50 protein-coding genes (2 of these 50 cut by a window edge) are annotated in these 57,671 nt (G+C 58.1%); 26 read left to right on the forward strand and 24 right to left on the reverse strand.

Annotated elements, in window-relative coordinates:
• Window positions 1-25 carry the 5' portion of an aconitate hydratase AcnA gene (gene acnA, locus P9L99_19055; GenBank protein ID MDP8225467.1) on the reverse strand. Its footprint begins 2,690 nt before the window's first position, so 25 of the gene's 2,715 nt are visible here — the first part of the coding sequence; its start codon is at window positions 23-25; the stop codon falls past the left edge of the window.
• Window positions 26-339: 314 nt separating this feature from the next.
• On the opposite strand from acnA, the gene P9L99_19060 reads away from it, so the two are divergent.
• Genes P9L99_19060 through lptD form a run of 3 tightly spaced genes read left to right on the forward strand, consistent with a single transcriptional unit; the run spans window position 340 to window position 4,657 of the window.
• Window positions 340-1,143, forward strand: coding sequence for an acyl-CoA dehydratase activase (locus tag P9L99_19060; protein MDP8225468.1), 804 nt, complete (start codon window positions 340-342; stop codon window positions 1,141-1,143).
• Window positions 1,140-2,426: a folylpolyglutamate synthase/dihydrofolate synthase family protein gene (locus P9L99_19065; GenBank protein MDP8225469.1), complete on the forward strand. Its 1,287-nt coding sequence runs from the start codon at window positions 1,140-1,142 to the stop codon at window positions 2,424-2,426. Before P9L99_19060 ends, P9L99_19065 begins: the two co-directional genes overlap by 4 nt.
• A complete protein-coding gene (gene lptD / locus P9L99_19070) occupies window positions 2,423-4,657 on the forward strand; it encodes an LPS assembly protein LptD (protein ID MDP8225470.1) in 2,235 nt (744 codons plus the stop codon). The genes P9L99_19065 and lptD overlap by 4 nt, the downstream gene beginning before the upstream one ends.
• 84 nt (window positions 4,658-4,741) lie before the next feature.
• Here lptD and rpmB read toward each other — a convergent pair whose 3' ends face one another.
• From rpmB to purM, 3 genes are all read right to left on the reverse strand, one after another.
• Entirely contained in the window at window positions 4,742-4,936 is a 195-nt protein-coding gene (rpmB, locus tag P9L99_19075) for a 50S ribosomal protein L28 (GenBank protein MDP8225471.1), read from the reverse strand.
• Window positions 4,937-5,049: 113 nt separating this feature from the next.
• On the reverse strand, window positions 5,050-6,519 hold the full coding sequence (locus P9L99_19080; GenBank protein MDP8225472.1) for a hypothetical protein: 1,470 nt from the start codon (window positions 6,517-6,519) through the stop codon (window positions 5,050-5,052).
• A gap of 3 nt (window positions 6,520-6,522) precedes the next feature.
• Window positions 6,523-7,575 carry a phosphoribosylformylglycinamidine cyclo-ligase gene (gene purM, locus P9L99_19085; protein ID MDP8225473.1) on the reverse strand — a complete coding sequence of 351 codons (1,053 nt, stop codon included), beginning with the start codon at window positions 7,573-7,575 and terminating at the stop codon, window positions 6,523-6,525.
• Window positions 7,576-7,755: 180 nt separating this feature from the next.
• Here purM and P9L99_19090 point away from each other — a divergent pair, with 180 nt between their 5' ends.
• Together P9L99_19090 and P9L99_19095 are read left to right on the forward strand one after the other, a co-directional pair.
• Window positions 7,756-10,059: a DnaJ domain-containing protein gene (locus P9L99_19090; protein MDP8225474.1), complete on the forward strand. Its 2,304-nt coding sequence runs from the start codon at window positions 7,756-7,758 to the stop codon at window positions 10,057-10,059.
• A 25-nt stretch (window positions 10,060-10,084) separates the two neighbouring features.
• On the forward strand, window positions 10,085-13,201 hold the full coding sequence (locus tag P9L99_19095; protein MDP8225475.1) for a tetratricopeptide repeat protein: 3,117 nt from the start codon (window positions 10,085-10,087) through the stop codon (window positions 13,199-13,201).
• Between the two features lie 6 nt (window positions 13,202-13,207).
• On the opposite strand, the gene P9L99_19100 is transcribed toward P9L99_19095, so the two are convergent.
• From P9L99_19100 to P9L99_19130, 7 genes are all read right to left on the reverse strand, one after another.
• Complete coding sequence (locus P9L99_19100) at window positions 13,208-13,726, reverse strand: hypothetical protein (protein ID MDP8225476.1); 519 nt, start codon at window positions 13,724-13,726, stop codon at window positions 13,208-13,210.
• Window positions 13,727-13,729: 3 nt separating this feature from the next.
• Window positions 13,730-14,998 (reverse strand): hypothetical protein, encoded by a 1,269-nt coding sequence (locus tag P9L99_19105; protein ID MDP8225477.1) that lies wholly within the window; start codon window positions 14,996-14,998, stop codon window positions 13,730-13,732.
• Window positions 14,999-15,099: 101 nt separating this feature from the next.
• Window positions 15,100-17,181 (reverse strand): elongation factor G, encoded by a 2,082-nt coding sequence (gene fusA, locus P9L99_19110; protein MDP8225478.1) that lies wholly within the window; start codon window positions 17,179-17,181, stop codon window positions 15,100-15,102.
• 131 nt (window positions 17,182-17,312) lie between these two features.
• A complete protein-coding gene (locus P9L99_19115) occupies window positions 17,313-18,080 on the reverse strand; it encodes a type III pantothenate kinase (GenBank protein MDP8225479.1) in 768 nt (255 codons plus the stop codon).
• Window positions 18,081-18,082: 2 nt separating this feature from the next.
• Window positions 18,083-18,871, reverse strand: coding sequence for a biotin--[acetyl-CoA-carboxylase] ligase (locus P9L99_19120; protein MDP8225480.1), 789 nt, complete (start codon window positions 18,869-18,871; stop codon window positions 18,083-18,085).
• Entirely contained in the window at window positions 18,868-19,707 is an 840-nt protein-coding gene (gene nadC / locus P9L99_19125; protein ID MDP8225481.1) for a carboxylating nicotinate-nucleotide diphosphorylase, read from the reverse strand. Before nadC ends, P9L99_19120 begins: the two co-directional genes overlap by 4 nt.
• A complete protein-coding gene (locus P9L99_19130) occupies window positions 19,708-20,490 on the reverse strand; it encodes a hypothetical protein (GenBank protein MDP8225482.1) in 783 nt (260 codons plus the stop codon).
• Between the two features lie 264 nt (window positions 20,491-20,754).
• On the opposite strand from P9L99_19130, the gene P9L99_19135 reads away from it, so the two are divergent.
• Window positions 20,755-22,059: a hypothetical protein gene (locus tag P9L99_19135; GenBank protein ID MDP8225483.1), complete on the forward strand. Its 1,305-nt coding sequence runs from the start codon at window positions 20,755-20,757 to the stop codon at window positions 22,057-22,059.
• Between the two features lies 1 nt (window position 22,060).
• Here the strand turns inward: P9L99_19135 and P9L99_19140 are convergent, their stop codons facing one another.
• Window positions 22,061-23,116: a carotenoid biosynthesis protein gene (locus P9L99_19140; protein ID MDP8225484.1), complete on the reverse strand. Its 1,056-nt coding sequence runs from the start codon at window positions 23,114-23,116 to the stop codon at window positions 22,061-22,063.
• A 189-nt stretch (window positions 23,117-23,305) separates the two neighbouring features.
• Between P9L99_19140 and P9L99_19145 the strand changes: the two genes are divergently transcribed.
• Entirely contained in the window at window positions 23,306-25,117 is a 1,812-nt protein-coding gene (locus tag P9L99_19145; GenBank protein MDP8225485.1) for an NAD-binding protein, read from the forward strand.
• A gap of 23 nt (window positions 25,118-25,140) precedes the next feature.
• Here the strand turns inward: P9L99_19145 and P9L99_19150 are convergent, their stop codons facing one another.
• From P9L99_19150 to P9L99_19160, 3 genes are read right to left on the reverse strand one after another with little or no spacing between them, the layout of a single operon-like run.
• Window positions 25,141-26,478, reverse strand: a complete 1,338-nt coding sequence (locus tag P9L99_19150; GenBank protein ID MDP8225486.1) for a toll/interleukin-1 receptor domain-containing protein — start codon at window positions 26,476-26,478, stop codon at window positions 25,141-25,143.
• A gap of 53 nt (window positions 26,479-26,531) precedes the next feature.
• Window positions 26,532-27,653: a poly-gamma-glutamate system protein gene (gene pgsW, locus P9L99_19155; protein MDP8225487.1), complete on the reverse strand. Its 1,122-nt coding sequence runs from the start codon at window positions 27,651-27,653 to the stop codon at window positions 26,532-26,534.
• Entirely contained in the window at window positions 27,650-27,868 is a 219-nt protein-coding gene (locus P9L99_19160; GenBank protein ID MDP8225488.1) for a hypothetical protein, read from the reverse strand. Before P9L99_19160 ends, pgsW begins: the two co-directional genes overlap by 4 nt.
• A gap of 433 nt (window positions 27,869-28,301) precedes the next feature.
• Here P9L99_19160 and P9L99_19165 point away from each other — a divergent pair, with 433 nt between their 5' ends.
• The 15 genes from P9L99_19165 to P9L99_19235 all read left to right on the forward strand — a co-directional run bounded on the left by P9L99_19165 (window position 28,302) and on the right by P9L99_19235 (window position 44,089).
• Entirely contained in the window at window positions 28,302-30,332 is a 2,031-nt protein-coding gene (locus tag P9L99_19165; GenBank protein ID MDP8225489.1) for a GAF domain-containing sensor histidine kinase, read from the forward strand.
• Window positions 30,333-30,335: 3 nt separating this feature from the next.
• On the forward strand, window positions 30,336-31,442 hold the full coding sequence (locus P9L99_19170; protein ID MDP8225490.1) for a response regulator: 1,107 nt from the start codon (window positions 30,336-30,338) through the stop codon (window positions 31,440-31,442).
• An 88-nt stretch (window positions 31,443-31,530) separates the two neighbouring features.
• Window positions 31,531-32,100, forward strand: coding sequence for a bifunctional pyr operon transcriptional regulator/uracil phosphoribosyltransferase PyrR (gene pyrR, locus P9L99_19175; GenBank protein ID MDP8225491.1), 570 nt, complete (start codon window positions 31,531-31,533; stop codon window positions 32,098-32,100).
• Window positions 32,097-33,020 (forward strand): aspartate carbamoyltransferase catalytic subunit, encoded by a 924-nt coding sequence (locus P9L99_19180; protein MDP8225492.1) that lies wholly within the window; start codon window positions 32,097-32,099, stop codon window positions 33,018-33,020. Before pyrR ends, P9L99_19180 begins: the two co-directional genes overlap by 4 nt.
• Window positions 33,017-34,288 (forward strand): dihydroorotase, encoded by a 1,272-nt coding sequence (locus tag P9L99_19185; protein ID MDP8225493.1) that lies wholly within the window; start codon window positions 33,017-33,019, stop codon window positions 34,286-34,288. Before P9L99_19180 ends, P9L99_19185 begins: the two co-directional genes overlap by 4 nt.
• Before the next feature lie 2 nt (window positions 34,289-34,290).
• Window positions 34,291-34,914, forward strand: coding sequence for a hypothetical protein (locus tag P9L99_19190; GenBank protein MDP8225494.1), 624 nt, complete (start codon window positions 34,291-34,293; stop codon window positions 34,912-34,914).
• Window positions 34,915-34,927: 13 nt separating this feature from the next.
• Window positions 34,928-35,809 carry a hypothetical protein gene (locus P9L99_19195; GenBank protein ID MDP8225495.1) on the forward strand — a complete coding sequence of 294 codons (882 nt, stop codon included), beginning with the start codon at window positions 34,928-34,930 and terminating at the stop codon, window positions 35,807-35,809.
• Complete coding sequence (locus P9L99_19200; GenBank protein ID MDP8225496.1) at window positions 35,802-36,443, forward strand: hypothetical protein; 642 nt, start codon at window positions 35,802-35,804, stop codon at window positions 36,441-36,443. The genes P9L99_19195 and P9L99_19200 overlap by 8 nt, the downstream gene beginning before the upstream one ends.
• A gap of 12 nt (window positions 36,444-36,455) precedes the next feature.
• Window positions 36,456-38,552, forward strand: coding sequence for an ATP-dependent DNA helicase RecG (recG, locus tag P9L99_19205; GenBank protein ID MDP8225497.1), 2,097 nt, complete (start codon window positions 36,456-36,458; stop codon window positions 38,550-38,552).
• Window positions 38,549-39,439: a lipoyl synthase gene (gene lipA, locus P9L99_19210; protein ID MDP8225498.1), complete on the forward strand. Its 891-nt coding sequence runs from the start codon at window positions 38,549-38,551 to the stop codon at window positions 39,437-39,439. The genes recG and lipA overlap by 4 nt, the downstream gene beginning before the upstream one ends.
• A gap of 29 nt (window positions 39,440-39,468) precedes the next feature.
• Window positions 39,469-39,681, forward strand: coding sequence for a hypothetical protein (locus tag P9L99_19215; protein MDP8225499.1), 213 nt, complete (start codon window positions 39,469-39,471; stop codon window positions 39,679-39,681).
• Window positions 39,682-40,617, forward strand: a complete 936-nt coding sequence (locus tag P9L99_19220; protein MDP8225500.1) for an LD-carboxypeptidase — start codon at window positions 39,682-39,684, stop codon at window positions 40,615-40,617.
• Window positions 40,614-41,690, forward strand: a complete 1,077-nt coding sequence (locus tag P9L99_19225; GenBank protein MDP8225501.1) for a serine hydrolase domain-containing protein — start codon at window positions 40,614-40,616, stop codon at window positions 41,688-41,690. The genes P9L99_19220 and P9L99_19225 overlap by 4 nt, the downstream gene beginning before the upstream one ends.
• A complete protein-coding gene (locus P9L99_19230; protein MDP8225502.1) occupies window positions 41,683-43,128 on the forward strand; it encodes a Mur ligase family protein in 1,446 nt (481 codons plus the stop codon). Before P9L99_19225 ends, P9L99_19230 begins: the two co-directional genes overlap by 8 nt.
• Window positions 43,118-44,089 carry a hypothetical protein gene (locus P9L99_19235; GenBank protein ID MDP8225503.1) on the forward strand — a complete coding sequence of 324 codons (972 nt, stop codon included), beginning with the start codon at window positions 43,118-43,120 and terminating at the stop codon, window positions 44,087-44,089. The genes P9L99_19230 and P9L99_19235 overlap by 11 nt, the downstream gene beginning before the upstream one ends.
• Before the next feature lie 49 nt (window positions 44,090-44,138).
• On the opposite strand, the gene P9L99_19240 is transcribed toward P9L99_19235, so the two are convergent.
• On the reverse strand, window positions 44,139-45,590 hold the full coding sequence (locus P9L99_19240; protein ID MDP8225504.1) for a hypothetical protein: 1,452 nt from the start codon (window positions 45,588-45,590) through the stop codon (window positions 44,139-44,141).
• Between the two features lie 124 nt (window positions 45,591-45,714).
• Here P9L99_19240 and P9L99_19245 point away from each other — a divergent pair, with 124 nt between their 5' ends.
• Entirely contained in the window at window positions 45,715-46,749 is a 1,035-nt protein-coding gene (locus tag P9L99_19245) for an FAD:protein FMN transferase (GenBank protein MDP8225505.1), read from the forward strand.
• Entirely contained in the window at window positions 46,742-47,620 is an 879-nt protein-coding gene (locus P9L99_19250; GenBank protein ID MDP8225506.1) for a hypothetical protein, read from the forward strand. Before P9L99_19245 ends, P9L99_19250 begins: the two co-directional genes overlap by 8 nt.
• 139 nt (window positions 47,621-47,759) lie before the next feature.
• Here the strand turns inward: P9L99_19250 and P9L99_19255 are convergent, their stop codons facing one another.
• The 8 genes from P9L99_19255 to P9L99_19290 form a co-directional block, all read right to left on the reverse strand.
• Complete coding sequence (locus P9L99_19255; GenBank protein MDP8225507.1) at window positions 47,760-48,962, reverse strand: PQQ-binding-like beta-propeller repeat protein; 1,203 nt, start codon at window positions 48,960-48,962, stop codon at window positions 47,760-47,762.
• Window positions 48,962-49,771, reverse strand: coding sequence for a tetratricopeptide repeat protein (locus P9L99_19260; protein ID MDP8225508.1), 810 nt, complete (start codon window positions 49,769-49,771; stop codon window positions 48,962-48,964). Before P9L99_19260 ends, P9L99_19255 begins: the two co-directional genes overlap by 1 nt.
• Window positions 49,772-49,830: 59 nt before the next feature.
• Window positions 49,831-50,223, reverse strand: coding sequence for a VanZ family protein (locus tag P9L99_19265; protein ID MDP8225509.1), 393 nt, complete (start codon window positions 50,221-50,223; stop codon window positions 49,831-49,833).
• A 9-nt stretch (window positions 50,224-50,232) separates the two neighbouring features.
• On the reverse strand, window positions 50,233-50,736 hold the full coding sequence (locus tag P9L99_19270; protein MDP8225510.1) for a bifunctional nuclease family protein: 504 nt from the start codon (window positions 50,734-50,736) through the stop codon (window positions 50,233-50,235).
• A gap of 3 nt (window positions 50,737-50,739) precedes the next feature.
• A complete protein-coding gene (gene miaB / locus P9L99_19275; protein ID MDP8225511.1) occupies window positions 50,740-52,107 on the reverse strand; it encodes a tRNA (N6-isopentenyl adenosine(37)-C2)-methylthiotransferase MiaB in 1,368 nt (455 codons plus the stop codon).
• A complete protein-coding gene (gene amrB / locus P9L99_19280) occupies window positions 52,104-53,525 on the reverse strand; it encodes an AmmeMemoRadiSam system protein B (GenBank protein MDP8225512.1) in 1,422 nt (473 codons plus the stop codon). Before amrB ends, miaB begins: the two co-directional genes overlap by 4 nt.
• Before the next feature lie 127 nt (window positions 53,526-53,652).
• The gene (locus tag P9L99_19285; protein ID MDP8225513.1) at window positions 53,653-54,639 is read right to left on the reverse strand and encodes a HEAT repeat domain-containing protein; all 987 of its coding nucleotides are present in this window, start codon (window positions 54,637-54,639) and stop codon (window positions 53,653-53,655) included.
• Window positions 54,636-54,980 (reverse strand): histidine triad nucleotide-binding protein, encoded by a 345-nt coding sequence (locus P9L99_19290; GenBank protein ID MDP8225514.1) that lies wholly within the window; start codon window positions 54,978-54,980, stop codon window positions 54,636-54,638. Before P9L99_19290 ends, P9L99_19285 begins: the two co-directional genes overlap by 4 nt.
• A gap of 615 nt (window positions 54,981-55,595) precedes the next feature.
• On the opposite strand from P9L99_19290, the gene P9L99_19295 reads away from it, so the two are divergent.
• A complete protein-coding gene (locus P9L99_19295; protein ID MDP8225515.1) occupies window positions 55,596-56,699 on the forward strand; it encodes a hypothetical protein in 1,104 nt (367 codons plus the stop codon).
• On the forward strand, window positions 56,696-57,671 hold the start of the coding sequence (locus P9L99_19300; protein ID MDP8225516.1) for a thiolase domain-containing protein. 1,220 nt of this gene lie beyond the right edge of the window; the window shows 976 of its 2,196 coding nt (coding positions 1-976); the start codon lies at window positions 56,696-56,698; its stop codon lies off the right edge, out of view. The genes P9L99_19295 and P9L99_19300 overlap by 4 nt, the downstream gene beginning before the upstream one ends.

A 57,671-nucleotide genomic window follows, 5' to 3' on the forward strand; every position in this document is an offset into this window, starting at 1 on the left:
CGTTGAAGCTGTTCTCGGTTGACATGCTGGCTCCTTCGATCGGCGAGGAAAGGTTTAACTTTCACCATTTCGCGGTTGCAAGGATAGGACCCCAACAAACGGAAATCACAGTTAACTCAGCACGGCGCCAAGGGCGCAAAACGTTGCTTCTTTAATGTCTTTTCGTAATGATTACTACGTTATTCGCGCCCTGATTTCAAGGGTTAAGTCATCATATAAAAACTAAAATCAGCGGCTCGCGAGCCATCTGACGTCGAAGCAAATAACCGCGCCGCCTTGTGGGGGCGAAGGGCTTACAGTAAATTGTCGGATCGATAAATCGATGCTACGGGAGAAAGCATGTCCGATCCACAACATGCCGTGTACGCCGGTGTGGACATCGGTTCGTTGTCCACCGAGACGATACTCATGGATGACCAGGGCGATATCTTGGCCCAGAACGTTCTGTTGACCGGAGCCAGCAGCGTGAAGGCTTCGCAAAAGAGCTATGCCGAGGCGCTGGCCGCCGCCGGTTTAACCGCCGCGGACGTCACGTTCTGCGTCGTGACCGGGTACGGACGCAACAAGTCGGAGTTAGCCGACGCCCGCATCACGGAAATCACGTGTCACGCCAAGGGCGCCTCAGTACTTTTTCCCGGTGTGAAAACCGTCATCGATATCGGCGGGCAGGATTCGAAAGTCATCCGGGTCAACGGGGACGGGTCGGTCGCCGATTTCGTCATGAACGATAAGTGCGCCGCGGGCACCGGGCGTTTTCTGGAGGTGATGGCGCGTACCTTGGAGGTCGACCTAGAGGAACTCGGGCCGCTGGCTCTGCGCTCGGATGCCGACGTGAAAGTCTCCTCGATGTGCACGGTGTTTGCCGAGAGCGAAGTTGTCAGCCTAATCGGCGACGGCGTTCCCGAACCCCGCATCGCTTGGGGCGTGTGCCGCTCGGTCGCCGATCGTTCCGCAAGCCTCGCCGAACGCGTCCGTGTGACCGAGCCGGTCGTGATGACCGGCGGCGTCGCCAAGAACCCGGGCGTAGTCGCGGCGTTGGAAAAACGCCTCGGGATCAAGCTCGTCATTCCCGACAATCCACAAATTGTCGGCGCGCTCGGCGCCGCACATCTCGCACGGGATCGCGTGCGGAAAAACGGATGAATGAGGCCTATCGCCAACGGGTGGAACGCTTGTTCGACCTGCAGCGCTTTGGGATCAAACTCGGGCTGAAGAACATCGCCCGGCTGTTGCGCGACCTGGGCGATCCCCGGCCGGGCAAGCGTGTCGTCATCGTCGGCGGCACCAACGGCAAGGGCTCGACGAGCGCCATGCTGGCTTCCATCGGCCAAGCGGCGGGGCTGAAAACGGGACTTTTCACGAGTCCTCACTTGGTGAGCTTCACGGAGCGGATTCAGATAAATGGCGAACGTATCAAGCCGACGGACGTCGTCGAGTTGGCCGATCACCTGTGGGACACGCTGGAACCCTATCGCGTCGCAGGTGAACCGGAGCCGATCACATTTTTCGAAATGCTTACCGCGATGGCGGCGTTGTATTTTTCGCGCCAAAACGTGGACCTGGCGATCATGGAAGTGGGCCTGGGCGGGCGGCTTGACGCCACCAACGCCTTACCGCGCGACCTGGTTGTGTTGACCGACATCTACCTCGATCACCAGCAGTACTTGGGCGATACGATCGACGCTATCGCCCGCGACAAGGCATCGCTCTTGCGCACGGGCGTTCCGGCCATTGCGACCGGCGGAGCCGACGGCGCGATCGAACCGATCGTCGAAGTCGCCGCCGAAGTCGGGGCGCCGCTGCAGGTCATGGTTCGCGATTTCCAGGAAGACCGCTCTCAGCGAACGAAATCGATTCCCCAGTGGTCCAACGGGCGCTACGTTCTGCACGACTTGCCCGTTCCGCTGGCCGGGGGCGACATTCAATTTCGCAATACCAGCGCCGCGATTGCCGCCGCCGTTACACTGGGGATTCACGACGAAGATACAATTCGACGCGGCCTGGCGGCGACGCGCTGGCCCGGTCGCGCCGAGCTGTTCGACGGTCCGCCCCGTTGGTTTCTCGATTGCGCGCACAATCCCGCCGGCGCGACGATGCTGCTTCATGAATGGCCCGCGGCGGATCGGGTCGTGTGGCTTTTTGCAGGCATGAAAGACAAGGACCTGGCCGGCATCGCCGCGACGCTGGCTCCACACGTTTCTTCCGTGGTATGTACCGAACTACCGATGCCACGCGCGGCGACCGCCGAGGATTTGGCGGCGCATGTGCGTCCGTACAACGAAAACGTGACCGTCGTGACCGATCCCGACGCCGCCATGAGCGCGGCCGCCGACGCGGCCGGGCCGACTGGGCTCGCCATGGCGGCAGGGAGCATTTTTCTCGTCGGTCACGTGCGAGGGAGACTCACGGGCGAAACCGGTCCATGAATGTTGTCCGCCGGCTTGTATTGTTGCTCTTCCTACTGCCCGGTTTGGCGTGGGCACAGGCGTCGACTGCCGACTCGCCGTCGAGCACGCAGCGGTCGATCACGCCTTTTCTGCGCGACGTCTTAGCCAGCGACATTCCCATCACCATGGAAGCCGATCGCATCGATTTCGATGGCGACAAAGAGTTCTATGAGGCGTCGGGGAATGTAGTCTTGATCCAAGGCGAGCACCGCCTGCACGGCGATCGGATGACGCTGGACGTAACTGCGGGACATCTCATCGCGGCCGGGAACGTGCATTTCGTCGCCCCGGAGGGCGAATTCCGGGCGCAACACATCGAGGTCGACCTGCGGCAAGAAACCGCGGTGATCGCCCGGGCGGAATTCATTGTGCGGCGGGAAGAAGCGACCTACTTCATGCGCGGGCGGCGCATCGAAAAGATCGGCCCCGAGCGTTACGTCATCGAAGAGGGGCATTACACGACCTGCGACTGTGGTCCCGAGGAAGCCGACTGGATGGTCACCGCCGAGTACATCGACGTGACCTTCGACGGCTACGCGGTGGTCAAGCGCGGGCGCATCTATATGCAGGGCTTAGCGGTGGCCTACGTGCCGTACGGCGTGTTCCCGGCGAAGGTGAATCGCTCGACGGGCTTTTTGTGGCCGATGACCGGCTGGGCAAGCGACGACGGCTACCGGATCGGCATCCCGTTTTATTGGAACATCGACCGCCACACCGACGCCACGATCGACACCGACTGGTACGAGAATCGCGGCACGAAGATCGGGATCGAGCATCGCTATTTGTACGGGCGGAATTGGTTTGGCGAATCGAACGTGGATGTGATTCAGGATCGCTCAGAGGGCGACCGGATTCGCTGGGCGGTGTCGCAGGAGCAGCATTTCAATCCGACCAAGCGGCTTTTCTTCCGCAACAAAATCAATCTGATTTCCGACAACGAATACGTCAACGATTTTCCCGGTGACGTCGGGGGGCGCTACGACAGTTTCGTGCGGAGCGATTTCATCATCAACAATCTGTGGGAAGACTACGACCTGAACATCGCGGTGCAGCACTACGATGACCTGGAAAACGACGACAACAGCTACACCTTCCAACGGTATCCGGCCCTGCTGGTCGACGCGATTTCCTGCCGTATCGGTGCGCTGCCCTTGCACTACCGCGTGCGGCTGCAGGGAACGAACTTCTACCGCCCGAAAATTTCGGAGGAAGAACGGGCGCTAGACGCCGCCGAGGGCAGCCTCCACCCGTATCGTTACTTGACCGAAGGGCGGCGAGTGAGCTTGTACCCGGAACTGTTCGCCCCGCTAAACTTCAAGCAGGTGGCCACGTTGACGCCCTACGTTGTGGGGGAGGGGACGTTCTACCAACTCGACGATCGAAGCGAGGATCGCACTCCCGGACGCGGTACCGCCGAAAGCGGCGCACACTTGTTTACACGATTCGAGCGCGTTTTTCCGACGCGCTACCCGCGTTTGCGGGCCCTCAAGCATCAAATCGAACCGGCCGTGCAATACCGCTATCGTGACGAACCCGACCAGGACGAATTGCCGATCTTCGACGGCGAAGACCGCCTGCTGCGCGTCTCGGAGCTGAGTTACGGGCTCACGAACCGTTTGTTCATGCGGTTGTTCAATGCTCGCGCCAAGCGCTTCCACAGCTTTGAAGTGACGGACCTGCGCGTGCTGCACGGCTACGATTTCGCGGAAGCCGAGCGTCGCTTGGACCTGGAGATTCCCGATGACGAACGGCGGCCCTGGTTGCCGTGGACCGTGGAATGGGAGACGAGCGCGGAGGTGGGCCGTTACTACCTAGACGACGTGCTCGTACGCGCCGACGTGGACTACGACACGTACTTAGACGAAGTCAGCCGCTTCAACGTACTCACCGCCTTGGACTCGGTACGCGACGACGCCATCGGCGTGGAGTATCGCTACCTGGTCAACGAAGCGGGGCGAGTGGACATCCAATACCTGTCGGGCATGGCGCGGTATCACGTGGTTGACTTCATTACGCTGGACTACCTGACGCGGTATAGCTTTCTCGATAGTTTCTTCGTAGAGACGCGCTACGGCATTGAATTTCACAGCCTGCAGGATTGCTGGCACCTGCGGTTGAACATCGAGCAGCGTGAGTTGCCGGAGAAGGAAACGGTTTACCTGTTGCTGGCCGATTTCACCGGGCTGGTGCGGGTAGGCACGGCGTTCTAAGAGTGCGGCGACCGCCGGCGGCCGAACACACACCTATCGCGTTGTTTTAGAAAAACGAATGGGCGGATTGGCGGAGCGCCGTCATCAAGCCGGTTTTTGCACTTTGCCGGAACGAATGCAGCGGGTGCAAACCCACACGCGCTTGGTCTCACCGTTTTTCGTCAGGGTGCGAACCCGTTGCACGTTGGGCAGCCACACCTTTTTCCGTTTGTTATGGGCGTGACTAATCGAGTAACCAACTTGACGGCCTTTACCGCAAATTTCACATACACGAGCCATCGATCGTATCTCCGTTCGGTTCCGTATTTCTCTCGTTTTCCCCAAAGGGGCGCAAAATATGGCAAAGATTTTCAGGAATTGCAAGCTATTTTTCGAAAAACTGAGACCGGCGGTTACTTGGCCAACGCCCGGGTAAGCAGGTTTGCGGCCATTAGCGCACTAAGGCCTTCTCCTTCCATACCGAGGCCGGGAAGCGTGCCGCGGCCCGCGTAGAAGACTTCCTTGTGCGGCGTGCGGTTGGGCAGGGCGGCGATGCCCAGGCGGTCTTCCGGATCAATCGCCGGCTCGGCCACGGTCCGCCGCAGGGCTTGGTAAAGCGCGAAACTCTCGTCATAGGCCACGAAATCCGTGTAATCGTCCAGGAAGGGGATCAAGTCTCGCAGCCGGCCATGCATGTGCTTACCGAGCCTGCGGGCCCCGGCGGCGTCCAGTTCGCCGTGGGACGGGTCGACAATCACGGTCATGCTGACCAGCCGCCGATCGACGGGAGCGTATTCGGTGTTGCCGGCGGGACTGAGTTTCACAAACGCTAGATTTCGAGAGGAAATCGGCTGCTCGGCGTCCGATACCAGGATGACGTTCTCCCGCATGCCGACGGGCACGACTTGTTCATCGATGGCGACATACAACGTAAAGGCGTGTCGGCGGGGCGGCGGAGTGTCGACTTTTTCCTGGAAGGACCCCTTCATGTTTTTGGGAGCGAAGCGTTCGAGGAAATCGCCGATATTGGTGCTGACCAGGATCTTCTTGGTGCGCACGGGGTCTTTAACGCCGGCGAGTTTGATTTCGTTGATCCTTGCGAAGTCGATGGCTTCGATTTCCCCGGCCCGCTGCAATTGGCCGCGGTAGCTGCTGATGCGCTCCTTGCAGAGGTTCTCCAGTACTTGAAGCCCGCCTTCGACCGTGTAAATCCCCTTGTCGATGTAGGAGAAAATCATCGCCGAGAAAAATAGACTCATTTCGTCGGGGTAGATCGTCGCCAGGAAATGGTGTTGCGCCTCAAGAAACGCGCGGCCGGCAGGCGAGAGTTCGAACTGGGCCATGAAATCAGCGTGGCTGAGGCGCGCGCCTTCCTTGAAATCGGAACCCAACTGGCTGAAGGCGCGGTTTAGCCGATATCGCTCGCGAAGTTTGTGGGCCGGATAAACGACCTCGTTGGCAAAAAGGCCGCGCACCACGCTGGCATAACGGTTGGCCTCGTTGAGAAGCGCTATCATCTGGTGCGCGTCGGCTTTGAACTCGACGCTCAGCAGTTTGGTCCATTCGTCTGTGCCTTGGGGAATGTCGAGGCGCACATCGGGCAAGGCGATCTGGTAGGCCGGGTCAGCGAGCTCAAATCGTTTCTTTTCGAGGAAGGGGATACCAAGTTCCTGAAATATTTCCTGAAAAACCTGCCCTTGCCCGAAACCGAAAAATAGACCGGGGAAGGGTTTGAGGGTGTAATCGTTGCGGCGCACTTGCACGCGCTCGCTTTCGACGTCGATGACCAGCACCTGAAAGCCACGCTTGACCAACAAGGCCCCGGCGACCAGCCCGGCCAACTCCGTGCCGATGATTGCGACGTCGAATAAGGTTCCCAGCATAGTCTATACGAACTCGATTGCCGGATCGTCGTCACCGCGGGACGCCACTTCTCCCAGTATCCAGGCCTTTTCGCCCATTCCGGTGAGCCGATCCAACACGGTGTCGGTCTCGCTTTCGCGACAAATCAGCGTCAGCCCCACACCGCAGTTAAAAGTTCGGAACATTTCCCTCTGCTCGATCCCCGCCTGGTTCTGCAAGAAGGCGAAAATCGGCTGAGGCTCCCAACTGTTTACAAAAACCCTCGCCTGACACCTATCCGGCAGGATACGCGGCAGGTTGTCAACCAAGCCACCGCCGGTAATGTGGGCGATGCCCTTTACCTGCACGTCGCGTATTACGCTTTGAATCGGCTTGACATAAATTTTCGTGGGGGTCAGCAGTTCTTCGCCCAACGGCCGCCCGCCAAGTTCTTCGATGGCGTCGTCCACCGAGAAGCCGCCCTCCTGAAAAAGGACCTTGCGAACCAAAGAAAAGCCGTTGGAATGCAGACCTGAACTGCCCACACCGATGATTTTGTCGCCCACCGTAATGGTCGAGCCGTCAATCACGCGCTCGTTGTCGACCACGCCCACGGTGAAACCGGCCAAGTCGTACTCGCCCGCGGGATACATATCGGGCATTTCGGCCGTTTCGCCGCCCACCAGGCTGCATTCAGCCTCCTTGCATCCGGCAACAATGCCTTCTACGACCTTCACGGCCGTATCTACCGAGAGTTTCCCCGTGGCGAAATAATCGAGGAAAAAGAGTGGCTGCGCGCCCATCACGACGATGTCGTTGACGCACATGGCAACCAAATCGATGCCCACGGTGTGGTGAACACCGGTCATAAAGGCAATTTTCAATTTGGTGCCGACGCCGTCGGTCGAGGTGACCAGCAGGGCGTCGCCGCTCCGGTAGTGTTCGCTCGCTAACGAAAACGCCGCGCCAAAACCGCCGATTTCGGTGTGCACCCCCGGTCGGAAGGTGGACTGAACCAAGGGTTTGATGCGCTTAACAAATTCGTTACCGGCGTCGATGTCTACGCCGGCATCTCGATATGTACGAGTTTTTTTCAAGGTGGACGCTCCTAGGGTTCCAATTTGAAAAGCGAAAAAGATATAGCGGACGGCCCATAAAAAGTCAAAGGCAAATACGCGAAGGCGGTTTATCTGGCCAGAAATTCTCGTATAATAGATATTTCAATCCATCGCGGCTTTCGCGCCGCCGGCGAGGACCGTTTACGAAGTTGGAGAGTAATGAAATCGTATCGGGTTAGTTACTACGGCGATATCGCGCAATTCCATGTCCGGGAACAACTGCTGTCGCTCGCGGCGCAGCGCGAAAGTGGTGTGCTCTTTCTGCGGCGGGAACGCGTTCTGGCGAAGATTTATTTCGAGAAGGGGAAAATCGTCTTCGCGCAAACCAATCGGGCGCGCGATTCCTTTGTCCGCTACTTATTCGAGGAAGGCCAACTTGATCTGGCCACGTTGGAGGGATGGCGGGAGAAAATCGCCGACGAAACCGAGTCGCAGTCTTTCGCCGATTACTATGTCGAGAAAGCCGGGCTCTCCAAAGAGCAGTTCCAACGAACCATACAAGATTGGCTGCAAACGCTTCTGCGGGACATCATTCGTTGGTACCGCGGTTCCTATGTCTATCTTTTTGACGATCCCCTGCCACCCAACGCCGAGACGCTACGCGTATCGTTGGCGCCCTTTACGTTGGTCGTGGATTCGGCAACGGTCGAAATGCGTAAGAGCTTTCTGAGGCGGCACTTCCGGGACAATCTTGACGATCCCATCCTCCTGGCCGATTCGACCGATAAGATCGTCGAGCGCCTGCGGCTTCAAGACGCCGACGCCGAGTTCGTGCACGGTTTGGAGGGCGGCGTTACGGTTAAAAACGCCATTCTGGGCCGCCAATCCTCCACGAGCCGCTCGTTCAATCTACTTTTTGTCATGGAAACGCTGGGGATGATGTCATTTCCGGAGCGTCTTGAGCGCCGTAATCGCAACGGCACCGGCCGCAGTGAAATGAGCGTCGAGGGGATGGCGCTGCTTCAGCGGTTGAAAGAAACCGGAGCCGCGCTGCTAAGGCTTCCGCCCTTCGAGTTGTTGGACATCGGTCGTTTTTTCAGCGAGGAGGACCTGCGCAAGGGTTACTATACGATCGCGCAAAATTATCACCCTAAGGAACTGGTCGATTCGTTGCCGCCGGAACTACGCGAACTGTCGTATCGCATTTTCGAGCATGCCAGCGAAATTTTCGAAGCGTTCGTGGTTTGGGAGAAGAAGCGGCTAATCGACAAATTCGCGGCGTTCCGCCAACTGGAAAAAGACTACTTCGGCTCAAGTGAGGCGCACGACATCGGCGCCGAAATCGAATACCTCTTCGGCCTGACGGAATATCGCCAGGGGGCGCTGCAGGCCGCGTCGGATCGCATACAGAACGCGGCGCGGCGGAGCCCTTTCCAAACCCAATACCGTGCCTTGTTGGCTTACGTCGAATTCCAGATGACACAGGACGACGCGGAGCGCAAACGTCTGCTGGGCGAATTGCGTAAATGCTCGGACGAGGATCCGACCGGCATCGACGTTCGCGTGTTCCACGGCGAGGCGCTGGAACGATTGGGTCGTATCGAGGAAGCGCACGAACAATTCCGGATAGCGGCGGAGATTGCGCCGAACGATCCAGAGTTGGCCGCCGCGGTCCGGCGGACGTATCCGTCCATTTCGGCCACGGAGTTGGAGCAACACGACGACGATCGGCCGATTAATTTGGCGGAAGCCGGCAAGTTGAAGCATAAGCTCGAAGAAATGGAAAAGGGCACCTACTTCGAAATTCTCGGAATCCAACCGGACACGCCGCTGCGCGAGACACGCAATCGATATTTTGAATTGGCGAAGATCTACCACCCCGACCATTTCAAGAACTCGCCGTATCAGGATGCGGTGGAAGACATTTTCGTCCTCATCAATGAAGCGTACGACGTGCTTTCGAGCGAAGAAAAACGCGCCAATTACATCAAGTCGCTCCAGGCGCTCGAAGATCAAAAGATTCAACTCGAACACGAAAAGCGGCGCAACGAACAGCGCATGCTGCAAAAAGGCCGCTCATTCATCGACGCCGGCAAGTGGACCGAAGCCTGCGAATTCCTTAGCCAGGCAATTGGCAGCGGCAATTACCAAAATCTTTTGTTCAAGGTCTTTTACGCCTGGGCTCTATTTAATCGCGATCAAAAAACCGATTCGCGCGCCCAGCAACGCGCCGAGAAGATTCTGGATGAAGTCGAGCGGCAAGACCCGACGTTGGCGGAAATATACGCCGTGCATGGCAAGATTTACCGTCGACTAGATCAATTTCGAAAGGCGAAGCAATTTTTCGACAAGACGCTGAGGTTGGACCCGGACCACATTGATGCCTTACGCGAAATGCGGTTGATGAACCAGCGTATTGCCGCGGAAGGCACAGAACCCAAAAGCGACCGAGATGAAAGCGATCCCGATGCCGACGGCAAGAAGGGGTTCTTCGGTTCCATCTTCGGTCGGCGGAAGTCATAAACGGCGAAAAGGAACAAAGCATCACATGGAGCCTAAACGCATACTCGTCGTGGAGCCGGCGCCCGAGCAACGGCAGGCCATCGAAGCGATTTTCGACCTCCGCGGAGACCAAGTTATCTTCGCCAAGGATGAAGAGGAAGCCTTCGCGATATTTAAAGACATCGAGTTTGACCTGTTGCTGATCGAGGTGTTGCTGCCGCGCGGGAGCGGCTATTCGCTTACCAGTCGCGTCCGCGACGCCGAGCAGGCCACCGGTCGACATACACCGATTTTGTTGATGGGCGGCGTGCTGCGCAACTTCAACATGGCCCATGAAGCGCGCATCAAGTTCGGTGCCGATAACGTGCTTGTCAAACCCTTTCAATCCGACGATATCCGGGTCAAATTGGCGATTCATCTCGACGGCATCGACCCCGCCAAGCTGGAAACCGAAGCCGATCTGCGCGCCGAATTGTTCGGGACGAAGAACACGAAAAAGCTCCCGTACGTGGAGCCGGTGCGGGTATCGGGTTGCCTGAACAAAGTGCCGTTCGCCCGCGTTCTGGGCGAATTCTGGCGCCTTGGGGAAACCGGGTACCTGCATTGCCAATCCGGTACGGTGGCCAAGACACTGCATTTTAACGGTGGCCGCCTCGTGTTCGTGTCTGGCGGCAATCGGCGCGAAACACTGGGTTGGTTGCTGGTGCGCGAAGGGTTACTCAACACAAAGCAGATCAACGTCGCTTTGGACAGAATGATCGACAGCGGCAAGAAACTCGGCGAAGTGTTGCTCGAACAACTCACGATTAACCCGCACGACCTGTTCCAGAAAATGCAGCACGAGATGGAGGAGAAAATACTCCATTTGTTTCGTTGGACCGACGGGCGCTACTGGTTCGAGCCCATGGCGAGTATCGACAGCGAAGATGTCGTTCCCTTGACGATCAACGTGGGCGATCTTCTACGGACGGGGATCGGGGCCATATATGACACGCCGGCGTTGATGGACGCCGAGTTCCGTGAATGGCTCAACGCACGCGTCAGGAAAACGATCCCTGACGATACGGCGTTGCGCGGTCTCCATCCCACGCGCCACGAAAAATTATTCTGGGACGCGGTGAACGGCGAAACAACGCTATCGAAGTTGTTGGACGGCGCCGAAGGCGAGCGCGCCGAGCTGATGCGATTTTTGTATCTGTTGGTGTGCCTTGGCGCGATTCATTTCGTGCCGGCGGAGACACGCGTCGAACAACCGGCGAACATTATCCGCGCGTCCTCCGGCAACGCCCACAAGCAAAAGATCGATGAACGTTTTCAAGAGATTTGCGACGTGCCGCCCGGCGAAGCGTTGGGCAGCGGCGAAGGCGACTTCAGCGAACGCCACAAGGCCGCCTGCCGCGGACTGTTAGAAGGCCTTTTCGGAAGCGGTTCCGACCCCGTCACGTTAATAAAAGCGGAAGCTGTTTTCGAGCGTTTGGACGAAGCCTACCGCACGGAGGCGCAATTGCCCCTCATCGTGCGGCGCAGCCGGACGCGTTACGAGAATCCGACTCCGCGGGAAAAAGTGCTGGAAGCGGAATTGCATTTCCAAAAGGGTATCGTGGCGTATCGAGAAGAGAACTTCCTGCAAGCTTCGGATCATTTCCAGATCGCGATTGACCGCGACGAGAACACCGCCGATTACCACGCATATCTCGGCTACACGCTGTTTCGGCAGAAAGACGCCCAAGAGGAATCGGAACCCGTTCAGGCTATTCGACACCTAAACAAGGCGCTGGAACTCGATATTCACTTGCCGGAAGCGTACCTTTTCCTTGGCTACATCCATTGGGAGCTCGGGCAAGAGAAGCGAGCCGAAAGCTATTTTGAGCAAGCGTTGGTATACGATCCCGACAACGTCGAGGCATTGCAGCATTTGCGCCTTCTGTTCGCCAATCGGCGCGCCCATGACGCGGCCGAACGGGGCGAGCGAAGCTTGCCGGCGCAACTGATCGAACATCAAAAGGAAATCATCGCCTTTTTCAACTTCATTCAAACCGGTGATTATTTCGACATCCTGGGTGTTTCCCACACCGCGACCGCGGGCGAAATCAAACAAGCGTATTTCAGCTTGGCGGGGCGGATTCGTTCGGAAAAGATTCATCGCGAAGCCGACGAAATCACGCGGGAACAGGCCGACGAAGTCTTCGCCTTCCTTACGGTGGCGTACTCAACATTAACCCACGACGCGCGGCGCCGGGAATACTTAGCGCGCTTGGAAACGCAAACCACGACGGGAATCCAAGAGGAAGCGGGCACCGCGGACCAGGCTCGCGCCGAAGAGGCGTTTCAACGAGGTCGCCGCAACCTTCGTCGGCAGGAATTGAAAAACGCGGTCAGCCACCTCCGGCACGCGCATGACATTATGCCCGGCGATCCAGGTTTTCTGGCGTGGCTCGGATTTGCGAAATATCGGCTCGCCGGCTACGCATCGACAATCGACGGCTTTCTGGCCGCAAGCGGGAAAGACGATATTCGCCGCGCTTTGATTCTCCAGCCCGGGCACGTGGACGCTTCGGTCTTATTGGGCAAGGTGTACATGCGGGAAGGCAAGTACCGACTCGCGGAAGAACAGTTCGACAACGCCCTGTTGGCCGACCGCGGGAACCTCGACGCCCTGAAGGCGTACCGTCGCATTCATACCCGCCGGAAAACCAAACCCGCCGTGCCCATTCATCGGCGGCTCAACGGCGATCAGGACCGCTTGTACGTCGAACTCAGCGAAGCGGTCGACGATTCTCTCGCCCGACATTATTTCGACGTGCTCAATATCTCGTTCGATGCCGACCGCGAAGAGATCAAAACCGCGTACGACGTGATGTGCGGCCGGCTCCTTCACTCGGTCGACCGCCAACAAGCGGCGCCCGACGTTCGTTTCCGCATCGATGAAATTCGCGACCGTTTGGAACGCGTCTTCAGCGTCTTGAACGACGACCATCTCCGGGAATGCTATCTGCTGGCGATGCGAGGCGATCAAAGCGCCGCCGGTGCGGAGGAAGGTGACACGCCGGAGGGCGACGATCCGTCTGCCGGCGAAGGCTCGCCGCAAAAGCTCGGGGTCCAAGACTCTGCGTTTTGGGACCGTGTCCGTCGCCGTTTCGGGAAGGGGACACCGAAGGAATAGCCGGGGTTAGTACTTGTCCTTTTCCATCGCGCTCGTAACCGTTCGCGCGCGCCGCCAGATAAACAAAACCACAACTGCCAAGCCTAGCGGGAACATCAAACGCATCAGCAGTATCGCAACAAACGACCAACCGGTTAAGTCCATGAACAGCGCAAAAAGGCCGGCCATCGTCAGCATTGTTGTTACGAAAAGGAACAGCAGTTCGAGTCGCGTGAGTTTCGAGGTTTGATCATGCTCTCGCGGGTCGAAGAACAGAATTCTCACTAAGTTTTGCTGGTAAGTTCGTGCCAGGCGTCGTTCGTCGACGGAGTACTCATCTTTGTCGTCGATGACGCCGCCGTAGCGTCGACTGCCGGTGGTCAACAAGTTGTTTTTAAGAACGAAGCCGACGTATTGCTTGTGCAGGTCCTCGTTTCCGAGGTCGGCGGTTAGGGCTTCCCACAACGCTTCCTCACGCGCCAGTAGTTCCGGATCCGCTTTCGGGGTTTCCGGCGCTAGGATTTCGCGTATCTGTCGATCGTCCATGGTTTACCGGTGTCTGAGTTTTTCCGCTGCCACTTTTTTGGCTTGTACCGAGACCATTCCCGGCACTTGCTTGCTTTTTGCCAAGCTATGCAAATCGCGAATATTCAAACGCAGTAGAAATTTTATGGCTGTGGGGAGGGGCGTTTTGGGATTCAAACACAGGCCGTGTACGACCTGGTAATTCTTGGTCCAGTCGCGGTTGCCCGTGATCATGCGAATGATTTCCTCCCGCGCCGTTTTGTCTTTCGTTAACTTAATCACCTCTTCGATTGTGAGGCGCGGATTTCTCAACACCGCTTCCTGGACCATTTTGTTCGGGCTTTTTATCAAAATTTGCCGCGCCTCAATGTTGCCCTTCATCGCAAGGCGCATTTTGTCGACTTCGCGGAGTTGGCGAATTCGAAACACCATGGAACGTCGTTCCTGGGAGCTAAGGTCGCGCCCGGGGTCGAGCAGAAATTCGACCGTGAACTCCTCCTCGGGCTCGAAAACTTCGGTTTCGAGATCATCAAGATCGACGCTTTGTTCCAACTCTGCAAAAAGGTCCGGATCCACCTCGATGCCGAGGGGGGCATCCAAATCGATCGATTCTTCCAACTCCGCCTCGGTGGGCAATTCCGTCTCGACGGCTTCGGCGGACTCTTCCATGTCAAAAGCGGCGTCCGTTTCCGCGTCGAAGTCTTCCTTCTCGACCGGCTCATCAAGCGGCTCTTCCGGCTCCGGCTCGGGGCCGCGCAGGATTTCTTCGATGGGTCGGCCGGTGGCCATCTCGACGAAGTTCCTGACGCGTTCCGCAGTGGCCAGGGGCAAAGCGTCGTTATCCAACAGCGCACGAACAATGGCGTCGTCGCGCAGCAAACGCTCCTGGTTGTTGGCGATGATGTTGAGCACCGACTCCTCGTTGCGAGTACGCGCCAACAACTCAATCGTTTCATCTACCGCGTTTCGATTGAGGACGAGCACTTCGAACAAGTGTGCGTCGGGCAGGTCGCGGTTGGCGAACCAGTGGAGGATTTTCGGCGAAATTTGATCGGCCAGCAGCGGCAACAAGAGCTCACGCGGCAACGACGTGAGACTGCGGCGCGCCGTCGCGCGGATTCGGCGATCCGAATCAGCCGCTAAATGATAAAGCAATATGGCCAGATCACTGGTACCCATGGGAAGCAAGGCGCGCGCGGCCATCATTTTGGTCGACATGGGGGCGTCTTGCGGGAACGCATCTTTGACGGAGTTAGGCAGCTCGTCCCAACTCATTGGCTCAAACGGACGCATGGAAACCCCTTTGAAGATACAACTTTTACGGTATCATAATGAAAAGCCGGTGCAGGATCAATCGACCCGCACCGGCTTTGATCGCGTTAGGCTAATCTTTTCTACTCTTCTTCTTCCTCATCTCCCTTGGCCGCGTCGATAATTTTCTGCGCGAGATCACTCGGAATCTCTTCGTAGTGCGAGAACTCCATCGTAAAAGCGCCTTGGCCGCTGGTCATTGAGCGGAGGTCGGGCTCGTAGCGCAGCACTTCGGCCAACGGTACCTGGGCTTTGATAACCGAGTTCTTCCCCTTGGTATCGATCCCGGCCGGCCGCCCCCGGCGGCTGGAGAGGTCGCCCATGACGTCGCCGGTATTCTCACTCGGGACGGTGATTTCCAGGTTCATAATCGGTTCCAGCAGGCAGGGCTTGGCCTGTTCGACCGCTTTTTTCGTGCACATGCTGCCGGCCATTTTGAACGCGGCTTCCGAACTATCTACCGGGTGGAACTTGCCGTCGACGCATCGAACTTCGACATCGACGATTTCGTGGCCGGCCAACACACCGCGCCCCAGGCGATCTTGTACGCCTTTATCGACCGCCGGGATGTACTGGCGCGGGATGACGCCGCCGACGATCTTGTCGACGAATTCATAACCTTCGCCGCGCGGTTTGGGGCTCAGCACCAGTTCGCATTCACCGAACTGGCCGCGACCGCCGGTCTGTTTCTTGTGGCGGTAACGGGCGCGTGCTTCGGCGCGGATCGTTTCCTTATACGGCACTTTCGGCGTCGATATCGTCACTTCCACACCGAATTTACGCCGCAGCTTCTCGACCGTGATTTCCAGGTGTCCCTGGCCGACGCCCTCGATGATGAACTCCTTGGTTTGCTCGTCAAAACGCAAACCAACGGTCGGATCTTCCTCGCAAAGGCGCTGCAGGCCGGCGGTAATCTTCTCTTCGTCGCCTTGACTCTTGGGCTGAATCGAGAAGCTGATGGACGGCGATGGCACTTTGATCAACGAATACTGAACCGGCGCCCTGTCGTCACACAGGGTGTCGGCGGTAAGCGTGTCTTTCAATTTCGCCACGGCGATGATATCGCCCACGACGCCTTCGTCGATGGCTTCTTTTTCCTTACCGAAAAGCTTCAGCAGTTGGCCCCAGCGCTCCTTGGTATCTTGATTCGGATTGAACGCGGTGGAGTCCGGCGTTGCCTTGCCGGAGATGATCCGCATCACACTCAAGCGACCGGCATGGCGGTCGATAATGGTTTTGAACACGATGGCCGAGAAGGGCTCGCCCTCTTCGGATTTGCGCTCCACTTCCTCTTCGGTGCCCGGCTTGACGCCAAAAGTGGGGTGCCGGTCCAGCGGACTCGGGCCCGATTCGGCGATCAGGTCCATCAAAGGTTGGACACCGATGTTTTTCGTAGCGCTGCCGCACATGACCGGGACGATCTCGCCGCTTTTGATGCCTTCTTTCAGGGCGGCAAGGACCGCTTCGGGCGCAAGCTCTTCGCCTTCGAGGTAGGCCATCATCAGGTCTTCGTCGTTTTCGGCGATCGCCTCAATGGCCTTCGTGCGATATTCCTCGACCTGGGCGGCCATGTCGGCCGGGACATCGATCGGGGAGGCTTTACCGTTGGCGAATGAGAACGCCTTTCCAGTCAGCAAGTCCACGACGCCGGTAAATGAGGTTTCCTTGCCGATGGGGATTTGCAGCGGCGTGAGGGTGACTTTGAAGGTCGTTTGAATTTCCTGCAGGACCTTGAAGTAATCGGCGCGCTCCCGGTCCATCTTGTTGATGAAAATAAAGCGCGGAAGGCCCATATCCGTCGCGTAGTCCCAGAACTTTTCGGTTTGCACTTCGACGCCGCCGGCCGCACAGACGGTGATCAACGCCAAATCGGCGGCGACCATGGCAAAACGGCTATCGGCGGCGAAATTTGCGCCACCCGGCGTATCTAAAATGTTGATGCGCGTGCGGTGCCATTCGGCCGAGGCGATACCGGTTCCGATGGAATGGGTTTTGGAGATTTCCTCCGGCTCCCAGTCCGTGACGGTGTTGCCGTCTTCGACGCGGCCGAGGCGAGTAGTGGCTTTGGCGTTGAACAAGAAGGCCTCAGCCAGACTCGTTTTGCCACTGCCTCCATGTCCAAAAAAACCGACGTTGCGGACCTTGGCGGATTCGTAAACCTTCATGGGATATGCAACTCCTCATCTCTGTCTTATGTAAGCGTAACCCCGCGATACTTTAAGGATTTATTCGCGTCTGTTGCGCTCCAAAATAACGAGCATCGAAAAGTAGACTAGTTGGCCTGAAAAATCAAGGCCTAACCGCGGTTTAGGTGGTAGAGAAGGAGCAAGCCCCGCAGCGTAATATCTTGATCCACTTCCTTGATCGTTTTGGATTGCGGCGCGATCAATTCAGCCAGCCCGCCGGTCGCCATGGTGTAGACTTTCCGGTCCAATTCGTGCCAGATCCGTTGCACGATACCGTCGACCAAACCGATGTAGCCGTAGAGTACGCCGCTTTGAATGGATTCGATCGTATTCTTGCCGATCACGTGGCGCGGCGGGGATAGATCGATGCGCGGCAATTTGCTGGCTCGAAAGAAGAGGGCGTCCAGGCTGATCGTAATTCCGGGCGTGATGATGCCGCCGAGGTACTCGCCTTTTTCGCTGACGACGTCGAAGGTGGTCGCGGTTCCGAAATCGATACAGACCAGAGAATCGCCGACCTTATCAAAAGCCGCGACGGCGTTGACGATGCGGTCCGCGCCGACCTCTTTGGGATTGTCGTACAAAATCGGCATACCGGTTTTGATGCCGGGGCCGACGACCACTGGACGGCAGTCGAAAAGCTTGTGGATCACGTTTTCGAAAACCGATTGCAGCGGCGGCACAACGCAGGAAATGATCGCACCGTGAATATGCTCGGGCGCAAAGTCGTCGGCGGCGAGCAAATTCCGAATAAGTATGGCGTATTCATCCGCGGTTTTCTGTTTCTTCGTTTCGACGCGCCACGTGGCCGCGAGACTATCGTCTGCGAAAATACCCAGTACGATGTTCGTGTTGCCGATATCGATCGCGAAGAGCATCGTCAATCCTCCACCAAAAAAACGTCGCCGCTGACAACCAGTCGGCGCCGGCCGGCTACTGATACAAGCAAACGGCCGCATTCGTCAATTCCGAGCGCCTCGGCTTCGACCTCGCCGCCGGGCTCCTGCAATTTGACACGTCGGCCAGGTAGCCCGGCTCGCTGTTCCCAATCGCGAAACACCGCCGGGGGATCGACGAGCCATCGATCGTATTCGTTTTCCAGGAAATTTAGAATCTCAGCAAGTAGAACGCCGCGCGGGACGATACTGCCCGTCACGTCGCGCAGGCTGACCGCTTCGTAATCGCTGCGCGCCGAACGCGCGCGTGCTTGGGAATTGACGTTGACTCCCAACCCCACAACGACCGTATCGCCTTCTTGTTGACACAAGATACCGCACACTTTATCGCGCCCGATCAACACGTCATTCGGCCATTTCAAGGTCGCCTTTTCGCCGACCTGGCGGGCAATTGCGGCGTGCGCGGCAACACCGGCTACCAGTGATATCTCAGGGAAGCGTTCGCGCGGCGTCGGCGGTTTGAGCAGGACGGAAAAGAGCAAGTCTGCGCCGGATTCACTGTCCCAGCCGCGATCCAGGCGACCGCGTCCGGCTGTCTGGTGGTCGGTGACCAGCACGCGTCCGTGTTGTGCGCCCCGGCGCGCCTCGGCCAGCAGATCTCCATTGGTGCTGCCGGTCGTCGCCACGACGGTAACCGCCGGCTGCCCGAGACGTCGCGTTGCAAGCTTGGATTGAATCGCTTCGGGCCGGAAGTCGGCGGGCAGGGCGTTCACGCAGTAACCAACTTCATATGCAGATCGGCGGCGGGCGCGCTGTGAGTCAACGCTCCACAACTGATGCGATCCACGCCGGTAGCGGCCAGTTCGGCAATATGTTCAAGCGTCACGCCGCCCGAAACTTCGAGTTGCGCCCGCCCGGCGGTTACTTCAACGGCTCGCCGAATCTGCTCGAGCGACATGTTGTCCAACAAAATGATATCGGCGCCATGGAGCAGGGCCGCGGCCAATTCATCCTCGTTGCGCACTTCCACTTCGATCCGCAAGCCGGGCGCGAGCCGTTTCACGCGGTCGATGGCCGCCCCGATGCCGCCGGCCGCATCGACGTGGTTGTCCTTGATGAGGATCTGATCGTACAAGCCCATGCGATGGTTGACGCCGCCGCCGGCACGAACCGCCGCCTTTTCCAAGGACCGCCACGCAGGCGTCGTTTTGCGCGTGTCCAGGATTTGCACGTGGGTTCCGCTTGCGGCCTCAACGTAACGTGCCGTGTTGGTGGCCACGCCGCTAAGGTGGCAGAGAAAATTCAAGCATGTGCGCTCACCGGCGAGCAATGCCCGCACTCGCCCGTCGAGCACTGCGACGATGCTGCCGGGGGTAAGGCGGTCGCCGTTGGCCGCCCGGACGTTGAGTTGCACCTCGGGATCGACGGCTTGCCAAACCGGCTGCAATGTTTCCATGCCTGCCAGAACGAGATTCTGCTTGGCGCGGATTTCCGCTCGGCCCTCACTGGCGTCGGAGATCGTCGCGTTCGCCGTGACGTCGCCGGAGCCGATGTCCTCGGCCAACGCAAGGACGATTAGGGCGTGGAGGCGCGATTGCTCGACGGTCATTCAATCCTCCATCAGGCGATTGAGTTTGTTGCGGACGATCGTCTGCACGAGAGGCTGCAACGTGCGGCGCACTTCTTGCCGCATTTCTTCATCGACGCGTTCGCCGTAATGCATTTCCAACCACTGCTCGATGTGCCGTGTGACTTCCTCGCTGGTCGTGGCGCTGAGGTCTTCAAACTGCCGCGACCACGTCGCCATGTCGGGGCCGTCGATATCTTCATCTTTTCCTTCTTCGGAGTCGTGCGCTTCGTCGACGAAGTAATCACGAAATGGATCCTTGGCGGAAGCATCCTTGGGCGTCGAGCCCTCACGCCGAAAGCCGTGGTAAATGCGCTCGTCGTTCGCGCTCTTTGCCCGGTCGGCCGTTTTTTGGGGTGGCGGAGTCGATCGACGCGTGGACTCCACTTCGCTAAGTGATGCCGAAGGGCGATCAATCAGAGGAACCTGTGATTCCATGCGATCGATCACTTCATAAGCCAATTCTGAAATCCGTTCTGCGGATTTTGTTGCGGAGAAGTATTGGTCCACGCCGGCCATGACGCCGCGGCCGGTGTCGTAGTCTTCGTCCTTGTTGACAAATAGGATGACCCCGACGTGGCGCAGCTTTTCCTCGCCTTTTATGGACCGGCACAGTTCGTAACCGTCACCGCGGGCGAATTGCGGCGCCGTAATCACCAACGACGGTTCGAGTTGTCGGACCAGTTCCATGGCGTCGGTTTCGTTTTCGGTCTTGTGGAAGCGGTGGAGGCGAATGCCGAGCGCGTCGCGGATGCTCTGCCGCATTTTTCCGGATAGGCCGACTAATACAAAATGTCTGGTCGTTCGTTGCATATTTATGTACCGGTACACCTGACAAATCGAGAATACAGAACGAAGCGACCGTCGACAACAACGTCACGCCCGGCCCTCGTTTCCCATCGGAGGCGGTCTCGACGCTCGGGCCGGAAAGATACCGCCGAGCAGCGACGCTCGTCAATGCGGCGTGTTCATTTACGATTCGATTCACCTTTGCTATCGTACCGCGAATTGTTCAACGGGAGATGACTCGTGCGTAACCGCATCACGTTCCTGATCGTCCTAGCTGTTTTATTGGTCGCCGTCTCCGTTTCGGCCGGCCCTAACGCGGGTAAAAGCCTAACCCGTACCCAGGATCCGCTGATCCTCGAGGGCGCGCCACTGGCCGGGCTGACCGGATGGCCGATCGCGGCCACGCGGGCGTTTGCGATGAAAAACGGCACGGTATCGGCCATTCCGTTTCAAATCGACGAAAAGCGTCCCGACGGGCAATATGCGCTGCCGAGCGGGCCGCAAATAAGCGCCGACGACGGCATGATCGACGCCAACGACGAACTCGTTTTTATGGCGATGGACGCCGGCGATCGAATCGGACGCGACCAATTGCCGGCCGGATTCACGGCCGCTGTGGAATTGGAAATCACCGATCCGATTGACGGAGGAAAGGGCTGGGTTTATCTGGCGAGCTACGCGCAGAATCCCCCGCCGCTTTCCGCGATCGACTATGTGACCTACAACAACGCGAACGTCGTGATCGACACCCTTTGGTTCCGCATGGCTTTTCACCCAAAGGCGCGGCTTTCTATCGGCGACCTGATCCGCAAGCCGGCCGGCGGTGGCGGGAACCGCGACCTGGTTGATCGGTTGAAAATCCGTTTCACGGGCTCCGTATTCGGCGTTGACTTGGACCGCAACGAGGAAAATTTCCTGAGCGAAACCCTGGGCTGGATCGACGGCCCGGTTCGCATCGTGCGACGCACAGTCAACCGCGTGACATTGTGGAAATTGAAGTCACCCAAGGCGTTCACCGACAACGTGTATTACATCAACGCGTTTGAATTCCCGACGATCATCGAGCTGCCCTTCCGCTCGGATTTGATCGTGAAGAATCCGAAGTTTCGCATCAGCACCGACGGGATGTGCAACGTCAGCGGCCGTAGGTTCTACAACAGCAACAATCCAAACGGCGTATCCATCGATGGTGTGATGGACGCCGCGGAGAAGAGCCTCGATACGGGGCCGTATACTTGGTCGCTGGTAACCGATCCCGGCGGGCAGGGTGGGTGGATGAACCGCCTTCTGTACGACACGCGGGCCACACCGGTCAGACCGAATCTGTACTATAACGACAATGCCGGCGTCGCCGATGGCCCGGAGGACGAACTCGGTGAGTGCGGCGATATCGGCTACACGCTGGATAACCTCGGCCAATTGAAGAAAGACAAAATGTACTTGAAGTCGATTCTTTACAGCGTGCCTGGGACCGACGCGAAAACGATCTCCGAGTTTCTCAACATCATCGACAAACCGTTGCGCGTGAACGTACGAGCCCTCTGAATCAGTAAGGCCACAGGCTCGCCATCGTATTCCAAAGAATCTGCACCGTCGGGTAACACCCCGTGCTTTGCGGCACGATGGTTTCCCACACGATCATGATTCCAAGCCAGGTCAAACCCGCGAAAATCGCGATGGACGGTACGTACAGGAGGAGCCGCGCGTTCTTCTGCCAGATCGTCATGTCCTCGCGGTCGAAGATGCGGTAGTACACGAAGGAAAAAGCGAAAAATGCGCCGAACCAGGCAGCGTAGTTGCAGAAGGGCACGCCGTACCAGAAGGACGGCAGCAGTTCGTTCCACCGCCACCACATGTCGGGGAAGCTGGCCAGCGGGTCCAACTGGACATCGGCGGAGATCGCCAGCACCGTCGTCGCCAAGGCGGTTAGCGCCGCCGATTTTTTCAACCGCGGCGAAGATTGACGGAAGAAATCCACGACCCAAACGCAGCAGGAAATGACGATGCACCAGCCGAGCATGGTGGCCATCGGTGCCGGTAGACGCAGCAGATAGAAATCATAGCCGGGCTCGAAAAAGAACTGCAAGTAAATGCCGGTGTTCTCCAGCGCGAGGCCGTAGAGAAAAGCGACGCCGAAGAAGGTTACCAAGCGCGCGAAGCCCCGGTAATAGAATATCCAGGCGACGAAAATCGCGGCCCACGCCAAATTCGAATACTCGAAAATTACGTGGAAGACTCGCGCCGACAGCTCAAAGCGCAGACCGGGGAACACAGCGTAAAGCGCCCAGTTGACGAAGGGGATGACAAAGGCGATGAAGATCACCAGGCGGTGGATCAGCTTCTTGTCGAAATCGAGGCGCGAATCCCGCAAGCGAACGCGATAGAACGCATAAAACCAAATGGAAATCGGCAGGATCAGCAGGGCAAACCAAGAGCGCTCCACGCCAACTTGCTGGAACCAGGCTTGCGGAACATTGGCCATGAAGATGTTGTGAACGCTGGCGGCTTGAATCAAGAAGAACCACGCCGGAAGATTGGTTAGAATCTCCTGCTTGACGTTTCTCCACGAGAATAAATCCTTGGTCATTTCGCGTTGATTCACAGCAACTCCTTGTGTGAACGACAAAGAATTCGCCTAATGTATCGGCGTGATTGTTGACCGTCAAGCGTCAGCACCAACGCCCGTTCTTCATTTTATGGTCCGTATATTTCGTCGCGGGCATGACTGCCGAACCAACGGTTTTATGTTATCATAACGCCATCGCAATACCTCACCTTGGCGGGAGCATTCATGGGTTTGGAACAATATAGACCGGTTCGCGCTTGGCGATTCCGCGTTTTTCGTTTTCTCGCGAGTTTTCAATGGCCGTTTATCGGCACGCTGTTTGTCGGCACCGTCGTGGCGGGAATTGTCGGCTTCAGCGAAATCGGCGCGAAGCTCTCGGGGCCGGAAATCATTTACCGGACTCTGCAGCTTTTTGTATTGGAATTCGAGGCCGGCCAAGGGTCCCTTCCACTCTGTCTGGAGATCGCGCGCTTCGCGGCGCCGTTTGTCTCGGCATTGACGGTTGTCAAAGCGATAACCATCGTGCTTTCGAGGCAGGTTTCGCTGTTGCGCGCCCGGTTTTTTGCCAAGCATATGGTGGTCATCGGTCTGGGCGAGTTGGGAACGGCGCTCGTCCGCGAACTGCTGAAGGAGGGGCTGCAGGTCGTCGCAATCGAAGCGGATGAGACCAAGCCTGGTCTGGCGGCGACTCGGGAGTATGGCGCCGTTATCGTTTACGGTGACGCACGCGACCCCGAAATCCTCAAGCGAGCCAACATTCGCCGCGCCAACGCCGTTGTCATTGTTGCCGGCAACAATCAGCAGAACGCGGGGATTGCCCTCGAAATCCGTGAAAATTACGCGTCCAAGTTGACGCGAGAACTGGTTTGTTTCGTACATATCGACGATCCAAATCTTTCCCACCTGTTGAAGATGAGAGAAATAGAACTCGGGCGTCCCGACCGTTTGCGCTTCGAGTTCTTCGATGTATACAGCGTCGCAGCCCAGGAACTTCTCGACACTCATCCGCCCGTTCCAGGAGTTAGCCTGCAAACAGGGGTGGGTGGTCACGTTGTTCTGCTTGGTTTGGGTAAGTTCGGTCAGACGCTTTTCGAACATCTCGAGCGATACTGGTGGAACCAGCAGAAGAGGCTGGAACGTTTGCGGCCGGCCAAATGGCCGCGTTTGCGAATCACGGTCGTTGCCGTACGAGCGACGGCGTTTTTGGAACGTTTGAAGAAACGACAAGTGAACCTCGAAAGCATCATCGACTTCCAACCGATCGACGTGGATCCACACAGCCAAATAAATGATACGCTTTCAATCCTTGACCGGGCTGACTCGCTTCAAGACGCGTCGGCCGTGTATTCGTGTATCGAGAACATAGACGAGAACCTCGCGATATCGTTGGAGTTGGCCCACCGGATTTCGAATCAGCAAGGTCCGGTCGTAATGTGCATGCGCTTTGGCACCGGGCTCACGGAGATCGCGAAGGGTGGCGACGCGGACGAGCGCCTAAGTAATCTCTATTCCTTCGGCATTTACGAGGGCGCGTGTCATCCGCGCTTGCTTTTGGATAATGGCGTAAATGAGTTTTTAGCGCGAGCCATTCACGAGAACTGGGTCGAGGAAAAGTTGGAAGAGACAAGCGGGGGCGTCGGCCATCCCGCCCTGGTCAATTGGGATTTCTTGTCCGAAGAGTTTAAGAATTCCAACCGTCATCAAGCGACTCATATCGGCGAGAAACTTCGGATTATCCAATGCGATATTGCTCCACGCATCGATTGGAAAAAGCCGTTGTTCGAATTCACGCCTTCGGAAACGGAAAAATTATCCCGCATGGAACACGAACGCTGGGAAAATGAGAAACGGCAGGCCGGATGGAAGCCGGGGGCGCGCGACTTGGAGAAGAAAACCACACCGTATTTGGTTGACTACGATGACTTGCCCGAAAGGATGAAGCAATACGACCGCAATGCCGTATTAGCCATCCCCAATCTTATGGCGCGGTTGGGTTACGATGTCGTCCGACAAAAGAGGCTGCAAAACGAGGAATGAATGCACGTCGGCGGGAAAGGAAACTAGTTTCGCTGGTTCCACTTCTCGTACTTCTTGACGTCATAAACACGAACCGCGAGTACGCGACGGTCCGTGAAGCTTCCCGGATTATTGGGTGTGGTCACACGCCCATCTCTCCCGAACGAAAAAGATAGTGGTTCTGCCGTCGAATCCACGATCTCGAATTCGGATGTCCATGCGCAGCAACCGCCCATGCGAAAGGCCGGATCGACGCGGTAACCGCCGAAACGCAAGGATCGTGGTCCACAGTGTAAGCCAACGCAAGATGTCCGACGTTTCTTTTCGAAGAGCGAACCAGCTTCCGCTACCGTTGGCAATCGCCAATCGCTATTTTCACAAAAGTCCAGTTGTGTTACGACGGATTTGGCGGTGGATTGAGTGATGACCTCTAACTCCCGCTTTCTCAGCAAGCCGTCGGTAACTTGAGAGTTATATGCGGCCTCATCCTCCAATTGTCCTTTGTCTTGAAGCTTCTCGACGGCCTCTGTGTATTTGATAAGAGGCATGTAGAGCTTGTCTCCCCCTAGATCAGGCGTCCATTCCATGCCGGTTTCCTGGTCCAATATCGAGCCGCAATCCGTGACGGCGTAGTGCTTGTTTATCTCAATGTGAACGCCGGCACCCGCCATGGAAATTTCCGGGCCAAAGACCACCGCCGCAGCCAAAAACAACAGGACGAGCAAAATCCCCGCAATGATGCACAAAGCGCCCGCCTTCGTTCCATGGCATCCGAGCCAGCGTTTACTGCGAACCGTCCACGGCAGCGGCGGGGGCGGTGGGAGCGGCTCGAAACCGGCCAATTTGGCGATTCGCTGAAGAGACTCACTGAGAATCCGTTCCGCTTCAGTTACGAGGGCGTTCCACTGTTCCCACGGAATTGTCTTTTCAATCCAATGCATGCTTTCTGAAACCATGTCATAGAAACCGCGCGATTCAAGAAATTGGTTCAGTTTCGTAACTTCGTCGTCAAGGTAATCGATGTTGGCCCCGGCGAAAAATACTCGCCATTCCAGCCCGACTTTTTCGGGTGGGGACAGGGAAAACGGAATGACAGGCTTGTTGTGCTGGCGCGCCATTTCGTTTTCCTGAGGTACCCATTCGCTTCTTTCCGCGTTCTCGGAATACACCGATATGACGCCCAGGCAACGATCACTAATGATCGCCTCTTCAATTTGTTTTGCAAATCGTCCGCGGTTGATGTCAAAGTCCCGCGGAGTGACCCAGCACTTTGCCCCTGCGCGTTCCAACGTGCGAATCACAGCATACGCGGCGACCTTGTCGAGAACAGTGTGGCTTACAAACCAATACTTCTGTTCGACTTCCGGTTTGTCTCCGTTCATAACCTTGCCCCCCGCGCGACATTTTTTCCACTATTGGCCGCAATGTGTCGGACCTATCGACGAATTAACCGTTTTTCGCCGTTATTTTTTATAAACGTGTTGTTGTGTCGAAGAAGTAAAATTGAGGAGAACATTGTAACAAATAAATACACAATAGCAAGAGTCGTGTAATATCCGCGTTTCCAGAACAAGGACCCTTCGCCGACTGCCGGCATCTCAGTGGGGGCCACGGGCAGGGCGAATTTCTCAGCCAAGAAATCAACGTAAACCAAGTGAATAATCGGTACGCCACGCGTTGCGAAGTACGACACAACCGAGTCTATCCGCTCCGCGCGATTCGGAGCATGTTGGTTTACTCCGACCTTGAAGGTTCGCTTGCCAAGTAATGTTCCCACAACCGCGGCTCCGCCGCCGACATTCACGAACGCGGCGAGGGATCCGGGGGCGCTCTGTGACTCGTAAAGCTCGACGCGTTTACGCGACCCGTCGTGACGATCGGCTGAGTCGAGAAACGGGACGCCGTTGCGTTCGATCGCCTCGCGCAATAAGCGGCGTCCTTCCGGCGACATGCCGAAGCCGACGTCCTCGATACCGCCAAGCGATGCAGCAATGGACCGATGCGAGATGATTCCCTGCTCGACTAAAACCCGCTCCATATCCAACCACATGAAATCCGGGACATTCGCCCCCCAATTCGAGGCCGAGGCTGAGGATGTGATCACGGGCCGGGCGCCGAGTGTCTCACAGGCAATGACGACCGCGATGTTCAAAGCGGGGTAAGAACCCGAAAAGGCGACGCCAACCGTGTCACCGCTTGTTACACCAGCTTCCACGAGAAAATCGAAAAACAATGCCGCAAAATTCGGATTAATGGACGTGTGTTTAGACTCGAGCAGGCCGGTATTGCTGGTCACCTGCGTTAAATAGTCGCCGACCAAGCCGGACCGCGCGGGGTCTAATTCCGGATCGATTTCGTAGCCGCGATTACAACGCGCCGTTTTGATAACATCGAATGCTTGACGCGCCAGGCGCGCCGCGGCGATTTTCTCGGCAAAGTGCGGACGCTGCTCGATTTTCAGGCCGCACTCCAAGGTCACCAATATTACAGAACATAACAACACGAACAGAACTGAACGCCTCTCCCGTTTCACGATGGCGACGATGTTCGGCTTCATCCAAGCAGATCCTTTCCGAAGCACAAAACAAGAGTGAGGCGGGCAAGCGTGGTCAATCCGGTCAGCGAAACGATTTCGTCCCAAATGCCGACGTCATCGCATGCAATGATGAATAGCGCGGGAAAAACAGCTCGCCAGGCGGCGTCGGTATCGCCGAGAGCGTCGACGCCGATTTGCCCGGCAACAAAACGGCAGAAAAAGGCAAAAACCAACACGCCGATTGAGTATCCGTAACTCTTACTCCCTTTTTGGGGGAGCAAACGCCGAAACAGCAAACCGACCGCCACAACGCCCGCGAAAAAAAGCAGTTCTGGCGGATTTCGAAGAAACACGGCAAGAAACGCGGCGGCAGTCACAGTCGCCCAGTGGACAGGGCGCAACCGACTTGCGGCCCAGCCTCCCAGTCCAGTGGTGACGAGGGCAACCAGATGCACGCTTGATATTGACATGTGTATTGAGAACCCGTGTTTCTTGAACGGTGAGACGTGACGGTATAAGACAAAAACGTACACGTCAAGTTGTCGAGGCCCAGCTCGCCGGCTGGTCGAGCAACCCTTTGGCCGGCCTAGGTCGCCTCTGGACGTACGCCGAGTTTGAGTTATGCTATGTCGCCGCCTGTTAGAAGGCCCATTTCGGGAGGAATTCTCGGTGAAGCCGGAAATTGCCGCAACACTATTCTCGCCGGTCATCACTTTGCTCAAAGAAAGTGACATTCCGTTCGATCGGTGGAGCGCGCGAGATTCGGGGGCCAAACCGATTCCGTTGGAAAAGCGCCAATGGATCGACGAGAACACGTTTCGGCAATTGCTCGACGCCTTATTGGTCGCGGGCCATATTCGCAAACTGGATGCTGCGGCGCGCGTGATCATCGACGATGAATCGATCGGCATGGGGGATTTGCTCTGGCCCTTTGTGGACGATCCTTACGAAATTCTGTCGGTCATGGTGGGTCAAATCAGTCAACTGGCCCGCACCTGGCGCTTGACGATTCAACGCGTCGACGACCACGAGTGCGTCGTCCATGTTTACACGACCAACAAGCGACCCGGGCCGCCCAGTTTGGGGCCCTGGCTGGAAGCTCTTTGGGGGCAAGCCAAGCGCGTACCCTTCGAATATGAGGTGCTGTACGACGAGGCGCGCCAAGATCTCGTCGAGCAGGGTCCGCCGACCAAAGCCCCGGAAGACCAATTACCTTGCTGCAGTTATCGATTCCTGTGGAAAAAATCCCGCAAGCCCTTCTTCAAGAGAGGGCCGGACAAGGCGGTTTTAGCCCGCCGGAGTATTGAGAAGGCGCGCACGATCGTCTCCCACCAGAAGCGCAACCTTGGCGACATGCAATTGCGCTTTCAGCAACAGGTTGATTTGCTGCACGGCATCGTTTCACTTTCCGAAGCGACCAAGGACGTCAAATCGTACCGCGATCTCATTCACCTTACGGCCGACCGCATTTGTTCCGATTTCGGCTTCGACCGCAGCATGATCTACCTGGCGCGGGACGGGCAGTTAGGCATCGTCTCGGTGATCGACCCGCACGATCGTCCCTGGGCGCAAACCGTGTTCGCGGCCTGCCAAGCCAACCCGATTCCCTTGGATGGACACAGCGAGGAAGGCAAGGCTTTTGCGACCGGTAATCCGGTTATCGTGGACAATCCGTGGAACAATATATTCGTGCCGCAATCGCAGCAGGAAGCGTGGAAATCCAAGGGCTACGTGATCGTACCCATTCGCGGGGCAGGGCGGATCATCGGCTTGATGCTGGGCGATCATTATTACAAGCGTCAACCGATCGATCCCGAGGACGTCGAGAAATTGCAGGCCATTTCGCACATCAGCGGTATGGCGATCGAGAAACTGCGGCTGATCGACCGACTCGAGGCGAAGGTGAGCGAACGTACGGCCGAGTTGGAGCGAGCCAACAAGAAACTCATGTCCTTGTATTCCCGCGCCCGGGAATCCGATCGTTTGAAATCCGACTTCCTGGCCAATATGAGTCACGAATTACGCACGCCGCTAAATTCGATTATCGGTTTCTCGAAGCTGATTTTGCGCGGCATCGACGGTCCGCTGAGTGATAAGCAGGAGACGGACATTTCGGCGATCTTGAATTCGGGCACCCATCTGCTCGGTTTGATCAACGATATTCTGGACCTGTCGAAAATCGAGTCCGGCCGCATGGAACTGAACATGGAGAGATTCCTAGTCGCGGACCTGATCGAAAGCGTCATCACGACGGGCGAGGGGCTCATCAAGGAAAAGCCGATCGTCATGAAAACCAACCTCGACCCGGCGATCAAATTCATTTACGGTGATCACATGCGCCTGCGGCAAGTGCTTATCAACTTGGTTAGCAATGCCGTGAAATTTACGGAAAAAGGGCAAGTCAGTGTTACGACACGAGCCGGCGGCGACGAAATCTATGTAGCTGTCACCGATACCGGGGTCGGCATTCCGGCCGACAAAGTCGATCAAGCTTTTGAGCGTTTCCGGCAGCTTGATTCGGGGACCAGCCGGATCCGTGGCGGCAGCGGCCTGGGCTTGACGATCTGCAAACGTTTCGTGGAAATGCATGGTGGCCGGATATGGGTGACCAGCACTGAAGGCGTCGGTTCCACGTTTCACATCGCCTTGCCGAAGAAAAGCGAAATGATGACCCAAAACAACGAGAACAACGGCGACTGACAGATGGCAAAAAAAATCCTGTACATTGAAGACAACGTCGAAAACAAATTGCTGGTTCGCCGACTGCTGCAGGCAAGCGGGTACGAGGTTTTCGAGGCTGATGACGGTCTGGAAGGCATCGAGATGGCAGCGCAGGTCAAACCCGACCTGATCATCATGGATATCAACCTCCCCGGCATGGACGGCTACGAAGCCACCACGAAAATCAAGGGCCACGACAACCTTCGCCACGTACCGATCGTCGCCCTGACTGCCTACGCCATGAAGGGCGACCGCGAAAAAAGCCTCGCCGCCGGTTGCGACGGTTACCTGCAGAAGCCCATCGACCCCGATACTTTCGTGGCGACCATCGAGGAGTTTTTGTTCGGAAAACGCGAGACGATCGAGCCGGACGAACAGCTTCACTACCTGAAAAAGTACAGCCAGCAACTTGTCTCCCGCTTGGAGGAGAAAATTCGCGAGCTGATTCGGAAAAACGAAGAATTGCTCTCGAAAGCCCGCGAGACTGAGGACAGTTATATTGGCATTATCTCCTCCTTGACCCGCGCGATCGAGCAAAAGCACCCCGAAACCGCAGGCCATTCGGAACGCGTCACCAGCTACGCGATGGCCATTGGCGAGACCTTGGGACTTTCGCGCGTCGATCTGAAAATCCTTCGGCGCGCCGCCACGTTGCACGATGTCGGCAAAATCGTCATCGAACTTTCGGCCATCGACAAGCCGGGAGACTTGGCGGAAGAGGAGTGGACCCTCATGCGCCGTCATCCGGAAGTCGGCGCGAAGATTCTGGAACCACTGCCGTTTTTGCGGCGGGAAATCGAGATCATCCGGAACCACCACGAACGGCCCGATGGCGGCGGCTATCCGCGCGGTTTGCTGGATCGTGACCTGGATCTATTGACCGGCGTTTTGACCGTCGCCGATGCTTTCGACGCCATGACGAGCAATCGCGCCTATAAAAACGCTATGAGTATCGAAGAATCGATCTCAACAATGCTGGCCGGCCGCGGGGAGCAATTTATGCGCGAGGTCGTCGATACTTTCGTGCAATTGCTGCGCAGCGGCGAATTGGATGAGGTATTACAACGCAACGGAAGGGATTCCCACTAGCGTTTGTTGACACCCCATCTGGAGCGCGGTACCATTTGGCGCGATTAAAAAACCGCTCCAACATCACATTCAGTGCAGGAAGACTCCTATGTCACTGGTTCACCGCCGACAACTGATGGACGCAAAGCGAATTGATCTGGCGCTCAAACGAATCGCCGCTCAAATCGTCGAGCATTGCCCCGATCTGGACAAGCTCGCTTTGATCGGCATTCGCAGCGGCGGCATCCATCCCGCGAATCGTATTCGCGAGTTTCTGAAACGCTCGGAAGAAAGGGATATTCCGGTCGGTTTGGTCGACATCACGCTCTACCGCGACGACCTGGCGGACGGAAAAGCCCCACACTTCGGCCCCACGGACCTCGAGTTCGACATCGAGGACGCCTACGTCGTACTGATCGATGACGTCCTGTTCACCGGCCGTACGTTGCGGGCCGCGATGAACGTCTTGATGGAATACGGGCGGCCGGCGTTGATTAGGGCCGCAGTCTTGATCGACCGCCGCGAGCATCGCGAACTGCCGATTCAGCCCGATTATTGGGGGCAGATCGTCGACACCGCCCGCGAGGAAAAAATCAACGTGAAGGTCGGCCCGAAAAAGAACCGCGACGATGGCGTGGAAGTTGTCTTGCTCGTCGATCCGGAGGAGGGACCGGCATGAAGCTCAACCGCAAAGACATTCTGGGCTTGAAGGATCTTACGGTTGACGAAATCAAGTTGATCCTCGACACGGCCGATGCCTTCCGCGACATCGCGACGCGCAAGCGCAAAAAGGTCCCGACGTTGCAGGGGCGAACGGTCGTTAACCTCTTCTATGAAAAGTCGACCCGTACGCGTACGAGCTTCGAAATCGCGGCGAAAAGGCTGTCGGCCGATGTCGTGAACTTCGCCGCGTCGGAAAGCTCGGTGGGAAAGGGCGAAACGTTCCTCGACACCGTCTTGAACATCGAGGCCATGCATCCGGAAATCATCGTCGTGCGCCACGGTAGTGCCGGTGCCCCGCACATGTTGGCGAACATGGTGGAGTCCAGCGTGGTCAACGCGGGCGACGGTGCGCACGAGCACCCCAGCCAGGCGTTGCTGGATATGCTCATGATTCGCGACGAAAAGGGCGGCTTCAACGGCTTGAAGGTGGCGATTATCGGCGACATCACGCACAGCCGCGTGGCCCGTTCGAACATCTACGGTCTGGTGCGCATGGGCGCTGAAGTGCGCGTTTCGGGACCCGCCACGATGATTCCGGTGGGTATCGAGAAGCTCGGCGTGAAAGTGGCGCCCACCATCGAAGACGCCGTCAAGGGCGTTGATGTGATCATGATGCTGCGCATTCAACTCGAGCGCCAAAGTCGGCAATTGTTCTCGAGTATGCGCGAGTACGGGCGTTTCTTCGGACTCAATCCCAAACGATTGGAATTGGCGAACAAAGACGCAATCGTCATGCACCCCGGTCCCATGAATCGTGGCGTGGAAATCGACTCCGAAACCGCTGATTCTTCGCGCAGCCGCATTCTCTCCCAGGTGACCAACGGCGTTGCCGTGCGAATGGCGCTGCTCTACCTGGTATCCGGAGGTGGCAGTTGAAAACGATCGTTACCGGCGGACGAGTCATCGACCCGTCGCAGGGTCTCGACAGTCTCTTTGACGTCGTCATCGAAAAAGGCAAGGTTGCCGACATCGTGGCACCCGGCAAAGGGGGAAGGGCGAAGAAAACCATCGACGCTTCCGGTTGTGTCGTAGCGCCGGGCTTTGTCGACCTCCACGTGCATCTGCGCGAACCGGGTTTCGAAGGTAAAGAGACAATTCTAACCGGTTCCCGCGCCGCGGTGGCCGGTGGTTTTACGACGATCTGCTGCATGGCCAACACCGAACCAGTTAACGATTGCAGCACGGTAACCGGATACATTCTGGCCAAGGCCGCCCACGCGGTGTGCAAAGTGTATCCGGTCGGCGCGATCACCATCGACCTGCAAGGCGAACAGATCGCCGATCTCGGCGGTTTGTGCGAGGCGGGTGTCGTCGCGCTGAGTAACGACGGCGTTCCCGTGCAAAACAGCGAGATAATGCGGCGCGTCTTCGAACTATCACGGCAACTGGGAATGGTCGTATTGGACCACGCCGAGGACGCCGACTTGGTCGGCAACGGCTTGATGAACGAAAGCTTCACCAGTTCGGAGCTAGGCTTGGCCGGCAATCCTTCCGTCGCTGAGGAAATCGCCATTGCCCGCAGCATGTTGCTGGCGCGGTATACCGGCTGCCACGTACACATTTGCCACCTATCGACCCGCGGCGGTTTCGAACTGATCAAGTGGGGCAAACGGAAGAAAATACCAATAACCTGCGAAGTGGCTCCGCACCACTTCACGCTGATCGATGAAGACGTGGGCAACTACAACACAAACTGCAAGATGGCGCCGCCGCTTCGCTCGCGCGAAGACCGGGCCGCGTTGATCAAGGGCCTGGCCGACGGCACGGTGGACGCCATCGCGACCGATCACGCACCCCACGGCATTCTTCTGAAGCAAATCGAGTTCGACAAAGCCGCGAACGGAATCATCGGCCTGGAGACCGCCTTGGGCCTCACGCTGCGGCTTGTGCAAAGCAAGAAGCTGACTTTGAATCGCGCGATCGGGTTGCTCACCAACGGCCCCGCCGACGTGTTGGGACTCGAAGCGGGGTCTCTCGCGCTCGGACGGGCCGCCGATATCTGTGTCTTTGATCCGTCGTCGACATTCGTTTACAGCACCGACCGGATTCAATCGAAATCGAAAAACAGCCCCTTTATCGACTGGGAATTACCCGGTGTCATTCGCTACACGCTGGTTGACGGCAAAGTGGCCTATACAGGTTAAGTATGACCATCGACGTATACATCGACGAGTTGCAGCGCTTTGCCGACGCCCACTATCACGCGGAATTAGTGGCCTCGCGCATCGATTATTTCGCCGTGCTGGGGCAGATCAACGAAGACGACGACTTCTTTGAAGCCCACCTGGAACGCTTTCTCGATTGGTTCCTCTTTGAACACCGCCTGGAAGATGTGGGAGAGACGGCGCTGCAAACCTTCGTCACAAACCGCGGCCCCGAATTGCCCGAGGAACGCCGCGTGGTGTACGAAGAGTTTTTGAAACACGTTCACAGCCTATTCCGCTTAAAGAAGGTCATGAAAAAGGGCTTGCAGTTGATCGATCTGTTGACCAAGGCGAAATATTTTGTGGAGAGCGATGTTCCACACGCTTTCACCAAAGGGCAATTGTTCGAGGCGCGCCTGCTGCCGCTCAGTGAGCAATGGCACTTCAGCAAGGGCTACATTTTTCATCCGCTAAGCGCAACGAAAGCGATCCTCAAGCGTGCAAAAAAAATCGATGTTGCCGACGAGGAGGGTTGCCGCTCGTTTATCCGTGAACTGGCCATTCGGCGGCTGCGCTCCGATCGTTACAAGCACGTCGACGCCGCGCGTTTTTACGAATTTGAATAGCCGGCGATCTCGTATGAATCCATTACATGGTATTCGCGAACTCTACCGACGTATGTCGCCGTGCGTGTTGTGTCCTCACCGTTGCGGCGCCCGGCGACTCGAAGGGGAGCGCGGTCGTTGCGGCGCAGGAGCGGAGATCGAGTTGGCCTCCGCAACTATCCATAACGGGGAAGAGCCGCCGATCAGTGGTACGCTGGGTTCAGGGACGTTGTTTTTCACGCATTGTCCACTAAGTTGTCTCTATTGCCAGAATTGGCCGATCAGCCAGCAAGGCGTCGGGCGAAAAATGTCCGCCGACGGATTGGCCGAGCGGATGTTGCAGTTGCAGCGCCGCGGCGTGCACAACATCAACCTAGTCAATCCCACGCATTATTGGCCGCAAATTGCCGCCGCAGTATATTTGGCACGCGCCCGCGGTTTGCGCGTTCCCGTATTGGCCAACATCCACGGCTTCGAAAACACCGAAACGCTGAGGTTGCTGGCCGACGTCGTACAGATATGGTTACCCGACGTAAAGACTCTCAGTTCCAGGTTCGCCGGGGAAATATGCGGCACGCCGCGACTGGCCGTCGCCTCCTGGCAGACTCTGGAGTTTTTGGCTACACTAAGCGGACCGTTGCAGGTCGATGAAAACGGGTTGGCCCTACGGGGCGTTCTTGTGCGGCATTTGGTACTGCCTGGCGGACGTTCCGACACGCCGCGCTTTTTGCGTCGGTTGCGACGTCGCTTTCGCGGGCGAATCCCCGTGAGCCTGATGACACAATATTTTCCGGCTCACCGCGCTCACGACAATCCGGTGTTTCAGCGACCCTTATCGCGCCCCGTGCGACGACGAGCGCACCGCTTGGCTCGCGCATTGCACCTTAGTCGCGGCTGGAGGCAAATGAATGGATGACGTTAAACAAATGATTTCCGGCTTGCGCGCCCAAATGACCCGCGCGCTCGAATCTCACGCACAGGACAAGAGCCTGTCTGAAATTGGCGCGGCCGTGCGCGAACAAGTTGTACGCGTGCTCAAGCGGGACGACCTGCGGATTTCCACCGAGGTCCTGCTGGTGAGCCTACGCAACGCGTTCACGCGATACGAGACTTTTGAACCAAGCTACCAGCGCCAGGCGGTCGAAGACGCTATACAGATCATCGAGGAACTCGAAACGCTTGTCGTGGCCGACAAGGTTCTCAATCCGGACCGTATTGAACTTCCGGACCCGCCGCCCTCGATGAAGCACATCGTTCCCGAAGTGAACCGCATTGAGAACGAACGCCGTCGGCAACGCGAGCGCTTGAAGCGTGAGGAGTCCGGTTCACTCAATTCACGGCGAGGCGACCGCGGCGCAAAAGGGGAGGCCGAAAGCGGGCGGGAAACTCTCAGCTTTAGCGACGGTCGGCCTGCGAGTTCCAAACGGCGCGGCAAACGCGGTCGGCGTCCGGACGTCAAACCGGCAGAGGGCGCGAAGCCCGTCGAGAAGACGGACGGGAAAAGCGACGGCGCGAAACGTCGCTCCAGGCGACCGCGACGCCGCAAGTAATCACTGCGGGACATGGGCGAAACACTTACGCCATACCACAGCCGCTATCTGCGGCCGATCACCGATCTACCCGGTGTCGGCCCGAAAACCGCGGAACATCTGCTGCGCAAGAACGTGCTGACGGTCGCCGACCTGCTGTATTGCCTACCGCTGCGCTATGACGACCGGCGCCGCCCCACAGCGATCGCCGATCTGGAAGCCGATGATTGCGCCACCGTCTGCGGCACGCTGCAGCACATTCATCGCTTCGGCGGCCGAGGACGTCAACGTCGCACGGTAGCCGAACTCAGCGACGCGACCGGCACCGTCTCGGTCACCTGGTTCGGATTTGCCGGTCACCGTTTTGAAGATGGCGACGAGGTGCTGCTGAGCGGTCCTGTCGGTGAATACAGCGACACGCTGCAACTCCAAAATCCCGATGGCGAGACAGTGGAAAAAAGCCGCAAGTCGTCGCAGCTTGTTCCCATCTACAGTGAAACCGAAGGGGTTCGACAACGCACCTGGCGCAAGCTCATCGCCGCTGCGCTGGAGGAAGGCGCCGCGGATTGGATCGGCGCGGTACCAGCGGACCTGCGGGGCGAATACGACCTGCTGACGCTGGGAGAAGCCTTGCGCTTGATTCACGCCCCGCCGAATGACACCGCGGAAATCCCCATCGACGCGGGCGCTCGCGCTCTTCGTTCGCTCGTTTTTGAGGACGTTTTTGCGTTCCAGCTTGCGCTCGCCCTTCGCCGCCGCGAGCGAGGCGGCACCGCGGGAATCGCTTTTCAAGCGACGGTCGAGACGGTCACCGAACTGCTGGTGGGCCTACCGTTTTCGCTTACCAAAGGGCAAGAGCACGTGTGGCAGAACGTGCTCGACGATTTACGTGCCGCGCACCCCATGCATCGTCTCGTGCACGGGGACGTTGCATCGGGGAAAACAGCCCTCGCCATGCTGGCTGCGGGAGTGGCGGCGCGCAACGGTTATCAAACGGCCGTCTTGGTGCCCACCGAGATTCTAGCTGAGCAGCACGCCGCGCGTTTCGCGGGGCTTCTTGAACCGCTCGGAGTACGCACGGCCTTGGCGACCGGCTCGGTAACCGGGGCCGGACGGCGGCGCTTGGCGGATCGCATTGCCCTTGGTGTCGAGGATGTTGTGGTCGGCACTCACGCACTGCTTAGCGGCGACCTGCAATTCAACCAACTCGGACTGGTTGTCATCGACGAGCAACATAAATTCGGCGTCAACCAACGGGCTTCCCTGATTTCCAAAGGGAGCAATCCCGACGTGTTGGTGCTCACGGCGACACCCATCCCGCGCTCCTTGGCGCTGACTCTCTACGGCGATCTCGATGTTTCGTTGCTGCGCGACAAGCCCGGAGGGGAAGGGCGGGTGGAAACGCGGCTCACCCATCGCCGCGAGCGTCAAAAAGTATACGAGCGCGTGGCGGCGTGGTTGCGCGAGGGACGGCAGGCTTACATCATCTGCCCCCGTCTGGATGCAAACGAGACCGGCCGCGCCGACGTCGCCTCTCTGTACGATGAACTCGCTGGTGGTGCGCTGGCCGGTTTCCGTCTGGCTGTATTGCACGGCCGTATGCAAACCGACGCGCGCAAGCAGGTCGTGGAAGCGTTCGCGGCGGGTCGTCTGGACGCCGTGGTCGCCACCTCGGTGATCGAAGTCGGCATCGATGTACCAAACGCGGCGGTGTTGGTGATCGAGGACGCCGAGTTGTTCGGGCTTAGCCAATTGCATCAGATGCGCGGGCGTATCGGCCGCGACGGTCGGCCGGGATGGTGCTTCTTGATACACGCCGACGGTCTATCGGAGGCGGCTCAGGAACGCCTCGCTTATCTTGAGCGTTGTCGCGACGGTTTCTCCATCGCGGAAACGGACATGCGTCTGCGTGGTCCAGGGGAACTGCTTGGCGATCGACAAAGCGGTCTGCCACCCTTACGCTTTGCGAAGGAGGCCCTGACCAATGTCGACCTGCTGGTGTCGACCCGCGACGCGGCTGAGAGTACGTTGACCCAGGACGCTCATTTAGCGACCCCACGGAACCGCTGGACGAAAATGGTGGTCATGGAACGGTGGGGCGCGTTGCTCGGCGAAGGGAGATACGGATGAGCGGGCGTTTACCGCCATGGCTGCGCAGGCCGATACGAAACCATGAGAAAGTGCAGGCGTTGCACAACCGCCTGCGTAGTCGGCATCTGCATACCGTATGTGAGGAGGCCCGGTGCCCGAACATCGGCGAGTGTTTCGTCCGTGGGACGGCCACTTTCCTGCTTATGGGGCCGAACTGCACCCGCAATTGCGGTTTCTGCAATATCGAACCCGGCCCGCCCGCCCCCTTGAACCCGGAAGAGCCTGGCTTGGTCGCGCTTTCCGCCGCCGAAATGGGCCTTAAACATGTGGTTATTACCAGCGTGACCCGTGACGACCTTCCTGATGGCGGCGCGGACCATTTTGTAGTAACCGCCAAGGCTGTTCGGGAGCGACTGCCTGAGGCCGCCATCGAACTGCTCACGCCGGATTTCCAGGGTTCCGTGGACGCTTTGAAGCGGCTGGCGGAGGCTCCGTTTGACGTGTTCAATCACAACGTGGAAACCGCCCCCCGTCTGTATGCGGAGGCGCGGGCGGCGGCGGACTACCAGCAGAGTCTTCTCGTGTTAAAAACCTTTGGCGAATTACGTCCCGACGTGTTATTGAAAAGCGGCGTCATGTTGGGATTGGGCGAACGCGACGAGGAAGTCGAACAGGTGCTCGACGATCTTCGGCAACACGGCGTTCGAGCGATAACGATTGGGCAGTATTTGCAGCCGCGCCGGGATTGCTTACCCGTGCGGCGCTATGTAACGCCGGAAAACTTTGCACTTTGGCACCAAAAGGCACTAGAACGGGGATTCTCACACGTTGCGGCTGGGCCGTTCGTACGATCGAGCTACCTGGCCGACCGGCTATTCAACGAAGGCACGCCACTTGCGCCCGGGGATAGCGATGTATCAGAATAACCGTGCGAACCCCCCAAGGAGAACAGCGAATGGGCTTTTTCGATTTGGATCAAGTAATCGAGGCGTTCAAAGCGGGGAAGATTGATTCCTACCTGGCTGATTTCGACCTGAACGACTTGGCTTTGATCCGCCATGAATTGGACGGATACGCCGAAAAGCATAATCGGCTGGCGGATCTGAAAGCGCTTATCCTGACCATCGACAACATGATAAACGAACGCCGCGAGGCTTTGTCCGATTGAGTGAATTCCGTACCTCCAAATAAAGGCCCCGTCCTGCGGCCGCCGCACCTGCAACCCGGCGACCGCGTCGCTGTCGTAGCTCCCGCCGGTCCTTATGATAACGCCATGCTCGCTCGCGGCATCGCCATATGGACGGCCCGCGGATTCGACGTCCACGTTCCCGAGCGATTGGACCAACGCGAAGAGTACCTCGCCGGGTCGGATTGGTGGCGCGCCGAAGTGCTGCACACAGCGTTGCGCGACCCAAGCATCAAAGCCCTGCTTTGCGCCCGCGGCGGCTACGGTTCGCTGCGGCTTTTCGATCGACTGGAAATCGATCTCTTCCGGGAGTTCCCGAAGCCGCTTGTCGGCTTTTCCGACATCACGGCGCTGCAACTGGAATGTTGGCGGAAAACTCAGCTTGTTACGTTCAGCGGTCCCATGATCGCCGGTTCGCAGCTTGGCCGGTTGAGTGAAGAAGAAACCGACATTTACTTTCGCACGCTGACCGATCCCGCGCCGCCGCCGGAGATGGGCGGACCCGACGTCCACACCGTGCTTTCCGGTTCGGCGGAAGGAATCCTGCTGGGCGGCAACCTGACGCTGCTGACCCACATGGCCGCCGCCGGTCGCCTGCCGAATCTGCGTGGCGCGATTCTCTTTTTTGAAGACATCCACGAAGCGCCGTACCGAGTTGACCGCATGCTAACGACACTTCGCTTGGGCGGGCATTTGGATGGCGTCGCCGGCTTCGCAGTGGGCGATCTCGGCGATAACATGGATGACGTACTTCTCGACACCATTCTCATGGATCGTGTGGGCGATCTCGGCGTACCGATCGCCGTCGGTTTTCCGATCGGCCACGGGTCGAGAAACCGCATCATCCCGCTCGGTGTTCCGGTGCGTCTCACCACCGCGCCACCGGGACTGCAGTTCCTCGCCGGCGGCGTTTCGTGAACGAACCGGCTGCCATTCTCGAACGTGCCGTCGAGCAAAAAGATATCCCCGGCGCCGTCCTGCGAGTCGAGCGGGCAGGGCGCTTGGTTCATGAATCAGCCCACGGTGTGACCCGCTACGACACGCCCCATCCGGTTCGGCTCGATACGTGGTTCGACCTAGCCAGTCTCACGAAAATTCTCGCGACGACGCCTGTGGCCATGCGCTTGTTCGACCGTGGCGATCTGGACCTTGATGCACCGCTGCACGACTTCCTGCCGGACGTCGCGGAAGATTTCGGCCGGCAACCGTTTTACCGTTTCTTGCACCACACCAGCGGCGCCAGGCCGTCTGGATCCTATCATCGCCTTATGCCGCCGGAGTTGGTCGCCACGGCCGGTGGAAAAACGTGGACCAAGTCCCAACTAGCCGAAGAACGCCCTGCCTACGAGCCGGGCACGCGGCAAGTCTACAGCGACATCGGTTTCGCGCTGGCCGGATGGGCTTTGGAGCGGTTGTCCGGCGCGTCGCTTGACGACCTTTTTCAGCGGGAGGTTGCCGGCCCGCTGCGAATTACCGACCTACTGTTTCTGCAGGTCACGCCGCGGTCGGTTGATTCGATTGCCGCGACCCAGGACTGTCCGTGGCGGGGCAGGGTTGTATGCGGCGTCGTTCACGATTACGACACCTACGCCGCCGGTGGAGCGTTGGGGCAAGCGGGCCTTTTCGGCACGGCGGCGGCCGTTGCGCGGGTGGTCGAGGAATTCCGTCTAGCGCTGCAAGGGGAAAGTGACTGGCTGTCCAACTCGGCCATGACCGCGTTTCTAAACAATGCGGATCATCTGCCCGGCGTGGATTATCGACTTGGTTTCGATACCGTGTCTGCCGTCGGTTCGACGGCCGGCGACCATTTCAGTCGCGACACTTTCGGACATCTCGGTTTCACCGGTGTCAGCGCTTGGTGTGACCCCAAGGCCGAACTGACAGTTGTGCTTCTGACCAACCGCCTGCATCCTTCCATCGAGAACTTGGCGATCCGAACCCTGCGTCCCGCGGTTCACAATGCGGTGTGGAAGGAATTGTTCGATGGCTGACTGCAAACTCGACACGGAAGCCATCCGCCACATTCATTTGATCGCCGTTTGCGGCGCCGGCATGGGCAGCCTTGCCGGTATGCTCAAAGCGCTCGGCTATCACGTCACCGGCAGCGACGTCGGCGCGTATCCGCCGATGAGCGAACAACTCGAAGCGCTGGGGATAAAGATTCTTGAAGGGTACGACCCGAGTCACCTGGAGCCGCGTCCGGACTTGGTGGTCATCGGCAATGCGATCAGCAAAGGAAACGCGGAGGGGGATGCCGCGATCGCCGCGGGCATCGATTACATTTCGATGACCGACGCGCTGCGTCTCTTTTTCTTTCGCCGAAAAACACTGGCGGCCTTGTGCGGCACGCACGGCAAGACAACCTCCACCGCGGCCCTGGCGTGGATACTGGAACACGGCGGCTTTGACCCGACTTACCTCGTCGGTGGTGTCATGGAGAATACCGACGCCAGCTACCGCGTCGGGCAGAGCTCTTTAGCCGTCGTCGAGGGCGACGAATACGACACGGCTTGGTTCGACAAAGTCCCCAAGTTTGTGCGCTACCGACCGGACCTCGCGGTGTTGGAGAATATCGAATTCGACCACGCGGATATCTACGATGATCTCGACGCTGTCCGCGATGCATTTCGCCAATTGGTCACCGCGCTTCCCGCCGGCGGCGTTCTCGCCGCAGGAATCGATTGCCCCAACGTACGCGACCTGGTGAAGGAAGCCTCTTGCGAAGTCGTTTCCTTCGGTTTCGCACCCGACGCCCGTGTCGGCGGCGAAATACTCGCCGTGTCCCCCGCGGGCATGCGTTTTGTCTTGCGCGTCGACGGAGAAGAGCGCGGCCCCTTCGAATCCGTTCTCTCCGGCAAACACAACCTGCTCAACCTTATGGGCGTTTACATTTTGGCGCGGCGGCTTGGCGTCTCGGACGCCGGTTTCGCTGACGGCTTGGCGACCTTTCGCGGCATCAAGCGGCGACAGCAGGTGATCGGCGAAGCGGCGGGGGTGCTCGTCATCGATGACTTCGCGCACCACCCAACAGCCGTTCGTGTCACGCTGGAAAGCCTGCGCGCCGCGCGACCCGGGCGCAGGCTGGTTACCGTTTTCGAGCCGCGCACCAACACGTCGCGTCGCGCCTTTTTCCAGGAAGAATATGCGAAGGCTTTCGCCGCCGCCGACTTGGCAGTCATCGTTGAAGTGCAGGCCCTGCAAAAGGGGCTGCCCGAGGACGTGTTGGACGTGGCGCGCCTCGTGAGGGAACTCGAGGAGTTAGGCACCAACGCGGTCTATGCCGCCGATTACGACGACGCCCTCCGCATTGTGCTCGAACGTGCGCACGCGGGCGATCAGATTGCGTTTCTATCCAACGGTGGTTTCGGAAAACTGCCACGGCGCGCGGCAGCCGCCTTGTCTGAGAAGGAAATGAACCGTGCCGAATGACCTGGTCGTCGTCGAACAAAACGCCAACGCGCTAGTGGCGGTCGCTTCGCTCGACGGCATAGCCGGGGCGGCGATTTGGGCGCACCAACTTTCGCCGCTCAAGGCTTTTCTCTTCGCAGCCGAGGGCGCGGTTGGTCACACACTATCAGCGCCGGCGTTGGGTCCGGATGCCGGCATCAAGGCGCTCCATTTCATCGGTCTGCCACTCATGGCCGAGGACATGGAGGCCCTGCGGAAGCTTATCGATCGGCCGGATTTTACCGAGGTTCGTTGGCTGGACCATCATTACCTCCACGCCGATCACGTATCGCTAATGCAGCGTCACGGCGTGCGAATCATCAACGACACGCGCGTCGGTTCGAGCACGCGTCTTCTCCTGGACTCGCTATCCGAGCCTCCTGAGTGGGGCGGGCACGTATATCGCGCGCTCGAAGCGGGTATCGAAGCCGCGGGCGATCCTTGGCGGCAATGGCTGCTCGTGTTTCTGGCGGTGCGCGAAAGTCCCTTCGATATCAGACATGCGATTGCGCCACTGATTGATGAACGTTTCGAGGCTTTCGACCCCGCACTCGTTGAGGCTGGAGAAGAAATATGGCGTCGCATTCGCGCCATGGCGGAGAGCCCCATGCATGAAGTGGAAGCCGGCGGGCTGCGGCTTGTGGTCAGTGGACTTCCTCCTTCGGAACTGAGTACCTACCGCTTGATGATCGAAGCGATTGCCCGGCATCGCGACGCCGACCTGGTGATTGCCGCCTTCGACCGCCAGGCGCGCCTGGTCGTCGCGGCCCCGCGTGTGACGTCAGCGAAGATCGACTTGCTGGAGATCGGAGAGCGTATTGTCTCCGCCGGCTTGAACGTTTTCCACTATGACGCAGGCACGCTATTCATCGACACGGCCGATCTTTCGGTGCCCAAGGCGGTCGACCGAATCATTGCCGTGGTCACGACAGGCGAAGCATAAAAAAAGCGCCGGTCGAAACCGGCGCCGGAATTGCCTGAATTTTTTTCGGTTACCAGATTTCGATATCGACGATGTTGAAGCCCGTCAGGTCGAAGGTATATTCGACGGTCAGATCGACGGCGGAAATACCGTATACCGTGCCGTCGTCGGTCGCGACCCAGATTTCGTTGCGTGTGAAACAGGGCTGCATCGCCACCACACGATCACCGTCGGGTAAGACGATCGGATCGTCCTGCGAGACAACCCAATCGCCGCCGTCGATCGAGTAGGCGTACACGTTCGGGGCTTCGCCGTCACCGATCCAAACCTGTCCGGTGGAGAGGGCAGCCAACGTAGCCATCTTGCCATCCATGTTCACGAAGCCTTCGTGATTCGCCACCTCATAGAAATCAAGTCGCGAACCCGAGCCGGCGTCGTCTCCCGAACTCAGGACGATGGCATAATCCTGGGCGCCTGCGACCTTGATAGGATTCGGCCATTCCACCGACCGCCGTCCGACGATCGCGTTCATCGTATTGCCCGAGCCGTCGATAAAGTAAAGGTAGCCCTCGTTGTAGACGCCACTGCCGGGTTCGGTATTGCTACCCAAGGCCAAAAGGAAGACGTCGTTGACTCCCACGTCCGTGGGGTAGGACAGGTCGTTCAGCAAAATCATGCCGGCCATGTACGAATTCTCCCAGTTGTCTTCGAGCGGCCGGAAAATGGAGAGATCGTGGTTGGTATTCTCGACGATATACAGGTTGTCGTTGTTCTCGATCGCCTCAACGCCGATGTGCGCCGGAAGCAAGGTAACGTTCGAGACTTCCTTGACGTCGTCGGGGTCCAAATCGAACAGGGAGACATAACCTTGCTCGGCGAGCGAGACAATCGCGCCGTAGCTGTCGTACATGATCGTCATCGACTGCAGTTCGCCGTCGAGCGTCGTGCCGAGATAATTGGCGGTTTCCGTGTCGTTGCCCACGTCCAGTAGGGCGATTCGGCCGCCTTGCCCCACCACGAATACGTCGCCGGTGACCCACAGATTCGCCGAGGCGGTGATCGTTTCGCCGTTGCCCACATTATACCAACTCGCTTGCACCAAGGTCTTGCCATTGCTTAATGTCGTGGCCACACCATCCGTGTTTATGGAAGCGATCGCGGTGTCCGCTATGCTCCAATCCACCGGTACATTGTTGACGTCGTTACCGGCCGTGTCTCTCCCGTTGGCCCCGTAACCAATCTCAAAGCCCACCGGCTCGGCGGTGAATTCCGGCTTAATGAACAGTTCGGTAAGATCGCCCTCGAACGGCGTGTCGTCGTCGTCGTCGTCTCCACCGGTGTCGTCGTCGCCGCTGGTGTCGTCGTCATCGTCACCTGGGGAAGGGGAGCCGCCGTTGTCGTCGTCGGCACCTGCGTCCGGGTCGTCGAGGCTGTCGTTCAATGTGCCGCTGTCGCCACCACCGCAGGCAAAGACAACCAACAAAAGCGCCAATAGCGCTACCAGGATCAGCTTGTTTTGCATCAGTCGTTCTCCTTGCGAACGTTTGCGACAGTATAGCCCTATTGAAAAATAGGACGCAAACCCTTGACGCCTGCCCGGGCACGCCGTTTACTAAGCGCTACCTGCTTACCGAAAGGACCGAAGCGTGCGCCATAGAGTGTTAGCCGGCCTGGTCGTGCTAGCGTGGTTGATGGCCTGTTCGCCGGAGCCGGCGCCGCTGCCGCGTTCTCCGAGCCCTGTTAGTGAGCGGCGCATTCTCATGGGCACGCAGGTGGAAATCAATATCTTCGGCACCGCGAAATCATCTGCGCAACAGGCCCTCAAAGCCGGCTTCGACGCCATGGAACAGGTGCAGAGTTGGGCTCATCCGGAATGGCCGTCCTCGGAACTGTATCAACTCAACGCAGCCGCGGGCAAAGAGCCGCGTAAACTGAATCCCCAGTTGTTCGCGGTGCTCAAAATGGCCCACGAAATTTCGATTCATTCTCAAGGAGCCTTCGACGTTACGTTCGCCGGAGGCGGAAAACTGTGGGACCTCAAGAATCCGGAAGCTTTCCGCGTGCCGACCGACGCCGAATTGCGCGAAGCGATTAAATCCATCGACTACCGCCGCGTAAAACTCGATGAATCATCGCATTCCGCGTTCATCGAAGATTCCGACACGCGTGTCAATCTTGGCGGCATCGCGAAGGGATGGGCGGCCGATATGGCCATGCAGGCACTGAAAAAGAACGGCGTGCAAAACGCTATCGTCAACATCGGCGGTGACATGCTGGTAGCCGGCAGCAAGAACGGCGTGCCTTGGCGTATCGGCGTGCAGGATCCCCGCCGACCGCGTGGTTCGTATTTCACGGTGTTGGAGGCGACGGGTTCGCTCGCCATCGCCACGTCGGGAGATTACGAACGCTTCGTCATTCACGATGGGATTCGCTACCATCACATCCTGGACCCGAAAACAGGACGCCCGGCGCGGCGCTGCCGGAGCGTTACGTTGGTGGCGTCCACCGCCGCGCTCGCCGACGCTCTGGCAACGGCGGTGTTTGTTCTAGGTCCGGAAGAGGGCGCCGCCATGCTGCAGAAATATTACCCTGAAACCGATTCGCTCATTATCGACGCCGTGGGAGCTACTCACGAAACGCCGGGTTTCTCGGCGTGGCAGGCCGGGGATAAAGATGAATAAGTCCTTGAAATACTTGATTATTATCTCATTGGGGGCGGCGTTAATCTTCGCCTTGCTGAGCTATCTGAACTTGAAAAAATCTATAGATATCAAAGAGTTATCGGAGGCCGTCGGCCAGATAGGCGAGATGGAATCGCATCTAATCGCCAAAAAAATTGATTGGACGGCCGTGGAGAAGCTGTATTCCGGACCATTGAAGAACTTCGTGAAGGAAACCAAGCGTTTCGCAAGCAATTCTTACCTACACGGGAAGATTGTCGATTCCATTACCGAGGGACAAAAGGGCGACGTGGGCGACGTGGCGGCGATTATCCTTCGCCGAACTTGGCTGCGGGTCTGCCTTTTTTACGTGGACGCCCTGATGGCGCCACAAGAGGAACAGGAGCAAAACCTCAGCGCCGCCGAGCGAATCGAACGTGTACACGTGGTTATGCCACCGGTGCGGCGATTCGTGGCCGCGAGTGGCGAAGTGGCTGAAAACAGCGTCAATGGAGCGCTACGCGCCTGGGAAGTGGATCCAGACAACCGGCAGAGTGCGCTGGACTTCCACGAAGCGGTGGCCGATGTGCTCGGCGCCACGATATTGATACGTCTTGCGCAGTGGCGTCGGGAGGACGTCAACACCGACAAGGGTTACCGCCGGGCATTGGTGCTGCAAGCCGAGATGCGGCAGCTCATCTTTCCAGTTTACGCTGAGTTCTACGACGCCAAAGGGCGGAATGCGTGGGAAGTGCTCACGGAGTTCACGAGGCGTCCCACGGAAATGGATCCGGAAGTTATCGAAGAGCGACTAAGCGAATACTTCGAGGGCCGACTAGAGAAAAAGGGGCTCATACCGAAGAATGAAGAGGCGACATCGCCAGCAGAGTAAGTTGCGCATAAGATATATTATGTAATGTTTTGTAACTATATGTCAACTCGTATACCCCCCAATGCTGAATATTCATCATCAACCATCATTTCAGCCGGTTATTAATGTTTTCCTGATGCTCTACTTTAGGTTCTGCGTCTTATCGAAAGTCGTAGTTCTTCTTGAGGCAATATAGGAAGCCATAGTTGGAGTGCACGTACACGGCATTGTCGGCCGCCACTAGTTCCGCGGTGACACCGAAACCGGGCCAGAAGCGCCATTGGCTTTTCCCAGTGTCCGGGCTTAGCGCGTACAGATAACCGCTCGAGCTTGCGACCAAAAGGTGCTCGCCAAACATCGCCGCGTTGGTCGGCGCCTTGAGTTTCCGCCGCGGCTTCTTGGCCACCGAGCGCTTCTTATCTTCTTCGCGGAGGTCGAACTTCCAAATCTCCTGCCCTGTACGTTTTTCCAGGGCACGGACGATCCCGCGGTCGTCGGTGGCAATCACGAAATCGTCGACGATCGTCGCCCTCTGTACGCTCCCACTTCGGTACGTCCATTGAATCGCACCGTTGTCGCGCGACAGGCAGTAGAAGGTTCCTCCGTAGCTCGCCACATAAACCCGATCTTCTTCCACCAGCGGCGTGGCGTCGATATCGATGAACCGTTCACCTTTTTCAAGCAGTGTCTTGAATATTTCGGCACCGTCACTGGCGCGGTATGCCAAGAAGTAGCCATCCGCATAACCGGCCAACACCCGGTCGCCGTCGAGCACCGGGCTTGCGACGCCGCGTATCGTAAAACCATTTGGAAGCTGACGCGATTGCATCCACTTCCATTTGCCGTCTTTCAGCGTGATGGCGTAAAGGCGCTCGTGGTTCGTACGAATGAAAACCAATTCGCCGTTGCTTACTATGTGGCCCCAAACTTGCCCTTGTACCCGATAGGTCCAACGCACGAAGCCGGATTTCCGATCCAAACAGTAGACGTAGCCGTCGCCGTCGCCGAACACGACGTTCTCGCCCACGACCGTCGCCGCCGATTCCACGACGCCGAACGCGGAGAATTTCCAAATAATCACGCCCGTGTCGGCATCAAAGGCGATCAATTCCTTGTTGTTATTGCCGAGATAAACGACCCCATCATGCACGGTTGGAATACCGTATTGCATCGGCCGGAACAGGTCTTCCTTGCCTTGCTCAACGAGGTTTTGCACCCAGGCAACCCGCAGCGGCCGTTCTTCCGAAGTCTTACCGTCCGGACTCGGCGCACTCAGCAACGCCGCGTTGCCGGCGCAACCCGACAACGACCACACGGCGGCCACAAAAAGAAATACGGCAATAGACTCGAGAAAACGATGCATCAGGATGGTTTCTTTCGGGAAGCCTCCAGCCACTTAATCTTGTTTTCCGCTTGTCGCTTCAATTTTCCGACCTGCGGACCGAGGCTGATTTGCACGTTGTCGACTTTCTTTAGCGTCGCAATAGCTTCGTCGATTTTTTCTTGTTTCTCATAGATCCGCGCCAAATCGAACATGGCCAATAGCGAAGTCGTTGTGCTTTCCCGCTTGACCAGTTCCAGGAATGCTTTCTCCGCTTCCGGCAATTTGCCCAATTCCTCGTAGGCGTAGCCGACGCTCTGCTGTGCCAGCGGCGCGAATGGCGCGTCCGAACCGACTTTCTCCAGGTACTTCTCGTAGCGAGTAACCGCTTCTTGATACTCTTTCAACTCGTAGTAGCCGTTGCCGGCATAGAACAGCGCCAGTTGCCCGAATTCCGTATCGGGATACTGCGTCGCCACCGCGTCGTAATTCTCGGCCACCGCCGACCACTTGGCGTTCGCGTCGGTATAGGCTCCCAGAGCCTGGGCCATCGCCGCGTTTTGTTCGTACTGTTCGGGCGTGATCACCGGAGCGCGGTTCATCGCATCAGCCAGCGCCATCAACTTGGCGGCGCTGTGGCGCTGATAAATCGTGAGGCCGAACACCGTCCCGGCCGCAATTACGACCACGAGCAGTACGGCGCCCGCCACGATGAGGGGCTTCTTGTACTGTCCCCAAAAGTCCCTGTCGCTTACCGCGGCGACAACCTTCCCGGTGACATCTTTCATCGTCGCCAGGAATTTATCGTCTTGCTTAATTTGCTTACGAGTAATCTTAACTTTTCGTGCCACAGGCCCGCTCTCCCAGTGTCAAAAATTCCGCCGTATGCTATGGCCGGTATCTAAGTGTGTCAATCCACTTCGAGACTCCGGCGCATCGTTTCCCACCACCGGTACAACACTACGGCCGCCGACGCCCCGATTACCGCGCCGGTCAAGTCGCACCACGCGTCTACAATATCCGGCTCGCGCCCCGGGGTAAATGCCTGATGTACTTCGTCGGTGACGCCGAAAATCCCGGCCAGCAACACCGCTATCGAAACTACACACCATCCGGACCCGCCGTAGCGAGAATCTCCCCGCACCCATCTCGCCGTTAGTAGGCCCAACAATCCGAACACGGCCAAGTGGGCGAACTTATCGGCAAAGACGACCGTCGACGGCGCGGAAATCGATTGCGACGATAAAAAGAAAATAACGCAGGCCAACGCTACGGGCGGACCCGCGAGGTGCAACGTGCGCAACGTCGCGTCCTACATTCGGTATTTGCCCAGATCGTCCGGATCCAAGCTTTCCAGAATCTCTTTCCACTTGTCGTCCATCGACTTCTCAGCATGCTCGAGAGCTTTCTTGTCCAAGGCTTCGGCCCGCTCGAGCACGCCTTCTTCGACGAAAATCTCGGCCTCGACGCGCAGCGCCATGGCGATCGAATCCGACGGACGCGCGTCCACATCAAATTCGTTGCCTTCGTCGTCTTGGAAGAAGATACGCGCGAAGTAAGTATTCTCCCGCAAATCATTGACGAGCACCCGCGACAACCGCATACCGGCGTTTTCCAGCACGCTGACAAACAGGTCGTGGGTCATCGGCCGCGACAACTCTATCTTCTCAAGCTGGGTGGCAATCGAGCTGGCTTCCAAAATTCCGATCCAAATCGGTAGCGTGAAGCGGCCTTCCTCATCGCGCAGGACGACGATCGGCGAGTTGCTACTCGGATCGACGGTCAATCCTACGACTGACATCTTGATGGCGGCCATGGTTTACTCCTTTTCGTCACGCGGCGTAACTGCCTTTCCCAGCAAGTGATTGGCATACGCCTGTAAGCACTCTACCGTGACCACGTCGCCCACCGCAACACCATCACCCGCGAAGTGGACGCCCCGATAGCAACCCGATTTCCCGCTCCAAGGATGATCTTGGTCACGATCTTGCCGCCGTTCAACCAAAACTTCCACTTTTTGACCGACTAAATTTTCGTGCTGCCGTAACGTGATTTCCCGCTGCATTTTCTGTACCGCCATCAAACGGGCGATCTTCTCCTTTTCCGGAACGTCATCATGCAATTTTTCGGCGGCGGTTTCCGGCCGCACGGAGTAACGAAAAACAAAGGAGTTGGAATACCCGACCTTAGCAACCAGGTCCAGGGTTTGCTGAAAATCGGCCTCCGTTTCACCGGGAAAGCCCACCAGGATATCGGTCGTGATGGCCATGTTCTCGCGTACGTCTCGCAAGCGCTGAAGGCGATCGAGATAACGCGCGACTTCGTAACCCCGATTCATCGCGCGTAACACGGCATCGGAACCGGCCTGCACCGGCAAGTGCAGGTGATTGGCGAGCTTGGGCAACTCGGCGAAGGCTTCAATCAAGCGGTCGGACAAATCTTTGGGATGGCTGGTCGTGAAACGAATCCGCCGAATCCCTTCGATCTCATGCACCTGGCGGAGCAGGGCGGCGAAGTCCACCTCCCCTACCCCACTGCCCTGCCCGTAGGAATTGACGTTCTGGCCCAGCAGCGTGATTTCTTTGACGCCCTTGGCAGCCAATTGCCGCACCTCACGCAAAACTTCAACGACCGGTCGGCTGCGTTCCCGGCCGCGAACGTAAGGCACGATGCAATACGCGCAGAAGTTGTTGCAGCCACGCATGATCGTCGTGAATGCGGCGACCTTCGACCCCTTGCCGGGGATTATCTCACCGAAGTCTTCGACGTCTTCGTCATAAGCCGCGGCGAAATCAACATCGACGATGCCGCGAAAACCGTCCATCAACTTGCGGGCGTGTCCCGGTAATCGCCCGATGGCGTCGGTGCCCAGCACCATGTCGATGTGAGGATATTTGTGTAGCAACTTCGCTGCGCTGCGCTGCGCGAAACAACCGGCGACCACAATGCGCATCGCCGGCCTGTCGCGGCGTAATTTTTTTAGCCGGCCGATTTGAGACAGCGCTTTCTGTTCGGCTTTCGCGCGGACCGAGCATGTGTTGAAAATCACGAGGTCGGCGTCGGCCGCGGTCGCGGTCTGCGTGAATCCTTCCAACTGCAGCAGACGCAGCATGCGCGCGGAGTCGTAGTCGTTCATTTGGCAGCCGAAGGTACGGAGATAAACTCGGCGCGCGGTGTGGTCTGTCATTCGGCGAAAACCAGCGCGGAGAATCTTTCGATGCGTGTACTCGGGTCGCGCCAGCAGTCGCCGGACATGCCGGCCTTAACGCACGTTTGAGTCAGAAAGGTCTCGCGATCCCAACCTTGTTCGACGGGGACCTGCGGCAACAGCAATCCGCGGTGCCAACCATCGGACATGATTAGCCCGTGTTTGCCCACTTCGATTTCGGAAACGTTGCGAACCTTCTCCGGCGGCGTCAACACCGAAATCTCGATGTGCAGGTTATCCAACTCGTCGGCCCGCACGGCGGGGAAGCGGGGATCCTGTGTTGCGGCGGCAACCGCCATATCACGCACGCACTGCCATAAGGGGATGCGGGCGATGATTTGACCGATGCACCCGCGTAGTCGGTGGTTTGTTTTCGTGTGTAGCGTCACGAACGCCGCGCCGTCGGCCAGCAGCGTCGGGCTTTCCACGTCAAAGTCCGGTCTCTCTCCGCTTCGTACGAACTTCTCGACCGTCTCCCGCGCAATGCGAAGCAACGTCTTCTTCTCCGCATCAGTCAGATACTCTTTCGCGTCGGGCTCCTGCTTCTGGGCCGCGGCCTCGCCGTTCCCTTTCGCCGCGACGCGCGGATGGGTATACAGGGCCAGCGAACCGTAGCCGACCACGCGACTCTTATCGCCGCTGGTGTCCCCCGAGTTTTGATGGGCCAGCAATTTGATGTCCCCGCCACCGGCTAGATGGAAGGTTTCCAGCAGCGTGGTTACCGGCCCCAAACCGCACATGCGCTCATGCAGCTCCGGCGCCTGGTACAACGCTTCGACATCACCCTTTTCCAGCAACGCCAAGGTTTCCGAATCGATCTTCTCGGCCGCATCGTACGAGCGAAAATGCGAGAGGTCGGTACTGGCCACGTACAAGACGTTCTTGTCACCGAAGGTGGAGTGCAACGCGCCGGCCAGTTGCGTCAGTTCCAACCGCCGCGCGCGACCGATCACGACCATTACGACCGGCGTGTCGGGAACCGCGCGTTGGATAAAGGGCAGTTGCACTTCCAGGGAATGTTCCTGACGAAACATGGTGTCACCGAGACGAATGAACGATTCACGTTCGGCAAGCTCTTGAGACAGTTTTCGATCGATGGCGACCGGTCCCAAGGGCGTCATGTAGCGGTCGTAATCCAAAACCTCCACGTTTCCCGGCACGCTGTGCGAAAGGCCCAACACGACGACCACGTCGTAATTGTATCCCTTGGCCGCACGGTAGGAATAACCGGCGACGGGCCCCGAAAACACATAGCCCGCATGGGGCGCAATGACGCCGAACGGCTTGCCCAGGTTTTGCGGCACGCTAGCGTTCTGTATGAAGTCGTCCACCTCGCGCTGCAATTCATCTTGCCGCGAGGTGTAAAAGCGGCCGGCGACGACGGGTTGGAAAGTCATGATGTCCTCTCCCTTCGCATCTGCAGACTGTTTGTCGACGGCCGGCGCATCGCACACGGGAGCCGCCAGCGCGGCGGTGGCCAGGACCGTCAATATACATAGTGTGATTCGACGAAACATCCCGAAGTCAGAAATCGCGCTTCATCTCGTACTTTTGATAGATCTTAAGTAACGCCTGTTCGCACGAAGCATGAAGCGTCTTCTGCTCCTCTTTTGCGCCGCTTTCCGCCAGCGCTTGTTTCAAAACCGGAACCGCGTCCTTCGCGTCCAGAGTGCCCAATACATAGGCAGCAACCGCGCGCGTCTCGACGCCCTCTGTTTTTCTTTTCAAAACCCAACTCGCCAATTTGACCGCGCGACCGCGTGTGGCCGGCGGCGCATCGACCCCGATGTTACCGACCGCCAATACGATGCGCTTGCGGGCGTAGTCGGGTTTCGTGTTGTACGCGTCGATCAACGGTTCCACCGCTTCCGGACCGATTTGCACAAGCGCGCCGGCGCTGGCCCGCGCCACTTCCGGAGAAATGTCACAGAGTCCGTACTCCAGCAAGAAATTCGTGGCCCGCCTGTCGCCGATCGCGCCCAGAGACTGCGCCGCCGCCGCGCGTACCGAGACCGACCGATCGCGCAGCAATTCAAACAACGGCAACAACGCCCGGTCGTCGCCCATCACGCCGAAGGCCGTCGCCGCTTGCGCGCGAACTTTCGGAGCCTCGTCCTTCGCCGCCTGCAACACCGCCGCGAAGGCGTCGTCACCGCCGATGCGTCCCAGGGCGTAGGCAGCGTACTTGCGCACGGCTGCACTTTTGCTTTCGGTGCTCGCCTTCACCAGCGGGAAAACGGCCCCGTTGCCGATTTTGATTACCGCGTGCGTGGCCGCCGTGGCCATGTATTGGTCCTCCGCCGCAAACTTGGCGATCAGCGGGTCGATGGCTTTGGCGTCGCCCAGTTCCCCGAGTGTCATCGCCGCTCGCATCGCCGCGGCGCCGTCGCCGGTATCCAATTGCACCAGCCAGCAGTCGACGTCACTGTCGGCGCACGATTCGGCGTGCGTCGGCGCGGCCGCCATCGTGAGCAATGCGACTACCCAAACAAGTATGATCGATCTTTTCATTCGCCCCACTTTTTGCCGCCTAACAAATGGAAGTGGATGTGAAATACTCGCTGCCCGCCCCACTCGTTGACGTTGTGCAGCACCTTGAATCCCTGCTCGGCCACGCCAAATTCCTTCGCCAATTTGCACGCGACGCGAAAGACGTGGGCGACCAAGTCAAACTGGTCATCGGCAACGTCGAGCAAAGTAGGAATGTGCGCGTGCGGAATGATCAACACATGCACCGGCGCCGCCGGATGGATGTCCTTGATGGCAAAAACTTTATCGTCTTCGTACAGCTTTTCCGACGGAATTTCACCCTGGTCGATTTTGCAGAAAAGACAATTCGGATCGTGATCCATATCGCAACCTTTCCCCGCGTTTAACGAACGAGGCTAAGGTGCCATTTGGACCCATGGGGGTCAAGTGGTGCGGCAAGTAGATAGAGAAGAGGGGCAAACGCCCATCTCGCTTGCCCCTCAGCGCCCCGTAGGGCTTGAGTCTGTCTACACTCCCTCAACTAGGCAGACCGTATCTTGGGCGAAATGATAGTCATGCTTTGCCCCGGCTGACAAGGAAAAAATCCGCCTTTTGGTAAAAAAAGCATAGGCGGCAAACGCGACGCCACCGCCCGCGCGCGCCGTAAGAATGCTCGGATTTCGTTGATTCACCGGTTTCCATTATTGCGGGTTTTCTGTAATATGCCGTTGGCGTGCAAGTTGAGGAATCGCGGTCTCGCTCCGTATAGCGTCGGTCGCCGCCTGGCCTTGCATACCAAACTAGATGCAACACCCTTCAATCCATGTGACGACGAGAGAGGACAACACGTTTGCACTTGTCCCACGGCTTTCACGTTTCGGGTCACGCCACGGTGCGTTTTCAGTTGATGCGCAACACCCGTCGATCGTTTCGTCGGGTGTTTCCTTTTTTGAACAAAGTCATGGATACCAACTCACAGGATCAGAAAGGAGCATAAGATGGGAGTCGCTGTACTGGGTGCGGGCATTTGCGGATTCGTGCCCACGTCCACCGGTCTATCGTACCGGGAAATGATCGCCAAGGCCGCGAAAATGGCCTATACCGACGCGGGACTCACCGTCGACCAAATCGACGGCGCTGTTTCGGTCGAAGAAGATTTTGTATCGGGGTATTCGATCGCCGATGAATACGTCCCCGACCAACTCGGCATGGCGCGTAAGCCCGTGTATACGATTCCCGGTGATTTCCTGCACGGCGTTTGCTCTGCCGTCATGCAAATCAACACGGGGCATTACAAGGCCATCGTCATCGAGGCCTACAGCAAGGCGTCGAACATCCTGACCAAGGACGAACTGTTACGCTTCGCCCTTGATCCCGTGTTCAACCGCTTCAACGTCACGCCGCACTACCTGGGCGGCATCGAATTGATGTCCTTCCTCGCCGCATCCGAATACAGCATGGAAGACGTTGCTGAAGTCGTCGTGAAAAACCGCGCCAACGCGCTGGGTAATACCAACGCGCCCTACGGCGATCTGTTCACGATCAACGACATCCTCGGCGCCCGCCCCGTCGCAGCGCCCTTGACCGACCTGATGATTCCCCGCTACGCCGACGGCGCAGTGGTCATCGTCTTGGGCACCGAAGAGATGGCGAACGAATACGCCCGTCGCCCGGTGTTCATCTCCGGCACCGGCTGGGGTTCGGGCAACTCGATCCTCGAACGCCGCGACCACAGTGTGTCGGTTGGCACGGCGATCGCCGCCAACCTCGCCTATGACGAAGCCCAAATCGACAGCCCCGCGGAGGAGATCGACGGATTCTTCGTCTCCGACCTCTATCCGCATCGCGAACTGATGCACCTGGAAGCTCTTGGCGCCACCCATGACGGCCTGTACGTCAATCCCAACGGCGGCAGCCAGGGCGGGGGCGACCTGTTCGAGGCCAACGGCGGCGCGCGCTTGTACGAAGCCGTGACGCAGTTGCGCGGCGAAGCCGGCGCCTGCCAAATCGATTGCGAGCGCTTGCTGGTACACGGTTGGCGCGGCGTCCCCACGGACTCCTGCGCCGTGGTGATTCTCGACGCGGAAAGGAGTGCGTCATGAACCAGAAAGTAGCCGTAATCGGCGTCGGTATGACGAAATTCATGCGCCGGGCCCAGGAATCGCCCGGTGAACTGACCGCCCAGGCCGTGCAGATGGCCCTCGACGACGCCGGGATGGATATCGACGATATCGATGCCGTGTGTCTCGGCACCGCTCCGGACGCGTTCGACGGCGTACACATGAAGGGTGAACACCTGATCGCCGGCGCCGGCGCGACAAGTAAGCCGTATATGCGGCACTACGTCGGCGGCGCCACCGGCGTGATGAGCCCCATCCACGGGTGGATGCACATCGCCTCCGGTAAGTTCGACACCTGTCTAGTGATCGCCGAAGAAAAAATGTCGCCGTGCAATCCGCACCCCGCCGGCGCGTTTTTGACGATCTTCGACCACACGCTCGAACAACCCTTGGACCTGACCTTGATCCACATCTTCGCCCTCGAAATGGCGCGCTTCATGCACGTCTACGGGTACACCGAAGAGGATCTCGCCTGGGTCTCCTGCAACAACAAACGCAACGCCTTGGATCACCCGGCGGCGCAGATCGCCGAGGATCTCACAATCGAAGACGTCATGCGGTCCAAGCTTCTGTCGTGGCCGGTCAAACGCTACGACATCAGCCCGACCTCCGACGCCGCCGTCGCCATCGTGATGACCAACGAGCGCGTTGCGCGGGCGCGCAGCCGCAAACCCGTGTTCATCGAGGGCGTCGGTTTCCGGCTCGAAACCGCTTATTGGTGCACGCGCGACCTGGCCTACCCCGACTACGTGGCCATGGCCGCCAAGGACGCCTACAAGATGGCCGGTGTCGTAGACCCGGTGAACGAAATCGACATCTTCGAGCCTTACGATCCCTTCGACTACAAGGCGCTGCATCACCTGAACGGCTTGTTGCTGGACAAAACCGGCCGCACCGTGAAGGACTTGTTGCATTCCGGATCGTTTGAACGCTCTTCCACGCACCCGCTCTGCC

The sequence above is a fragment of the Candidatus Lernaella stagnicola genome (genome assembly GCA_030765525.1).
GTDB lineage: Bacteria > Lernaellota > Lernaellaia > Lernaellales > Lernaellaceae > Lernaella > Lernaella stagnicola.

Excerpts from the sequence above, each read along its gene's own strand:
- P9L99_19065 (MDP8225469.1), top strand. The coding sequence starts at position 1,140 with ATGAATGAGGCCTATCGCCAACGGGTGGAACGCTTGTTCGACCTGCAG.
- amrB (MDP8225512.1), bottom strand. The coding sequence starts at position 53,525 with ATGACTTTCCAACCCGTCGTCGCCGGCCGCTTTTACACCTCGCGGCAA.
- P9L99_19230 (MDP8225502.1), top strand. The coding sequence starts at position 41,683 with ATGGCTGACTGCAAACTCGACACGGAAGCCATCCGCCACATTCATTTG.
- P9L99_19105 (MDP8225477.1), bottom strand. The coding sequence starts at position 14,998 with ATGCGTCCGTTTGAGCCAATGAGTTGGGACGAGCTGCCTAACTCCGTC.
- P9L99_19100 (MDP8225476.1), bottom strand. The coding sequence starts at position 13,726 with ATGGACGATCGACAGATACGCGAAATCCTAGCGCCGGAAACCCCGAAA.
- P9L99_19215 (MDP8225499.1), top strand. The coding sequence starts at position 39,469 with ATGGGCTTTTTCGATTTGGATCAAGTAATCGAGGCGTTCAAAGCGGGG.
- pgsW (MDP8225487.1), bottom strand. The coding sequence starts at position 27,653 with ATGAAGCCGAACATCGTCGCCATCGTGAAACGGGAGAGGCGTTCAGTT.
- P9L99_19150 (MDP8225486.1), bottom strand. The coding sequence starts at position 26,478 with ATGAACGGAGACAAACCGGAAGTCGAACAGAAGTATTGGTTTGTAAGC.
- P9L99_19130 (MDP8225482.1), bottom strand. The coding sequence starts at position 20,490 with ATGCGGCAGAGCATCCGCGACGCGCTCGGCATTCGCCTCCACCGCTTC.
- P9L99_19295 (MDP8225515.1), top strand. The coding sequence starts at position 55,596 with ATGGGAGTCGCTGTACTGGGTGCGGGCATTTGCGGATTCGTGCCCACG.
- miaB (MDP8225511.1), bottom strand. The coding sequence starts at position 52,107 with ATGACAGACCACACCGCGCGCCGAGTTTATCTCCGTACCTTCGGCTGC.
- P9L99_19240 (MDP8225504.1), bottom strand. The coding sequence starts at position 45,590 with ATGCAAAACAAGCTGATCCTGGTAGCGCTATTGGCGCTTTTGTTGGTT.
- lipA (MDP8225498.1), top strand. The coding sequence starts at position 38,549 with ATGAGCGGGCGTTTACCGCCATGGCTGCGCAGGCCGATACGAAACCAT.
- P9L99_19255 (MDP8225507.1), bottom strand. The coding sequence starts at position 48,962 with ATGCATCGTTTTCTCGAGTCTATTGCCGTATTTCTTTTTGTGGCCGCC.
- P9L99_19200 (MDP8225496.1), top strand. The coding sequence starts at position 35,802 with ATGGATGACGTTAAACAAATGATTTCCGGCTTGCGCGCCCAAATGACC.
- rpmB (MDP8225471.1), bottom strand. The coding sequence starts at position 4,936 with ATGGCTCGTGTATGTGAAATTTGCGGTAAAGGCCGTCAAGTTGGTTAC.
- P9L99_19195 (MDP8225495.1), top strand. The coding sequence starts at position 34,928 with ATGAATCCATTACATGGTATTCGCGAACTCTACCGACGTATGTCGCCG.
- recG (MDP8225497.1), top strand. The coding sequence starts at position 36,456 with ATGGGCGAAACACTTACGCCATACCACAGCCGCTATCTGCGGCCGATC.
- lptD (MDP8225470.1), top strand. The coding sequence starts at position 2,423 with ATGAATGTTGTCCGCCGGCTTGTATTGTTGCTCTTCCTACTGCCCGGT.
- pyrR (MDP8225491.1), top strand. The coding sequence starts at position 31,531 with ATGTCACTGGTTCACCGCCGACAACTGATGGACGCAAAGCGAATTGAT.
- P9L99_19080 (MDP8225472.1), bottom strand. The coding sequence starts at position 6,519 with ATGCTGGGAACCTTATTCGACGTCGCAATCATCGGCACGGAGTTGGCC.
- P9L99_19285 (MDP8225513.1), bottom strand. The coding sequence starts at position 54,639 with ATGAAAAGATCGATCATACTTGTTTGGGTAGTCGCATTGCTCACGATG.
- P9L99_19170 (MDP8225490.1), top strand. The coding sequence starts at position 30,336 with ATGGCAAAAAAAATCCTGTACATTGAAGACAACGTCGAAAACAAATTG.
- fusA (MDP8225478.1), bottom strand. The coding sequence starts at position 17,181 with ATGAAGGTTTACGAATCCGCCAAGGTCCGCAACGTCGGTTTTTTTGGA.
- P9L99_19145 (MDP8225485.1), top strand. The coding sequence starts at position 23,306 with ATGGGTTTGGAACAATATAGACCGGTTCGCGCTTGGCGATTCCGCGTT.
- P9L99_19270 (MDP8225510.1), bottom strand. The coding sequence starts at position 50,736 with ATGGCCGCCATCAAGATGTCAGTCGTAGGATTGACCGTCGATCCGAGT.
- P9L99_19090 (MDP8225474.1), top strand. The coding sequence starts at position 7,756 with ATGAAATCGTATCGGGTTAGTTACTACGGCGATATCGCGCAATTCCAT.
- P9L99_19095 (MDP8225475.1), top strand. The coding sequence starts at position 10,085 with ATGGAGCCTAAACGCATACTCGTCGTGGAGCCGGCGCCCGAGCAACGG.
- P9L99_19060 (MDP8225468.1), top strand. The coding sequence starts at position 340 with ATGTCCGATCCACAACATGCCGTGTACGCCGGTGTGGACATCGGTTCG.
- P9L99_19180 (MDP8225492.1), top strand. The coding sequence starts at position 32,097 with ATGAAGCTCAACCGCAAAGACATTCTGGGCTTGAAGGATCTTACGGTT.
- P9L99_19115 (MDP8225479.1), bottom strand. The coding sequence starts at position 18,080 with ATGCTCTTCGCGATCGATATCGGCAACACGAACATCGTACTGGGTATT.
- P9L99_19190 (MDP8225494.1), top strand. The coding sequence starts at position 34,291 with ATGACCATCGACGTATACATCGACGAGTTGCAGCGCTTTGCCGACGCC.
- nadC (MDP8225481.1), bottom strand. The coding sequence starts at position 19,707 with ATGACCGTCGAGCAATCGCGCCTCCACGCCCTAATCGTCCTTGCGTTG.
- P9L99_19250 (MDP8225506.1), top strand. The coding sequence starts at position 46,742 with ATGAATAAGTCCTTGAAATACTTGATTATTATCTCATTGGGGGCGGCG.
- P9L99_19290 (MDP8225514.1), bottom strand. The coding sequence starts at position 54,980 with ATGGATCACGATCCGAATTGTCTTTTCTGCAAAATCGACCAGGGTGAA.